This is a genomic window from Mongoliitalea sp., from assembly GCF_054166905.1.
This window is the reverse complement of the sequence record NZ_JBSZCK010000031.1, coordinates 1-57,671: the sequence shown is the minus strand read 5'-3', so window position 1 is coordinate 57,671 and position 57,671 is coordinate 1. Positions and strand designations below refer to the sequence as shown.

Below are 57,671 nucleotides of genomic sequence, written 5' to 3'. Positions count from 1 at the left end.
TCCACATAATCCAAAAACTCTCGATAAAACTCATGTGAGCATAAAGTTGCAGAATCACCAATGACAACTAATTTTCTTTTGGCTCGTGTCAAGGCAACATTCATCCGTCGGACATCTGATAAAAACCCGATCTCTCCTTTGCTATTAGAGCGAACCAAGCTGATAACAATGATGTCCCGCTCCTGACCTTGAAAGCCATCAATAGAGTCAATCGTTAGAAGCTCAGAAAATGAACGTAAATTGGGAAATGCATAGGATTCAAAAATCAATTCATTGAATTTTCGAATCTGAGCCCTGTAAGGAGCAATCAGCCCTATTGTCCAGCCTTGGGTTTTGATAGTACCAATCCCCACTCTTTTTAATAAATTTTCCAGATGCTGTAAGGTGAATTTAGCTTCATCAGGATTAAAAGTACTCAAGGATTCCTGTTCTTGCTGATCTTGAAAGCCTGCTCCCGCTGTATCAATAAACTCCATGACAGGTTCATCTTCCTGTAAAAAGTGACTAAGCGTATTGGAAGCAGCCTTCAATCCTGAATGATAAAAATACCGGCTAGAAAACCCCATGATTGTCTCTGGCATGCGGTATTGTTCTTGTAACATTTGAGAAACATGCCCTTGTCTTTTGATCACTTTTTCGAATAGGGTTTCGCTCAATCCAGCTTTCCCAGCATCATAGGATTTGATAGTAGGTGGTAGCTGACAATGGTCTCCTGCCATCACCACTTTTTTGGCTTTCAAAATCGGAATCCAAGTGGCTGGTTCCAAACCTTGGGCTGCCTCATCTATAAACACCACCGGAAACTCCATACCTTTTAACGCATGACTACTTGCACCCACCAAGGTAGTAGCAAAGACTTGTGTACGTTGAAAAACATCATGCGTGATGTAATCTTCCAAGTGCTCTGCCTCATCCTTCAATCTTCCTGCTTCATCCAATAATCGTTTTCGCTGGGCACGCTCTTCCGGACCAAAACTTCTTTTGTATTTGAAAGCCAACTTTCGATACTCCTCGGCAGACTTTTTTACTTTTTTCAAATCCCGGTAGCTTTCATGCATGGCTAGTTTCGCATCAAGTGTTTGATTCAGGATGGCCTCATCTACCCTTGCTGGATGACCAAGCCTAAGGGTGGCAATATTTTTTTCAATTAATTTTTCAACCAATAAATCTACCGCAGCATTGCTAGGAGCACATACCAATACCTGCGGGCAGCTTTCTAAGGATTGAGCGATAGCCGCTACAAGTGTCGTTGTCTTGCCTGTACCTGGAGGGCCATGAATAATTGCAACATCTTCAGCATTGCTAACTAAGGCTACTGCATTATTCTGAGAAGTGTTTAGCAAAGGGTTATTTTGAAAAAGCTTAGCATCAAAACTTGCTTCTTGTTCTCCTAACAAAATATGTTTCAATTCACCTATCCGTCCTTTTTCTGCTTTGATGACTGCCTTCATCGTGTATTCCATTTCTCGATAAGAAGCCTCATCAAATAACAGATCCACTCCCATTTTACCTTTATGCATCCACTCAGGGATTTCATCCACTTGGATGGTCACCACCATCAAATCCTTTTTAACTTGGTTGATGACACCGTTGATCCGTTGATGATGGAAGCCTTCTTGTGTAGAAAAAATAGATACTGATTTTCCAGATTGAAAGATATGAGCATAATTGGTATCCGGCCTTTCAAGTTCGATAATCACTCGTTCCCCGTGACCGATTTTAGATTTTTTCAAATACACAGGATACCAACAAACACCTTCTTCTTTTTTATCAGCGATCGAGGTGTATAAGAACTTTTTTTTGTATTGAGCAAGGTCTTCTTCCCATTCGATTTTTAAAAGTCTAAAAGTATTCTTTAATTGGTCCTGTATATTCAGCATTGAAGTGTAAATTTGAAAGCAAATGTACATGTAAATCACCCAGCAGTCCATTCTGTTTAAAAAAATAGCCATTGAATTACTTAGCTCACGCTTATTTATCATTTGGAGAGCCTAAAATACTGGTAGGAAACCTCATCGGAGACTCAGTCCGAGGCAACATAGAACGCACCTACGAACGAGAAATCGTCATGGGAATTAAGCTTCATCGTGAAATCGATAAATTCACTGATAATCATGAACTTGTAAAAGAGGCACAAGAAATTTTAAAACCTGTATACGGAAAGTATTCATCTGTAATTACGGATATGTATTTTGATTATTTTCTGGGAAAATATTGGAAAAATTATCATGAAATGCCTCTGAATGAATTCGCACATCAAGTATATGATACACTCGATATTTTCATTGACATCCTTCCATATAGGTTTTTAAAAATGTATGGATTTATGCGGTACCACAATATGCTTGTAGGCTATGGAAGTCTAGATGGCATTAGAAGGGCAATGCAAGCGATGGCAAAAAAAACAAAATTCAATTCCAATATGGAAACCGCCCACATCTTCTTGGATGAAAACCATGAGTACTTTAGAATTCATTTTGGAGAGTTTTTTGAAGATTTAGTAGCCCATTCTAAATCATCACTCGAGATCTTGAAAAACCCTTAACATACAATCAATCATTCCTTCTGTATAGGAACAAATTCTCTTTGCTGCTTTTGATAGGGTTTACTTAAAGCAAAATATTGTCTCTATTTTTGAAGTCTGATAAATCCATTAGATAAACATGACAACCTGTAAACCAAAAACAAGTACATACATAGCTCTTGGTTCGGTATTAGGACTACTATTCGTAGGTCTTATAGGCACACTGACGCATTTTGCGAACGTAAGAACGTTTGGGTTGTGGTTTTACTTGCTAAGTACTACACTATTGACCATAGTTATCTTACTCCTGCTCGTGAAAATGATGGCAGGATATAAGTTTATTACCGCAGGAAAAGAAAAAATCACCCTGCGATTCCCTATTCGCAGACTAACAAAAAACTACGCTCTTGACGAGGTGAAAGTATGGGAAGAGGAAAAGATAATTGCGAATAAAAAAGAATTTAAGCAAATGACTGTGGTATTTGAAGATCAGACTTCCTTTACTATCAGCAACCATGAGCATGAAAACTATTCAGAAATGCTTGCTTATTTTCAAAAAAAGCTAGCAAAAAAACATGTTTCTTCAATTGTCAAAAACTCAAAGCCAAAGAAGAAGTAAGGGCTAGATTATTTCTAGAGAAACTACCATCTCGAAGAGGAAATCTCCCCTGTCTTGCCCAAAATTGTCTTCCTTCCATCCGCCAAATCAATCTGTCATTCAAAGGAATATCCAAGTTGATAGAATTCCCAGATAATTTAAAAGGCTCATCCAGAATTATTGCTCTTGGGTCTGAGTAATATTCTGTTCGTATAGCAGCCGTATATTTATCCAAAACTGTTTTTTTCAAGGATGCCGTTACCCCCCACCACTGTGCTCTTGGAGCAAGAACTACTTGCTGCATACCATAATCAAATCCAATGGTATATCCCCAAGAATCTAGCTCATGTTGGATATAAAAATTATTGAAAAAGCGCATTTCTCTAAGAATTATGGTGCTTTCATTTCCCAAATAATTAGCATAATTAATTACCATCCCTTTGATTGGAGAATGATTGACTCCAAATCCAAGGCCAACTCCCTGATTATTCTGTGTACGTTGAACATTTTGCCAGCCATTGGAAAGCCAAAAGGTGAATTGCGTATGTTCCTTCAAATCATAGCTTAACCTTGCACCCGTAAGGAAATAGGGTGAATTTTCAGCCATTAAGCTTCTGCTGAGATGCCAGCCAACTGTCCCTATCCAACTTTCAAAACCAATATGAGAAGGCATGATTCCCACATCTAACCAAAGCTTATCCAACAATTGCACTCCAATAGATGCTTCATTTAAAAATTGAGCCCACGCAGGCTCATCCGCAAGATTGTACTGTGCATAAGTCCCGGCCATCAAGGCAAGCGAACTTCGAATATTCCCTTCGGTGTAGGACGCCTTCACAAGTGCAAGATTGACGCTGAACTCATTATGCCGATTAAAATTGTATAGAAAATGAGGCCTCTGATGATTATCTGGCCGATTAAAATCAAAACTGTAATAGGTTTCCAAATACCCCGAAAATTCCCATGAACCAGAATCCTCCTTTTGTGCAAAAGAGTTGACTCCGGAAACTAGCAAAAGACAAATCAGCAAAAACCTCATACAATTCACTTAGGATTCCCGTCAAATCACAAAAGCCAGCTTTCGCTGGCTTCCTGTTAACATTACTTTCTAGTTCTGAAATGTTTATCGTAAAGTTCCACACTTTCTTGGATGATTTTAAAGGCTTCTTCCTTACCTAGGAAATCTTCCACCTTTACTTCCTTATTTTCTAACTTCTTATAGTCTTCAAAGAAGCGGTGTACTTCTTTCATCAAATGAGGAGGGAGTTCGTCAATATCATCTATATAATTGACAGATTGATCACCCGCTGCCACTGCGATGATTTTATCATCTGCTTCTCCACCATCAATCATTCGCATCACTCCTATCACCTTGGCTTTAACCAAAGTCATGGATGGAATATCAATTTGCGAAATAATTAGTATGTCCAATGGATCGTGATCCTCACAATATGTTTGCGGAATAAAACCGTAATTAGCTGGATAATGAACTGCTGAAAAAAGTACTCGATCCAAGAGCAACATTCCTGTTTTTTTATCCAATTCATACTTTCCTTTACTTCCTTTGGGGATTTCAATCACACCCATTACATATTCAGGTGCTTCTTTTCCTAGTTGCACATCGTGCCACGGATTGATCATAGTTGAAAACGTTTGATTAAAACAATATTAGGTCACAAAATTACGGTCAAAAAACAAGGAAAAAAACGAAATGTATCTTTAAATTTCCTTACAGCACTCATTGAAGAGCTAAACCTGTACTAAATTCAAGCTTGGAAGCTTTACTGTAACCTTTGTACCCACCTCAGGCTGTGAGATTAGTTGAATACTTCCACCCATTTGGGTTACAGATTCTTTGACCATGTATAAACCTAAACCCGACCCTGCATTTTTTTTAGAAGCCCGTTGGAACAAATTGAATACCCCAGATTGATATTTTTCTTCAATTCCATGCCCATTATCTTCTACAGAAATCTCTGCTACTCCACTGGTAACTTTTGCCTCAATCTTTATCCATGGCCTATCTTTTAACTCTTTATGGAAATTATAAGCATTTGAAAATAAATTATTAAGAATAACCCGGATTTTGGCATCATCTGATAAAAATGGCTCTTGTTGTTCTATCCCAAGGATTAACTCAAATCCTTCTAAGTCCCACTTCTCCCTGTAGGCCTCTATTTGCTGATGGATAATCTCATTAAGATTCACTGGCGCAACCTGAGCATCCATTTTTGTTGAACGATAAAAATCGAGCATTTTGTAAATAAAATCATCTAGCTTTCCAGTGGCAGAGTCAATCATATCAAAAAACTCCAGCACTTGAGGATCCGAAAACTCCATTTTTGCAAGCTTGGAAACCCCCGATATACTCATCAAAGGCCCTCTTAATTCATGAGACAAGGAGTACACAAACTGATTCATCTCTATTTGGATTTTCTCCAGTCTGCTGGTTTTATCTTTTAACTCTTTACGGGTATTATAAATTTCTGCTGCATTGATAATTGCATTTTTAATTTGGTCAATATTCCAAGGCTTATCTATAAATCGATATACTTCTCCTTTATTGATCGCATCTATAACCGAGGCTATGTCTGAATACCCCGTTAGCAAAATTCTTATTGGGTCAGGGTTAATTTTTGTTAGTTCCTCAAAAAACTCCACTCCGGTCATCCCTGGCATCCGTTGATCTGCTACCACAACGTGAAACTCTTCATTTTGAACAATTTCCAATCCTTCTTTAGCATCAATCACAGTAGTAATTGAAAAAAACTTACGCAAACTTGCACGAAATGACGTAAGGTTATTAGCCTCATCATCAATATATAGTACTTTAATTTTATCCATCATATATTTGGGTATTTTGAAGGACAGGAAGCTTTATTTTGAAATTGGTTCCGTTTTGGGGCTCAGAAGTCACTTCTAGGTAACCTTTGTGATTCTCTATTATAGTATATACAATGGATAATCCAAGACCTGTGCCTTTTCCTACTGCTTTGGTAGTAAAAAAAGGTTCGAAAATTCGCTGCCTGATGGGCTCAGGAATACCAGGACCGTTATCTTCAATTTCTATCTGTACAAAGGTATTCAGATTTTTGGTTCTAATAGTGATTTTAGGTGACTCTTTTTGATGTTCATTCTCCAGTAATGCCTGAATAGCATTATTTAAAACATTCATAAAAACTTGGTTGATTTTACCTGCCAGACACTCTATGGGAGGGATAGCGTCGTACTCTTTGACAATCTCAATTCTCCCAGCCATAGTGCTGTTGAGCAAGATTAAGGTACTATTTATTCCATCATGAATGTCTACTTTCTTAACATCTTGCTCATCAACCCTCGAAAAAAGCTTTAGTCCCTTTACAATTTCCACTGTCCGCCTAGCCCCATCTTCCATTCCCTGTAGGAGTTGCTGAATTTCTTGGAGTAAATAATCTAGCTCCAATTCATTTTCCAAGTCTCTTAATTCTTCTATGGTTGCTGATGTAAACTCCAATTGCCCCTTAGCCTTGTAAGCCTCTAAAATCTCCAACACATCTTCAATATCTCTCTTAAGAGGGGATACATTTGAACTTACGAAGTTAATAGGGTTATTGATTTCATGAGCGATACCTGCTGTCAGCTGCCCAAGAGAAGCCATTTTCTCCTGTTCCACTAATTGAGTTTGGGTGCTTTGTAGATTATGTAAAGTATCCTCAAGCTCCAAGGTCCGTTGCTTCACTTTTTCCTCCAAAATTTCATTTTGTCTAGTGATCAAAACCTCATTACTCTTCATGACAGCTAATTTTTCTTGTTGTTCCGATTCCTTTTCTTTTTTCAAAATATTGATTTTATCTGCCAAAGCGAATGAAATCAAAACAACCTCAAGTCCAGAACCAAAGGGCATAATGTATGCGGAAAACTTAGTGAATGGAATAATCCCCATTTCTGAAAAAACGAAAATAAAAATCCCAAACATAAACACAGACCAAGCTATCAAATACAAACGGGCTGGTCCGTAACCCTTTTTCAAAATTCTAAATGCCACTAAGAAAACATACATGACTACAACTGACTGAGTCACAAGCAAAACTTGATAACTCAAGGTGATGGAAATGAATAATGCATTGAGCAAAATAAAAGCATACACCCCATAAATGAACCGAAATCCCTTATTAAGAACGGGTACAAAGTGGCGAGCATTTAAAAACACTTTTAAAAACCAAATACCAACTATGCTTACCAAAGAGGAAAAAATAACAATTGAACGCTGATTCATCCAATCCCAGTTAGGCCATAAAAACTCTTGCGTATATCCCAGAATCGAAGATTGTGCAAACCATACAGCCACTAAATGAAGCACATAAACCAAGTAGGTGATATCCTTTACTGAACTATACAAAAATACATTGTAAAAAAACAGTCCTACAATGACTCCTGTGAATATCCCGAATAAGACATTTTCAAAATTCAAACGCTGATATACTCCTAATGTACTGGCAATATATGCTGATACGATTTTCTTATCGCTGCTTTGTACTCTAAGATAAATTTGGACAGGAAGATTATCTGCAGGTGGACGTAAGGAAAAGATAAGCTTGTTGGATGGCAAAATTCTAGTTGAAAAATCTATGATACGCCCACTGATCTGTTCATCAATCACCTCTCCACCATATACTAAAAAATACTGTACGATATCTAAGGAGCTGTTATTAATGACTAAGAATTTATTTTCAGGAGTACTTCTCAGATCTTTTACTTCAAATCGGAGCCAAACAGTTGCTTTGCTGATTCCAAAATTGGGATTTTCTGATTTAATCAATTGAAACCCCTCTTCTTGAATTACTTCTTGAATGGACAATTCTCCACCTTTATCGATCAGAAACTCATAATTCTCTACATTTTTTGAAGATTCACCTGTGACCCACTGAAAAACAGGGCTCCCAATATTAGTGAATACCATGAAAATAAAGCTGATTAACATTTCCAGTTTAGATTAACGAGTTGTAAATCAAATTCTATTTGGATCTTACCTTTTGGGGTATTTTCTTCTGTAATGCAATGTAAAGATTCCCTAAGCATAAAAATGTAATCTCGTTCTTCTTTTTCTGCTTTGGGTAAGTTACATGGATCTTTTAGCACAATGGAGGTGGCTACCAAATCTAATTTTGGGTAAAAAAAAGTCCCGTCTTTCCCAATAGCCGTTTCTATTTCAAACCCTTTTTGCAAAGATGGCGGAAGCGTATACGCTGCAACAAGCGCAAGTAAGGAACCTAATTGTAGTTGTGAGGCAATGGCAATACCTGCTCTGATTAAATAAATCGCACCGATGCCATATCCTCCAATTGTCTTTGAATTCCAAAGTCCAGCAACTTCTGCTGTACCGTTTTTTCCATAGCGGCGAACTAATTCAAATACCGATTCATCTACCTGTGCAACAGCTGTTTCTAATGGAAGTGGATAATCCTCATGAGCAATATGCAATCTCAACCCAGAAACTATCTGACCTGTTGGCATTAATTCAACGACAACTACATATACATAAGGATTATACATCCAATCATTATTCGCAGAAGTCACTTTATTTACCCCATATTGTTTGAGGACATTCGCATGTCCCTCGGCAAATTCCTGACAAGTCAATGGTTCATCAATAGCTCGGAAAGCTCTAAACTTAAACATGGGGAATTATTTTAAGCGTTTCTGAAACAGGCCTTCTATACGATTTCACTACCTTCCCGTCTGTCATATTCAATCGGAACATAAATAAAGGTTCTTTGTCCTTGCTTCCCAACAAGTAATTAAAATCTTCAAAAGCAGATTGAATCAACTCACCTTCAAATTTCGTGAAATCTTTTTGCCCTCCTTTGAAATACCTGTGAAACATAAACAATGCCGCAGTAACCGGTTGAAAACTTATACCCATCTTGTTGGCAGTAATCCAAATGCGCTGCAAAAGCGCACCTCCTGTGAGATACGTTTGAGGAGTAAATTTAGGCCCCATCAGTACTGCAATAGCTGAAGCTGACTTAAAAGTATCATCAGAAATTTTGGTAAACCCTTGACCCAATTTGAATTTCCGAATGACATCCATGGCTTGTCTATTGCTGATCAATTTCATAAGTGCTTTTTCCGCAGTCCCAAAATCAAATGTGGCTAAGTCAATACCATCTTTCAATCTGGCAGCTTCCTCGGGATTCCATCGAATTTCATGTAAAAAATCTTCGTAACCTTCTTTATTAAGCATCCTCACCCAATCCATTTTTCCATTGATTGAAGCTAGGTCTTGAATGGACTTTTCTCGATCGAATATTTCCAAATGAAAACCTGTACCAGCAATCAAACCTCTTAATTCCTCCAGCTGATTGGCTGCTATTGGTTTCCTACCTTGATTGAGTCTGTCCGTTAACCGTTGAGAAACATAAGGAAAAAGTGACTCTTTTTGAAATAACATTTCCTTCTTTTGCGGGGCTGTCAAAAAGACAATGGAAGCAATATGCACTTCTTCAAAAGAGGTTATCTGCTCATGAATTCGTATCTCCATCCCTTGATCAGCACACCAAATCCGGATATTTTCCAAAGCTGCTCCAAAGGCTATTAAAGAGCCAGTCCCCTTAAAATCCAACAAAGCTTTAGAACGCTCCTGATCATGCATTAAATGTAATACGCCATGAGCATCAAAGATCCATGTCCAAGGCTGTACGTTTCCTCCCGAAGGCGCCAAATTGGCAAAAGCAAGCAATTGCTCTAACTCATCAGCAATTAATAAATACGCTGATTTAAGATTTCCGGAAAAGTTAAAAGTACTGTCTACTTGACCATTCAATTCCCGTTCTTCACGAAGCATAACATCACTGATATCATTCAATTGTAAGATTTCATCGAAATCCACATAATACCTTCCTGATTTCAAAGCTTTTCCTAAAAGTAACTGTCTACTGGCATGTGCACCAAGAGCTCCTCCCAAAAAAACAGAAGATGCTAGTTGAGGCCAAGAAGTAATGCTTTGATTCACTTCAAGCAAGGAAGCTTTCATTCGGGTAGAAAGTGTTTCCAAGCCCGTAATTTTTAACACCACTGGGATTTTTTCTTTCATTGGAAGATCTTTCAGCCCTTTGTAGTCTAGCCCTTCCACCAATCCATGAAAAATCTCTCGATCCTGCTCCAAATCAAAACGCTCAATGTCTAGCATCCCTCGATCGGATGTATCCATCAAGACTGGGATCCGAAAAGCTCTTGCCCGTTCTCGCATCATCAATTTCATATCCAAGCTATCACACTCGTCAATCAAAAGATCCAAAGAGCCATTTCTAGTTAAAAAATCATCCAGATTACCCTCTGTCAATCCTTCTTCAAAAACAGTCACCTGAAGATAAGGATCAATCTCTGCTATTTCCCGCTGTACAATAGTTGTTTTTTTTACACCTAAATAATGAAGTCCTGCCCTTAACCTATTCAAATTACTCAATTCGAGTGTATCAAAATCAGCGATTCTTATCTCTCCAAAGCTTCTTTCCAACGCTAGGGCAAGTGATACACTTTGACCTACCGAAAGTCCAACTACCCCAATTTTTTTTCGGGACAATTGCATCTGCTCTTCCGCAGTAATTTTATATTTGTTTCTGATAGTCCGTACCTCAGCAAACTCTTTTTCAGGCAAAACATGAACCAGTGTATTTCTCCAAGGGTAATAAACCCAATTCCCATATTTTTCCCCTCCATTTTTTTCTAAAAAATCACCGGCTAACTTATTCAGGTTACTAGAACTAATTGTATTTGTAGGGTTTTGTAGCTTAATCAAATCTTTGATTTGAGAAAGAATAGAATCATTGACTGAGACGAGAGAATTATTTTTTAGCGCCAAATACTCTACTAATTCATCTTCTTTTGCTAAATTTAAAATTACATGAGAAGCATAGGCTGAAGTAGGGACTGTTTCGGTGAATAACATACTTCCAGTATTGCAGGGGTGAACAAACGGTAAAATTATAGTAATGAAATCAATTTCAACCCCTAATGTTAAAAATATTCCATAGGATTAAGCCAAAATTGATAAAATAATATGCTGATCGCTAAATTTGGGGGCAAGCTCGTAAAAAAATTCACCCAACTATTTTAATATATATGACTTTGAGCAATAAAATATCAATTCTATATGTAGATGATGAAATGCATAACCTTCAAGCATTCAAGGCTACCTTTAGGAGAGATTACAAAATTCATTTGGCTATTTCGGCAAAAGAGGCAAGAACACTTTTGGAGAAAGAAACTGTGGATATTATCATCACAGACCAACGGATGCCTGATGAAACCGGAGTTGAATTTTTAGCTTCAATTATTCCAAACCACCCAGAACCTATTCGAATATTATTGACTGGCTACACAGATATTCAAGCTGTCATCGATGCTATTAATAAAGGACAAATATATCATTACCTCACCAAACCTTGGGATGAAGATTACCTGAAAACAGTCATCAAAAATGCATATGAGGTATTTTCTCTGCGTAAAGCAAACAAAAAACTTACTGAAGACCTTATTCAGGCCAATGAGCAATTGGAATTTTTATTAAGACAAAATTTACTTTCCTAAAAACGGGCAGCTAATAACAGTTGTAGCTCCTTGTGGGTCATGCTAAATTTCCTTGCTAAATGAGCATTGGTAAGACTGCCTCTATAGGTGTATACCCCTTTCATAAACCATTTGTAATTAAACACCATTTCTTCTGCCCCGCCCAAGTCTGCCATTTGAAGAATGATTGGTGTGAAAATATTACTCAACGAAAAAGAAGCAGTCCTTGCTACCCTAGAAGCAATATTGGGAACACAATAATGGATTACATCGTGTTTAATATACACAGGATCATCATGTGATGTCATTTCCGCGCTTTCTATACAGCCTCCCTGATCGATACTCACATCTATGATAATACTTCCAGGACTCATACCTGCGACCATCTCCTCCGTGATAACTATCATATTTCTGCCCTTTTCGGCACGCAGCGCACCAATGACTACGTCAGCATTTTTCAACTCTTCTGCTAGCGTATAATTATCGATAGTAGATGTGTATATCTGTTGTCCGAGTAGCTGCTTTATTCTTCGGAGTTTGTACAAATGGTTATCAAAAACTTTAATATTTGCTCCTAGCCCTAAACCAGTTCTTGCTGCATATTCGGCTACAGTTCCTGCCCCAATTATTACCACTTTGGTCGGTGGTACTCCAGTAATTCCACCAAGCAATAAGCCTTTTCCAGCACTGACCGAACTTAAATATTCAGCAGCAATGAGCATCACTGTGGACCCTGCTATTTCACTCATAGCCCTGACCACAGGCATCCCTCCTACTTTATCTTCCAGATTCTCAAATGATACAGCGGTGATTTTTTTTGCATTCAAGGCATGAATGAAGGATGCCTCCTGCTTCCCAAGCTGTAAGGCTGAAATGAGGCAAGCACCAACTGGCATATAGCCGATTTCTTCTTCAGTAGGTGGTTCGACTTTTAGGACAACCTCTGCTTCAAATGCTTCTTTGGCTGAATACACCACTTTGGCTCCCGCATCCGCATAGTCCTTATCTGTAAATTTGGAATCATTACCGGCACCAGTTTCTACTACAACCTGTTGGCCATTGTTCACTAAAAGTGCTACGGCATCTGGTGTAAGGACTACTCTTTTTTCTTGCGCAGACCTCTCCAGGGGAATCCCTATGACCAAAGAATTATTTCTAGTTTTCACTTTGGCCTTAGCCTCTTGCGTCAATACCGTTGTATCAGTTATCTCAACCATGTTTTTGCCCCTTAATCACTCGGTTCATTTGGATTTTTCTCTTGCCAGATTCATCTACCGCTAAGGCAATTAACACAAAATCTTCTGGCAAATAATGTGGAATTTTCTCTGCCCACTCAAGCCAACAATAGTTTCCGCTGTAAAAATACTCATCTATACCGATATCCAACACCTCTTCCTCTTCATTAATTCGATAAAAATCAAAATGATAGAAAGTTTGGCCTTTATTATTTCTGTATTCATTCACTAAACCAAAGGTAGGACTAGACACTTGATCCTCTACACCGAATGCTTCGGCAATAGCTTTTACCAATGTCGTCTTACCAGCTCCCATAGCACCTTTAAAGACCCAGATTGGCATATCTTGAGCAAAGGTTTTTATTTGTTGGGCTACCTTATGAATATCTGACAACGCATAGTTGTCTATGGTATTTGATTCCAAATTAACTGGTCTTGGGTTTTAAATGCGCCAAAGGAACAATCACTTCTTCCAAAGAAACCCCTCCATGCTGGAATGTGTCTCGGTAGAAATTGACGTAGTAATTGTAATTGTTTGGATATGCAAAGAAATAGTCTTCCACTGCAAAAACATAACTTGTAGAGACATTAAACCTTGGAAGTTTGGCATCTTCGGGCTTATGGATTTCAAAGACCTTCCCACTTTCGAAGTTAAGATTTTTACCTTGTTTGTACCTCAAATTCGTAGTAATGGTCTTATCCCCGATAATTTTATACGGTTTATTCACCCGCTTGGTACCATGATCTGTTGTCACAATGACCTCGGCTTTGGCATCATTAATTTTTTTAAACATTTCAAACAAGGTAGAATGTTCAAACCAACTTTTGGTCAGGGAGCGGTAAGCCGACTCATTCGGGGCAAGTTCACGAATCATTTTCATGTCGGTACGTGCGTGGGACATCATATCCACAAAATTGTACACCAATACATTGAGATCGTTGTGTAACAAATTATGGAATTGTTCCAAGGCTGTTTTACCTTGATAGGCTTGTAAAATTTTGGTATAGCTGAACTTTATATTCAGTCTATTTTTATGAAGGTTTTCAGCTAAGAACTCTTCTTCATTATTATTTTTCCCCTCATCTGTATCTTCTCCTTCCCATAAATCCGGGTGGAAACGTGCCATTTCTGAAGGCATCATGCCACTAAATAGTGCGTTTCTTGCATAGGCAGTAGTGGTTGGCAAAATACTGAAATAAGAAGTTTCTTCTTTAATGTTAAAATACTCGGTTATCAAAGGTTTTAAAACCTCCCACTGATCCAATCTCAAATTATCGATAACTATAAAAAACAAAGGCTTCCCCTCTTCCAGGTGAGGAAATACTTTTTCCTTCATCACTCGTGGACTCAAGAGCGGCTTTTCTATCTTTGGATCATTCAACCAATCGAGATAATTTGTTTTAATAAACTTTGCAAATGAGCTATTAGCCTCAGTCTTCTGCGTATCTAAGACATCCTGCATACTCTTATTTTCAGTCTCATCAATCTCCAATTCCCAATAGGTCAAGCGCTTATAGATATCTGCCCATTCCCTATGCGTGGATGCATCATTGCAGGCCATACTTATATTCATAAAATCCTGTCGATAAGACAGATTGGTCTTTTCAGTAATCAGCTGTTTGTTTTGTAAAATTTTCTTTACAGAAAGTAAGATCTGATTGGGATTGATAGGTTTGATCAGATAATCTGCAATCTTTCCTCCAATTGCATCGTCCATGATATGTTCTTCCTCACTCTTGGTAATCATGACCACGGGAATATGAGGCTTGATCATTTTTATCTGCTGCAAAGTCTCCAAACCTGTCATCCCGGGCATCATTTCATCCAAAAAAATCACATCAAAGGATTGCTCTTCTACTTCATCGATTGCATCCACACCCGAATTGACTGTTACAATTTCGTAGCCTTTTTGTTGAAGAAACAGAATATGTGGTTTCAATAAATCTATTTCGTCATCAGCCCAAAGGATTTTAAATTTTTGCATAAAATTCGGTTTAATTCTTTTAAAATTATAATTACTTTTGGAATCAATCAAATGTCAGCGACATTGAAAAGCAGAAAGATTCTAAATGACCCTGTTTATGGGTTTATTACCATCCCTAGTGAGTTGATTTTTTCCATTATTGACCATCCCTACTTTCAAAGGTTACGTCGGATCAGGCAGCTAGGTTTGACAGATTTCGTTTATCCGGGAGCATTACATACCCGTTTTCACCATGCTTTGGGTGCTATGCACCTCATGAGCATTACACTTGAAAATCTTCGCTATAAAGGACATGAGATTTCAGAAGATGAATTCGAAGCATCCCTGATAGCCATTTTACTGCATGACGTGGGACATGGCCCCTTTTCACATGCGCTGGAATATAGCTTGCTCAAAAACATTCCCCACGAACGTTTATCTGTCTTGGTAATGGAAGAACTTAACAGACAGCTAAATGGAAAGCTAGATCTCGCATTAAAAATATTCAATGATCAATACGAGCGTAAATTTTTTCACCAGTTGGTTTCCTCCCAGCTTGATATTGATCGATTAGATTACTTACAGCGGGACTGCTTTTTTACGGGAGTTTCGGAAGGTACGATTGGGGCGGATCGAATCATCAAAATGATGGACATCAAGCATGATCAGCTAGTAGTGGAAGAAAAAGGTCTTTACAGCATTGAAAATTTTCTTTCCGCCCGTAGGTTGATGTATTGGCAGGTGTATCTTCATAAAACTACGGTCAGCGCCGAAAAAATGCTGATCAATTTGGTATTAAGGGCCAAACATGTGCAGCAAACCCGAGGAAACCTAAGGGCTACAGATGAATTGCTACATTTTTTATCCCATGATTTTACCTTAAAGGATTTTGAGCAATCAACAGATTTACTTAACCTATTTTTGTCCCTGGATGATTTTGATATTTGGGGAGGAATCAAGCTCTGGAAAAATGAAAAAGATTATGTTCTCAAGGCTATTTCTAATATGTTTTTGGAACGGAAACTTTTTAAAATCAATTTAAGAAATGAGGAGTATGAGGTCGGCGAAATTGAAGAGATGAGGGCAAAAGTATTAAAGAAACTTGCCATCCCTGCTGATGATTTACCCTACTTTTTTACCTACGGAAGCATTAGCAACTACGCTTATTTGAACAAAGAAAAAATACATATCCTTACCAAAAAAGGAGAAATCTTGGATGTAGCTCAAGCTGCCGACCTGCCAAATATCAAAGCAATGAGTAAAATAGTGACCAAACACTACATTTGTCAGGCTAAAAATTTAAATTTGTAGGCTTTAAATACAAGAAATGAAATTTACACTTGATCAAATTGCAGGAATTTTAGGAGGAAAGGTAGAGGGCGATGGCTTAGCCACAGTTAGTAGGCTCGACAAAATCCAAGAAGGTAAAGCTGGAGGCATCAGTTTTTTATCCAATGAAAAATATGAGCCATTTCTTTATGAAACGGAGGCTACAGCAGTAATTATTTCTGAATCCCTAGTTTTGCAGAAAGCTGTAAAATGTAATCTGATTCGTGTTAAAAATCCATATACGGGATTTACCCAACTACTGGAGGCTTACAGCCAACTAACCAAGCAAAGTAAGCAAGGAATTGAGGAGCCTGCATTTATGGATACAAGCTCTAGTATGGGAGAATATGGATTTAGGGGAGCTTTTTCCTACATCGGAAAGAACTGTATTATTGGAAAAAATGTAAAGATCCATGCTCAAGCACATATAGGAGACAACTGCGAAATCGGAGATAATACCATCATTCACCCAGGTGTAAAAATTCATTATGACAGCAAGATTGGCGCAAACTGTGAAATTCATCCTGGCGCGGTTATTGGATCAGACGGTTTTGGGTTTGCCCCTCAAGAAGATGGGACGTATAAAACCATCCCTCAAATCGGCAATGTCATCATTGAAGATCATGTGAGTATAGGTGCCAACTCCACCATTGATAGGGCAACCATGGGTTCTACAGTTATCAAAAAAGGCGCAAAAATTGATAATCTTGTTCAAATTGCTCATAATGTTATCGTAGGTGAAAACACTGTTATTGCCTCTCAAACAGGAATTTCCGGTTCTACAGAAATCGGTAAAAATTGCGTGATTGCTGGACAAGTGGGTATTGTGGGGCATATTAAAATTGCAGACAATACTACAATAGGCGCAAAAACAGGAATCAGTAAAAATATTACAAGCAAAGGGCAAACGCTCTTTGGTTTTGTGGCAATGGACCTCAAGGACTTTTTGAAGTCCTATGCAATTTTCAGAAATCTCCCTCAAATCCAACAAAGAATTAAGGAACTGGAAAAAAAAGACTAAATTTGCATCTTTTAAAAATCTGTAAGAAAGAATCATGAGGGTAAAACAGCATACCATCAAAAAACAAGTAACTGTCAGCGGTGTAGGTTTGCACACAGGTGTCATTTCGAATATGACCTTTTTGCCTGCACCACCTAATCATGGCTACAAATTTCAGCGAATAGATATTGAAGGCAGACCAATCATCGATGCAGATGTAGACAATGTAGTAGACGTATCTCGAGGAACAACTTTGGAACAAAGTGGTGCACGGGTATTTACGGTAGAACATGTACTGGCAGCCTTAGTAGGATTGGAAATTGATAATGTGTTGATTCAATTGGACGGACCCGAACCTCCTATTATGGATGGATCATCTATTCAATTTATAGAAGTATTGGAAAACGCAGGAATTGAGGAACAAAATGCATTAAGAAGATTTTTTGAAGTCCCTGAAAGCATTTCTTACAGAGATGCTTCCCGTGAGGTTGAAATTGCGGCACTTCCTTTGGATGACTACCGTGTGACTGTAATGGTTGACTACAATTCTCCCGTGTTAGGAAGTCAGCATGCCTCGATTACAAATATCAATCAATTTAAAGCTGAGATAGCTTCTTGCAGAACTTTCTGCTTCCTGCACGAATTAGAAATGCTTTACAATCAGAATCTGATCAAAGGCGGAGATCTAAATAATGCCATTGTGGTAGTAGACAGAGTAGTTGAGGACTCCGAATTGGAGCATTTGGCTAAAATGTTTAACAAGAAAAAAGTAGAGGTACGCAAGGAAGGTATTCTGAATAATGTGGAACTTCGTTATAAAAACGAACCTGCCAGACATAAATTACTGGATGTGGTAGGGGATTTGGCTTTGGTGGGTAGACCTTTAAAAGCACAGATTCTAGCAGCCCGTCCCGGACATGCTGCTAATGTAGCCTTTGCTAAAAAACTAAAAAGGGCTTGGGAAAAAATGGGACATAACCATATCCCCCACTACGACCCAAAGCTACCACCTGTGATGGATATCAATCAAATCAGTAATATTCTTCCACACAGATACCCATTTCAATTATTGGATAAAATCATCTATCTAGATGAAACCACCGTTGCAGGGGTAAAGAATGTAACCATCAATGAGCCTTTCTTTATGGGCCATTTCCCTGCAAATCCCGTCATGCCCGGTGTCTTGCAAGTGGAGGCAATGGCGCAAACAGGAGGTATTTTAGTATTGAGCACTGTAGACGACCCTGAAAATTATTGGACCTATTTCTTAGGAATTGAGAATTGTAAATTCCGAAAAATGGTTTTACCTGGAGATACCCTTATATTTAAATGTGAACTTTTGGCCCCAATCCGTCGTGGAATCGCAAAGATGAAAGGAGAGGCTTATGTGGGCAATACACTTGTATGTGAAGCTACCATGACTGCCAGCATTGTAAGAAAAGAATCATGATCAGCAATCTTTCCCATATTGACCCAAAAGCAAGCATCGGAAACGGGGTACATATAGATCCTTTTACCATGATACACGAGGATGTAATCATAGGTGAAGACACATGGATTGGCTCAAATGTAACCATTTATCCCGGCGCAAGAATCGGTAAAAACTGCAAAATTTTCCCAGGCGCAGTAATTGCCGGAATCCCTCAGGACCTTAAATTTCAAGGAGAAGTCTCTACAGTAGAGATCGGAGACAATACGACCATTCGAGAATGTGTAACCATCAGCCGTGGCACCATTGATAAACGAATTACCAAAGTAGGCAGCAACTGTCTTTTGATGGCCTATGTGCATATCGCGCATGACTGTATTGTTGGAAACAATGTAATTATTGCCAACTCCGTACAAGTGGCAGGCCATGTGACAATTGATGATTGGGCCATTGTGGGAGGCAGCAGTGCCATCCATCAATTTGTGAAAATTGGTATGCATAGCATGATTTCTGGTGGTTCCTTGGTAAGAAAAGATGTGCCTCCATTCACCAAAGCTGCTAGAGAGCCGCTAAGTTATGCTGGTGTTAATAGTTTAGGCTTACGAAGAAGAGGTTTTTCATCTGAAAGCATCAGTCATATCCAGGAGGTGTACCGCTATTTATTCTTAAATAGCCTGAATAATAGCCGTGCACTAGAAGAAATTGAAATCAATCTTCCTGCCACAAAAGAACGTGATGAGATCATCAACTTCATCCGATCATCCGAACGTGGAGTTATGAAAGGCTATATCAGCTAAGATGATTTCCATTCAGCTTGTCAATTGCTCCAAAAGATTCCAATTCGAGTGGATTTTCAAAGGTATCTCTCTAAATCTAGATGAGGCAAACGCTTGGGCTATTACTGGCTCTAACGGCTCTGGAAAATCAACCTTAATTAAATGTATTTCAGGACAACTACCTTTAACCGAAGGGAATATTGATTACAGCTTGAACGGAAAAAAAATCCTCGATACAGAAATTTATCAATTTTTAGTTATCAGTGCACCATACCTGGAACTGCCTGAAGAATTTACTCTGAGGGAAGTGTTGGATTTTCATTTTAAATTCAAAAAGGCATATCGGAATCTATCGATTGAAAAAATGATGGATCGAATGTATCTAAGTGAGCACAAAAACAAGGCTATCTCACAATTTTCTTCTGGAATGAAGCAACGTCTAAAATTAGGTCTGTGCTTTTTTTCAGATGTACCCCTAATTCTTTTGGATGAACCAACTTCTAACCTAGACAAAAAAGCATCCGATTGGTATTTAGACCTAGTGGAAGAATTTGGCTCAGATCGCAAAATACTCGTTTGCTCAAATGAGCCAAAGGAATATGGCTTTTGTGATAAGCAAATAACAATCGAACAATACAAGGCTCGGCCAAAGTTTTGATTGTTCAAATAAAACCCCTACATTTCAAATGATAATTACATTAGTCGCATGAAAAAATCATTTTTCACCTACCTTCTCCCTTTAGTTGTTATAATTGTATTGGGAGCTTGCCGAGAATCAGGATCAGACCCTGAGCCACAACGAACACCCGAAGAACTGGCTATTTTAGATATAACTAGCGGATCTTCCCAAGTATGGACCATTGCAGGTGGTGGTTCAGTGACAAGAGATGGAAGAACAGAGACGGCATTATATGCCAATTTTGAGCTCACTTTAGCGAGCTCCGGTAACAATAAAACCTACCAAACAACCAATAGCAACAACCTTTTTGATTCCAATGGCACTTGGGCATTTGAGGGAAGTAATTTTGACCGATTTAGATTATCCGGCTCAAGACCTGCGGCAGGCAGAGATATCACGTTCACCAGAACAGGAGATAATCTGATACTTCGATTCACTATCCCAATGCCTACGGGAAGAGTAGATGAGCGCGTTGAAGCAATTGCTGGGAATTACATCTTTACTCTAAGAAGAAGGTAGAGAGGATAGGTAATCGTAATAAGTTTTATTTGGTGATTAGTTATTGATAATCATTGAACAAAAAATGGCAGGTTATGAAAATCTGCCATTTTTTTTAGCATTTAAAATTACGGCCAAGCAGGTATTTGATCACAGTTTTTCCTTCAATACCTCCACACTGCTTCTCTTGAGGACTTCATTATTGAGAACAACCACAGGAGCGGATTTGCAAAAATCCATGCACTTGGTTTTGATGATTTTAAATTTCCCCTTGTAGTCTTCAGACCGGATTAAATCTTTGATATCTTTTTGAAGTTTCTTGCAACCTCCCTTTTTACAATCCGAACCATTGCAAACAAAAATAAATCTTCTATAAGTAGCCATTGAAAATGGGGGTTAGACTTTTAAGGTTACTAAAGTGACACCGGCTCCTCCTCTATCTGCATGTTCATCTTCTAGTCTACCCACATACGACATTGTACGAAGTAAGTTGCGGGTAATTTCTCTCAAGATACCGTCTCCTTTCCCATGAACAATCCTCAAGTCTTTTATTCCAAGCATGTAGCCATCATCCACAAAATTTTGAACCAAAGGCAGTACTTCTTCTCCCCTTTTACCGCGCAAATCCAAGTTAGGAGAAAATTCCATCATCTTAGTATTCGTATCAAATCCTGTTCTTTTGGCAAAGGATTTTTTTTCCTTCTTCATTTCTGCATTGGATATTCTCTCCAGACGGCTGATTTTAACGGTGGACTTTAATTCTCCAATCAGGATATCTGCCTCCTTCTTCTTGAGTGCCAAAACTTCAGCAACTGCGCCATTGTCCTTCAATCGGACGAAATCACCAACACCGATTTCTCCACCAATTACTTTGATCTGCTTTTCTACAACAGGAACTTCTGCAACAGGTTTGACTTCCTGCTTTAAAACCTCCAATTCTTTTCGAATGGTTTTAACCGCTTCTTTCTCTGCCTGGGTTTCTTTGATCGTACGGATGGACTGTTCAATCTTTTGATTCACTTGATCGAGCAAAGCCTTAGCTTCTGCTTTCGCTTGTTGGATGTATTGCTTCTTGTTGGTATCTATCGTCTCTTTCAGCTGATTGTATTCTTTCATCCGCTGTTCTAGCAATCGCTCCTTCTTCTGATTTTCATGGACCAACTGCTCCATTTTGACCTTCTCATTTTCCAACTTGGTCAGCATGCGATCATATTTCACACGTGTTTCGCCGATATGCTCTTTGGCATAAGCAATGATATCCTTCGAAATGCCGATCTTAGATGCAATCTCCAAGGCAAACGAACTACCCGGCTTGCCAATTTCCAACTGATACAAAGGCTCCAATTTATCCACATCGTAACGCATAGCCCCATTGACCAACCCTTGATTTTTTGAAGCCACCTCTTTCAAATTACCATAGTGAGTGGTAATCACTCCGTATGCACCAGACTTATTCAAAGCCAATAAAATCCCCTCCGCTATGGCACCTCCAAAAATCGGCTCTGTTCCTGTACCAAATTCATCGATAAAAACAATGGTCTTTTTGGTTGCCATTTGGGTAAAGTACTTCATGCTCATCAGATGCGAGCTGTAGGTACTTAGATCATTTTCAATATTTTGCTCATCCCCAATATCTATAAAAAAATTATCGAAAATACACATGATAGAATGTTCGTCCATAGGCACTAACAAGCCACACTGCAGCATGTACTGTACCATGGCCACCGTTTTCAATGTAACCGATTTACCTCCAGCATTAGGTCCAGAGATCACCAACAATCGTCTGTTATGATCCAATTCCAGCCTCAAAGGAACAATTTTTTTTCCTTGTTGCTTCAAAGCAAATTCCAATAGGGGATGGCGTGCATTGAACCAATCCAGTATTTTGACTTTTTCGATGGTGGGTTTGAATGAGCCTGTTTTGATGGCAAATTTAGCCTTGGCGCGGATAAAGTCTATCAAGCCTAGAAAAGTCAATCCTTTACGTAAATCAGGAATCATTGGACGTAGCTGATCGGTCAATTTGGTGAGGATTTTTTGAATCTCTCTACGCTCCATATACTCCAAATCCTTCAGCTCATTGTTGATGTCCAATACTTCTGCGGGTTCCAAATAAACTGTCTGACCCGTGGCAGATTCATCATGAATAAAACCACTGATTTTTCGCTTATACTCTGCCAAAACAGGGATCACCATTCTTCCTCCGCGGATGGTAATGGATGAATCTTCCGGGGTCAAGCCTTTAGAACGAGCTTCCCGGAATATCCTTTCCAGAACTTTACGAAGTCTGTTTTCTTCGTACAGTATCTGTGATCGAATCATGGAAAGTTCCTTGGAAGCATTGCTACGGATTTTTCCTTTTTCATCTATAACCCGCTCAATTGCTTTGAGCAAGTCCGAGTTCATGTGCACCAAACCCAAAAGTTCAAACAGTTGCGGATATTGTTCGGAGCGGTCTAAAATGAATGAAACACATGAAAATAAGGTTTGAAGGGAAAGTTTCAACTCGTGAAACTCTTCTTCATAGAGGAATGTCCCTTCGATTTTGGCTTTATCCAAAAAAGGATGAATATTGGTAAAGTTAGAAGCTGGGAAAAAATCTCCAGACTCCAATATTTGCTTAAACTCAGCTGTTTGTTCCAATAATCGGGTGAGTAGTTTAGGGTCTTTAGTAAAGGACATCTTATCTACAAACTCAATTCCAAGTGGTCCTGCACACTCTTCTTTGAGTAATTCCCGGATTTTGGTAAAATTTATTTTTTCCTCCAGATTTTTGGGGTAAATCATCATCAGTTATTGGTCTCCTACTTTTTCTTTGATGCTTAATGAGTCGATAATACGAGCGTAGATTTTATCCATGTGCTTGGCATCCCGCATATAAAACTCCAGACTGCTTTTAAAAACTGAATCCTCCACCTGATGTTTAGCAAAAACCTCTTTTTCTAATAATGGGTACAGCATTCGTGAAGAATCGTAGTGAATAGGGAAAGTGGTCACATACCCCTCTGCCAAATGTATATCAATCAGTACATTGATCAGTTGATCTTCGGAGAGTAGGCCGGCAGGAGCAGAATCTCTCCCACAACTGCTTAAGCAAATTAAAACCAGAATAACAAATATGTGTTTCACGGTGTAAAATTAACGGAAAATGCGGGTTGATGGAAGTTTTAACCTGATAAGTTGTCAGAGAACGCTCTCTGCCTAGGAAGATTTATGTCATATAGGAACTAATTTCTAGAAGGGAATGGTTTTTGACTTATATTTGCCATCCCTTAACATGGGGCTGACCGGTTTTGACAGTAGGTGTAAGGACTGGGCTCGCATGCAGGCTGGAGTATGTACGGCCTTGAATCATTCATACGAACATAATTGGCGAAACTCGTTACGCCATGGCTGCCTAATCTAACCCTCAGGGGATAGATACTGCTTAAAGGGTTGAGTTACGATAGTAATTCCCCAGCCACATCCCGCCTTCCGTTGTTTTGTCCGGGAGGATTTGGGGTGTCGATCAGACAGAGCTGCTTTCCGTGAGGCTACTAAGCGGGACTAAGACTAGTGGCTAAGCTGTTGTCCGGTGTGTCACCCAGCAAACAACAGTCAAAAATCCAACAGGTGACTAAGCATGTAGACGGTACGGTGTTTCCCTATCTGGACGAGGGTTCGAATCCCTCCAGCTCCACTTTTAAAATCCCACTCCCTCCTTCAGCTCTACGAGTTTTGAGGGGCGAGTGGTTTTTTTTTACCCTTTAATTGGTAATCAAAAAAACATATTCCCTCCAATTCCTAAAATTTCCAAAAGGCCTCTAAATTTGCTCGGTTTTTGTACTGATAATTAAAAACTTAACACCCACTTATCCTGCATGAATAAAACTCTTTTGCTGTCTCTCCTGATGGCATGGACCACCTGGTCGACGCTGGCTCAAAATAGCCCTGACTCTGTCAAAATTTCCCGTCTCCAACAGGAAATCGAAGTACTCAAAAATACCAATGAGCGCCTGCAACAAAACTTGGAAATCAACAATATGGTGCTCAATGACCTCATTCAAGATAAAAATATCACGGATGAAACGCGCTGGATATCTTTGCGATCAAGTATTGTCCACTCTACTCAAATCTACAAAAAACTGAGTGATGACATCATCAATCTTAAATCCCGGATGACCGACCAAGAATACCAAGGATTTATTAATTCACTAGGAAGCATTGAAGGCGGGCCTTTGGGCTTTTCTTTGGAAGAAGTAATTATAGAGTCTGCGAAGAAAATCGGGATTTTTGAAACCAAAACCAAGATGGACCGATTTCTCGAAATCACCAACAGCATTGTAGCAAGTCCTCTCACTCAAGGCGTACCATTCGTCTCCCAGGCCTTTTTTGCTTCCAATTCCTTAATTAATGTGGCTTATAGTTCAATGTTGAATGAAAAAAAACCTGACTTCCAAAAATTGGGGAAATTTGAAAGCGAATTGAACAAATACTTAGTCTACTTCTCAGCCCTTGACAAAGCCAACGCGCTGAATCAATCCTCCAACAATGACCGAGTAGTATTATTAGAAAATCTACAACTCGAGCTTCTTGCGAAGTTAAAAAAGGATGCAGTTAAACTTGGCTTCAACACTCCGGACCGCTTGGCATCTGAAACCCTCGACACCTATTTCAACCGCATCCTTGGAGGATTTTCCAAAGAATATGTAGAGGTATATCTCAACCAAATAGAACGAAAATACCGAACAGGTCCAGGGAAAGTGAACTATGCGGGCCTTATTCAAAACGAAATAGAACTCAAAAACTACAGCAATCAGGTCAGCGGCACGGTTGAATTGGCCAAAAAATTTATTTTTTACTATGATAATTTCTTCGAATTGGCCGACAACTATCACCAAAAAGTCTTGGAAGCCTTGGAGCTTGCACACAAAAACAACATTATCCAAGCCAAAAAGAGCAATGGAGTGACAGAAACCCCAATGCAGGTGTATGAAAAAATCACCAAGAATCTCAAAGACAAGAAAATGGTCCGAGACAATGGCATCAAAGCCAGCATCAACATCGCCGACCTGAGGCAAAAGATCGAAAAGGTCGATGAATTTAGATTTTTATAAAAAAAGGTTGAAGCTTTCATGCTTCAACCTTTTTTTTGCGACTGTTTAATACCGCCAACTAGTCAAATCTGCTCCTCGAGGAGCATCTCTTTTCATGATGTCCAAGATTTTTGGCAAATAGAATGTATTGTAGCGAAGCCTTGAAATGTATAGCGGATTCTCATGATCCCCATTCCAACAATGCTCTGCCCGATCTCCATAATCTACCTCTCCTCCATAGTATGGGTTGGTGGTGCTTTCCAAAAACTCTTCTACCAAGTACACTGCATTGTTGAGATAGTAATTGTCCATATCTCCGCAATAGATGTGGATTTTGCCTTTCAGTTTTTCTCCAAGGCCTTTTTCCCAATCTCTTCTCAAAATATGGCCTAAGTCATAGTTTTCTTTCCAATAAGCAGCTACTTCCGGATTGATATCACCTGTAATTTTATCCCACAAGCGAGCAGGGTAGCCATCTTCACCAACAGGGGAATAAGTCGCTTCCCAAATATCCCATTGTTGTCCACTTCTCCCCTTGGTTCCCAAGACCAATTCCCGATGATTCATCTCTTCCAAGGTAGCACTGACGTGACCTAGATGATCTCTTTTACCAGGACGCGGGGTTTTCTTCCAAGGACTGTCTAAATAATAGGCATTTTTATCTTTGTAAATATCTACCACGGTGTATGCTTGAAAATCAATAGGGTCAGGACATGCCGCAAAACAAGCTCCATACTCATCTGGATACTTGATCATCACTGCTAAAGACTCCCAACCACCCGTTGATCCTCCATAGAGAAAACGACTCCAGCCTTCCCCGATTCCTCTAAACATCTCTTCGATGTATGGAATCAATTCGTAGGTAATTGCATCTCCATAAGGCCCTTGGTTCGCTGAATTGACAGCATAGCTATCATCGTAATAAGGTGTAGGGTGTTGTATTTCAATGACCAAGTATCTTGGAAAGTTAGGGCTTATCCATTGTTGGTATTGTTTATATGCTTCCTCCTGTTGGAGAATGTTGTAACCACTGATCCCGAATCGTGCAGAGTAGTCTGGTTCTACATTCGGATCAGGAGGACTTTCTCTCCAACCTCCAAACGTGTAGGGGAAATGCCCATGAAAGATCATCAAAGGATACTTTGCCTCTGGATGTTCATCAAATCCATGAGGTAATAACACATTTGCACCCAAATACACATCTCTACCCCACCAGTCACTCAATAATTCGCTTTTCATCTTGACATGCTTGATGTACTTGGTATCCTCAGGTTCGGGAATCGCTGGAATTTCCTGATCTAACGTAATGCTAATCTTTCCTGATTTTTTGACAGTGACCGCAACTGGCTTATTGTAAAAATTACCAGGTTTGCGGTTCCATTGCTGTCCTTCCCCTTTATCAGGTGGTAATTTAAGAATTCTACCATCCTTTAAGTTGAAGGTCTCGTATCGATTCAGCAAAGCCTGCACCTGATAGGTTCCCTCCGGTACAGCCTTCAAACTTCGAATAGGATACCCAAATGCCTCTGCATTGATTGTTATAGGCTTGCCCGGTTCCCAGTTTTCTACATCTATTCCAAATGCCAATTGGGATTCGGGTCCGTCCGAAATCTGAAAGCGGGGTTCAGAAACATCATTGGTAGACAACATTAGAATCAAGCGCCCATCTTGGGCTTGATCAATCAATGCTTCGGAAAGCGTAATTTCGAAGAATGGCCCTTGGTCTTCCCTTGGTTGGCAGGAAGAAATCACAAGAGCACAGATGACTACCCAGAAGAGTGCTTGTTTCATATTCTTTTTGTTTAGGATATACTAAAGTTAAACTTTTTTCTCCTTTTCTTTTTCCAATGCCGATACTGCCCGAAGGGTTTTCAACATAGAGTCAGGCGTAACAGATATGGTATCAATCCCCTCTTCAATCAGAAATGCTGCAAAATCTGGGAAATCGGAAGGACCTTGTCCGCAGATACCTACCTTTACATTCTTAGATTTAGCTTTCTGAATCAACATCCGAATCATCATCTTTACCGCCTCATTTCGCTCATCGTACAGATGTGCCACCAAACTGGAGTCTCTATCCAAGCCCAAGGTCAGCTGCGTCAAGTCATTTGAACCAATAGAAAACCCATCGATGTGTTCCGAGAACTCTTCTGCCAGCATCACGTTGGAAGGTAACTCCGCCATCAAAAATACTTTGAGCCCATTTTCTCCTCGAACCAACCCAAAGGAGGCCATGGTATCCAGTACTCGCTTCATCTCTGCGGGAGTGCGGCAAAAGGGAATCATCACTATCACATTGTCCAAACCTGCTTCTTCCCGTACTTTTTTGATGGCTTCACACTCCAAGCCAAATGCTTCTTTAAATGCATCTGAGTAGTAGCGGGCCGCTCCTCTCCAACCGATCATTGGGTTTTCCTCCTCTGGCTCAAAATACTTTCCCCCCAGCAAATTCATATACTCATTGGACTTAAAATCCGAAAAACGGACAATCACATCCTTGGGATAAAATGCCGAAGCGATCCTTCCAATTCCGTAGGATAATTTTTTGATAAAAAAGTCACTTTCCGAATCAAAGCCGGAGGTGATCTCCGCTATTTTCTTGGAAAGCGCCTCATCCCCGACTTCTCTGTGCTTCAAAAGCGCCAGTGGATGAACCTTGATGTAATTATTGATGATAAACTCTTCTCGGACCAACCCAACCCCACTGTTGGGGATTTTTGAAAATTTGAATGCCATATCAGGCGAAGCAACATTCATCATTAATGGCGTCTTGGTCACAGGAAGATCCTTGAGATTGGTTTGTATTTCTTCAAACTCAATCTTCCCTCTATATACTTTTCCTGTCTCTCCATCAGCACAGGAAACTGTAATTTCATCATCATCCTGCAACACCTGAGAGGCGTTGCCAGTGCCTACAATTGCTGGAATGCCCATCTCTCTGGCCACAATCGCTGCATGACAGGTTCTGCCCCCCTTGTCCGTGACGATGGCTGAGGCTTTTTTCATAATGGGCTCCCAATCAGGGTCGGTCATCTCTGTGACGAGTACAGAACCTTCTTTGAAGGCTGCCTCATCCACACTTCCATCCCGTCCATCCAAAGAATATAACTTATGCACCTTTCCAAAACCGATGCGGTCTCCTACGGCGATGCCTTCCATGATCAATTTGGAAGCAGACTGTTTTTCGTCAAAATGATATTCCACCAAGACATCCTCCGCACGTTGAGAATGCACAGTTTCTGGACGTGCTTGGACGATAAATAGCTGTTTGGTCAATCCATCCACAGCCCATTCTACATCCATTGGGGTTGGAACCCCTCGTTTCTCTGTATAATAGTTTTCAATCTCAGTCACCCAGCGAGCCAACAATAAAATTTGGTCTTCGTTGAGGCAGAAATTATTAGCTAATTTCTGATCCACAGGGACCCGCTTCACCAATTCAGTAGGGGTAGTTCCGTAAACCAGTTTGTGATGTTTACGCCCCATTTTCTTTTCAATAATGGGCCTAAGGGAAGGTTTACTCAAATTAGGTTTATAAACAATAAATTCATCAGGAGATATTTCCCCTTGCACCAGCAGCTCTCCGAGGCCATATGCCCCGTTGATCACTACTGCATCTTTGAATCCGCTTTCGGTATCAATGGAAAAGGCTACACCAGACACACCCAAATCTGAACGTACCATTTTTTGCACACCTACCGAAAGCTGTACCGCAGCATGGTCAAAGCCCCTTTCTGCCCGGTATGAAATTGCCCGATCGTTGTAAAGGGAGGCAAAGCAGCTTTTGACAGCATTCAGCAAACCCTGTGCACCTCTGACATTTAGAAAAGTCTCTTGCTGTCCGGCAAAGGATGCATCTGGTAAGTCCTCTGCCGTTGCAGATGAGCGAACAGCCACATCCGTTGCATCATTGTCGTATCGGGCAGAGAGTTCGTAATAACGTTCGGTGATCTCTTGCACCAAAGCAGCGGGAAAAACACCATCAGCGACCAAGCGACGAATGGCGGCTCCTGTTTTTCGGAGCTTAATAATGTCAGAGGTATCGATGCCCTCTAAGAGTTGGTCGATTTTTTCACGTAATTGATTGTGATGAATGTACGCATTGAACGCTGAAACAGTAATGACAAATCCACCAGGGACAAGGATGTTACGAGCAGCCAAGTTTTGGATCATCTCACCAAGAGAGGCATTTTTTCCTCCCACGAGGTGAATCATGGAAAGGTCAACTTCTGTTAAATCTAACAGGTAAGGGGTATTGTTCATGGAATAATCATTTGGGTTTATTTCAGAAAAGGACTTAGAAGACAATTAAAAAACTGAATCCTAGGGACTCATAAGTTCAGTAAAAAGAATGAAAAGTAAAAATTTAATTTGACTCAAAATCTGTGCATTGCAACTTAATAATCGTTCGTAACACAAGTCACTCAACTACTCAAAACATTTACTTATTTTAGCTATTAAAATTATTTATGCTTCCACTATGACCTACTTCATTTCTAAAACCATCACAGAAACAAATTTCAACGCTACAAAAAGCAAAGTAATGGAAGCCTAGGAAATTCCGAAATTGAACCCCTTGCCGCAGACGTGAGAGAAAAACTTGCTCGGGTGATTGAGAAAGTTTAAGGATTATTGGAACTATTACCTATCTATTTTTATCTTCTAAAAATACAGGTCAGATATAGATATCAGGGCTGACTCCCCTAGTCGCAGATTAACGTAATTTTATGCTACGAAGAAAACAGGGCCAATGCCCCTGTATCTTTTCGAGTAAGCAAACAAGGCATTCTAGAAAAGTAATTATAGACACAGATTCACAACAGAAAAACACGGGTTATCCCAGTTTTTTCAATTTATCTCAACCTTATTTCCATCTACCCCTCCCAACAATATCTCAGTATCCAATATCAATAAATATCACCCCCAATTTATTTCACAAAGTATATTTCCACCTTATTTCCATCTACCCCTCCCAACAATATCGCAATATCCAATATCAATCAATATCTAATCCCCTTTATTAACCAACAGAAAAGTTTGCTGCCCAATCTCCAACTCCTCATTGGTAGGTATCACCAAAATTTTCACCTTACTTCCCTCCTTATGAACTTCCCGAACACCACCACTTCGGATAGCATTTTTCTCATCGTCCAATTCAATGCCCAAATATGACAAATCCTTACAGGCTGCTGCTCGCATGTCGGCGTCATTTTCACCAATACCTGCAGTAAAAATTAAGGCATCGAGACCATTCAATACAGCTACATAACTTCCGATATATTTTTTGATGCGGTAGGCATAAATTTCATAAGCCAAGGCAGCATCCGTATCTCCCTTCGCAATCGCTTCTTTGACATCCCGCATATCGCTGTAGCCACAAAGTCCCAAGAGTCCGCTTTTTTTATTGAGCAGATCATTGACTTCTTTGGGGGAATAGCCTCTTTCATTGATCAAATGGAATATGATCGAGGGATCAATATCACCCGCACGTGTTCCCATCACTAAGCCACCCATAGGACCTAAGCCCATGCTATGATCTATAGATTGTCCGTCTTTGATAGCTGTGATACTACTACCGTTACCTAAATGGACTACAATCAACTTAGAAGAACTTACTTGTAAATATTCCTGTGCTTTCTTACTTACATATTGATGGCTGCTTCCGTGAAATCCATAGGCTCGAATCCCTTTCTCCTCATACAAGGCCTTTGGTATCGCATAGCGATAAGCTCGAGGGGGCATACTTTGATGAAATGCCGTATCAAAAACGGCCACTTGGATGGCATTAGGAAAAACCTTCTCTGCCACCTCAATTCCTGTGAAGTTAGGAGGATTGTGCAAAGGTGCCAATGCAAACAATTCCTTGATTTTATCTTTGACCTGTGCATCGATAACGGTGGTAGAAGCAAACTCCTCTCCTCCGTGCACGACCCTGTGACCGATTGCTTTTATCTCATTCAAACTTCCCAAGATTCCTTTCTCCACATCAATTAAAAGCGAGGTAACTTGCTGCAAGCCCACCTCATGATCGGGTATTGGCATTTGGAAGGAGAATGTTTGTTGTTCTCCATCCTTGAAAACTTTATGTGAAATACTCCCTGTTTCTAAGCCAATTCTATCCACCAAACCCATACAAATTGGATTTTCATTAGGCATATCGAATACTTGATATTTCAACGAACTACTTCCTGAGTTAATTACTAATATTTTCATAAAAACTACTCTTGTGCTTGGATAGATGTGATGACTACCGTATTGAAAATATCATCCACCGTACAGCCACGGCTGAGATCGTTGACTGGTTTGTTGAGTCCTTGTAGCATGGGACCAATGGCCATGGCGCCTGTTTCCCGCTGCACGGCCTTGTAGGTGTTGTTCCCTGTGTTCAAATCAGGGAAAATCAAGACTGTTGCCTGTCCTGCCACAGGAGAACCTGGCATCTTTTGCTGCCCTGTCAAAGGATCCACTGCCGCATCGTATTGGATTGGCCCTTCTACCAAGATGTCCGGTCGCTTTTCTTTGATGAACTCAGTGGCTTTTCGTACTTTCTCTACATCTTCTCCTGTACCCGAAGCACCGGAGGAATAGGAAAGCATCGCTACTTTGGGCTCAATACCAAAGCTTTTGGCCGTATCAGCGGAGGAAATGGCAATTTCAGCCAACTCTTCCGAGCTTGGATTGATATTGATAGCACAGTCACCAAACACCAATACACGCTCCGGTAAACTCATAAAGAAAATAGAAGACACTAAGGAAATACCCGGCTTAGTTTTGACAAATTGCAGCGCAGGCCTGATGGTATGTGCTGTAGTATGTGCAGCACCGGAAACCATTCCATCTGCATGCCCTTTATACACCATCATCGTACCATAATAAGCCACATCCGACATTAAGTCTCTTGCTACACCTAATGGCATATTCTTCCCTTTTCTTAGCTCAAATAGCGTATTTGCATAATCATCGAAGAAAATAGATTCGACTGGATTAATCAATTGACAGTTTTCCTCGTTCAAGCTTAGTCCTAATCGATTGATAGCAGCTTTCATCTCCTTGATATCGCCCAAAATACTGATATTGACAATATCTTGCTTCACTAATCTATCGGCAGCCAGTAAAATCCTGTCATCTTTTCCTTCTGGAAGGACTATATGTTTTTTCTTACTTCTGGCCTTGCTTACCAATTGGTATTGGAACATTCGGGGAGTCATACCTACATGAACAAAATTTGCCATGGCCGTTTCCAGACTTTCTACATCAATATATTTTCTAAATGTATTGATAGCAGACTCAATCTTGGCCTGATTATCAGGGGCTATTTTGGAATGAATCCCAGCTACTTTGGTTGCAGCGTAAAAGGATGGTTCTTGTACAGAAAGAATGGGTAAATTCACCTCAGATCCTTCTATGAGTTTGATAACAGATTCAGCTAGATCAAAGCCTCCTGTGAGTACAATTCCTGCAATCTTTGGATAATTCTGGGATAAGCTTGCCTGAAGAGAGGCTAAGACAATGTCAGCGCGGTCACCGGGAGCTACAATGAGCACGTTTTTTTTGATATGATTCAAAAAATTCGAAACCTGCATGGCTCCAAAGATGAAATGATCAACCCTGTTGTGGAGAAATTGCTCACCAAATAAGACTTCTGCATCCAAGTATTTTTTCACCTCATTCATGGTAGGACTTTTCAATTCCACAATCTGCGGTATAATTGTGATTTTTATAGCTGCCTGAATATGGTTCCCAATTGCCTTGGTTAATTCCTCGACATCTTCTTCTTTTACTTTATTGATAACTAAAGCTAAGACATCCACTTTCCTAGAAGTGAAGTTTTGCACCGTTACCGCAGCTGAATTAAGGATTTGTGCAATGGTTTTATTTTCACCTGAAACAACTGCAATAACAGGAGTGCCGAGATTTTTAGCAATCGTTATATTGGCATCAAACTCAAATGCTGTACCTTCTCCCAAAAAGTCACTGCCTTCTATTATAGTAAAATCATAATCAGACTCTAGCCCTTTATATTTATCAATAATGGTATCAATGATATCTCCTTGCATACCATTTTCTATCAAGGTATTGGCTTGTTCACGCGTGAATGCATAACACTTTTGATACTCAAGTGGAAGTTTAAAATATTCCATTAAAGTTTCAATATGAGCATCTTTCTTTACCTCCGGACTATGATTAATAATAGGTTTAAAATAACCAATTTTCTGGCCTTTGGCTAGTAACATATCCACTAAACCTAAAGCAATGATTGATTTTCCACTGAATGGTTGAGCAGTAGCAATAAAAACACTTTTGTTGTATTCCATGGTTGAGAAATTTACAGGTCAAAATTACATTAGTTGATCAGCCTTTTATTTGATGAAAAACCGTCCAAAACATGACATTTATCATAGTAATTTCTAAATAGATTTGATAAGAAGCAAGAAATTACCCCAATTACGTAGTTAGTACAGGTGGGAAAGACCAATTGGTGAAAGAAGAATTTATTCTTTTTGAAGTTAAAAAACTCTTCTGAGCTAACAACTTTCAAGAACATTGAAAATGAATAGAATATTAGCAATTATGAATCCGATAAATTTTAGTGTAAAAATTACATTTTTTAATTTTGAAACCGATTTCATTTCTTCTATTTTTGATAGCAACAAAATTCAATAACCTATGAACCTAAAATATGCTAAAGGCATCGCCTTTCTCTTAACAGCACCATTTCTGGTATTCTCATGCAATCAAAATTCCACAACGGAAGAATCCGAAACTGCTGCTGACGTACAATTCCTCAATGCGCCCTTGATTTCACACATGTATACAGCCGATCCATCTGCACATGTTTTCGATGGAAAAATATACATTTACCCGTCTCATGATGTCATGTCAGAAGTAGAAGAAGATGACTCAGGTGCACATTTTAACATGAGAGATTACCATGTTTTTAGCATGAAAAGTATAGATTCAGCTCCTGTAGACCATGGTAGAGTACTGGATGTAGATGACATTCCTTGGGCAAAAAGGCAACTATGGGCTCCCGACGCAGCGCATAAGGATGGGAAATACTACCTTTATTTCCCTGCTAAAGATTATGACAACATCTTCCGATTGGGAGTGGCTGTGAGCGATAGTCCAACAGGGCCTTTTACTCCACAGCCAGAACCTATGAAAGGCTCTTACAGTATTGATCCAGCCGTTTTCCAGGATGGTAATGAGTATTACATTTATTGGGGGGGAATCTGGGGAGGTCAACTCCAAAAATGGAGGACAGGAGAATACCTTTCTACAGGAGATTCACCATACGATGACGAACCGGCAGACAATGAACCGGCAATCAGCCCTATGGTTGCAAAATTGAGCGCAGATATGTTGGAATTTGGAGAAGAACCACGTCAGATTCTGATCAAAGATAAAAACGGGGAACCAATCAAAGCAGGTGACCATGAAAGAAGATTTTTTGAAGCAGCTTGGGTACATAAGTTCAATGATACTTACTATTTCTCCTACTCTACTGGTAACACGCATAAAATCGCCTACGCTACCGGAGACTCTCCTTATGGTCCATTCACCTACCAAGGGGTTATCCTTAACCCAGTACAAGGCTGGACCAATCATCATTCAATTGTAGAAGTAGATGAAAAATGGTATATTTTCTATCATGATACCGAACTATCCGGACAAACGTATTTGAGAAACGTGAAAATGACCGAATTGATACATAATCCTGATGGTACGATTAAAACGATTGACCCTATTCTATTGAATTAATAGAAAGTTGAACCATCACCTTTTGTACATCGGCAAACCCCCAAAATCAAGTTTTTTGGGGGTTTTTTATGATATTACTGAATTTACATAGCGATAAAAACGCATATTAAATACATAAAAAAGCTTTTCAAACAGTTTATTTTGCTTTCTACCCTGTAAAAAACTTTTTTTAACCATTCCTTTACGGTACATTTGAAAAAGTATTAGTAAGTTTCCATTACATGAAAGTGTTGGTCAGGGCATATCTTTTGTTGACGTTGGTTTTTGTGATTTCAGTGATCTCAGAAGCTAAGATTCGTCTGTTTGCATTGACCAATCCAACTATTGAAGATGCAATCTTTGAATTTGCAATTACAGGCCCAGATGAGTTGTGTTTGTATTTTGGAAGTATCATAGGTGAGTTTTCCGGAGGAGGAAGAGCTACAGACGTTTTTCGCTGGCAAATTATCAACCCAAATGGTCAGACAGTAGCTGATCGTGAAGGAGGTTTTCAAAATTTCAGTCATACATTTTCAGAAGTCGGGGAATACAGTATACGACTAACAGTCCGTAGGGGTGTTGATGTTGTTCATACCAGTGAAAAAAAGATACAAATCAACCCAGGAGCTGATATTCTGCTGGAAAGCAGCTACCTCACCTGTGAAAATGGCGAGGTGACCATGCAGGCACTAGACCCCGCCACCACTAACCTTTCTAACTTCAGCTTCGAATGGAAAGACAGTAATGGCCGCATAGTCAGCACCAGTAATTCATTCAGCACCGATAGACCGGATCGCTATACCGTGGATTTTTTTACCCGGAACCAGGCAGGAGAAATTGTATGTCCTTTTAGTCTTGTAACAAGGGTCAGCAGGCCAAGGGATTATACGATCAATATTTCAACGAATATTGCTTGTCAGGGGGGCGGAACTATTAATTTAAATTCTACCAATAATGTATTTGGTAATTGGTCTTACATCAAAGATGGAGCAGGGGAGAAAAATTTTATTGGTGAAGGAAGGTCCTTGAGTCTAGTAATTAACAGAGATTTGGATGGACCAGGAAACTATGAATTCATTTTTGAGCCTAACAATAGCAATAATGAGTTTTGCAAATTGGAAGATCGAGTCTCTCTTCAAGTTAATGTCACTCCAAGTATCAGAGTAAGCTTTGAACAAGGCTCAGATAGTTGCGAAGCCAGTAATGGAGTATTAATAATCGAAGTCCTGACAAATGCTGATAGAATTACTCTTTTCAGAAATAATAGTAGATTTGAGCTTTTAGAAAATGTTAAAGAAGGCGATGTCATCAGAATTGAAAATCTAGAACCCGCCATCTACAGAGCTTCCGTGGCATTAGGTAATTGTTCCACAAGTCGTAGTGCTCTACTACCGTTAGTAAATCCTCCTGATGAACTTTTATTTGAAATAATGGAAGTTCAAGATGAGTCATGTAATGAAACTGGAACAATAGACGGGATAGTGAAAGTTAAACTCAATCAACCAAACTTCTCTGGAAGCTTCAGATTATTGACGACCACTGGGGCGATAATCAAAACAGGTGAACTTCAAAATGTTGATGATTTTGAGTTTTCAGCACCAGCAGGCACATATCATATTGAATTAAGAAATCAACAAAACTGTGGAAACCCAAATCCAGAAAGAGTAATCATCAATCAAAAAGGTGAAGTCACTTATACTGTACCCAACAGACTTGCTGTCTGTGAATATTTTGATTTCACACCGAATACTTCCATGGATTTGGTATTCACGCTGACTTATCCTGATAATTCAGAAGTGACCAAACCGAGCGGAGAACCCTTTAGGATAGATCAGGCTGGAGAGTATAAAATAGTTGGCCGAGACACGAATACAGAAGACGGTTTCTGTCCAAATGAAAAATCATTCTTCGTAGACTTAACTCGGCAAATAAATTATGAACCTGAATTAGTCTTCGAAGATTGCTTTGGAAACAAAGAATATATTGCCAATCTCTTTGGAGCAGATTTAAGCTTGTATAGTATTCGATGGTTAAATGAAGCCGACCAAGAAGTTGGGACTGGCGTTCGGTTCGCAACTACTTTAGATGGTATATTTAAGCTAGATGTACAACCTAGGAACTTTGAGGCCTGTCCAACTCCTCCTAAGAGCTTTACCATTGAAGAGTCCATAACTGCTGTTGATGTTACTTTGATCGCAAAACCGCTATGTCCTGGAGAAGATAGTTCAATAGATATACAGACAAACTTTGATGTTGTTACTCAAATTTTGTGGCTTTCAATAGAAGAAGATGGAAGTATTACAAACTTAGATCAATTTGAGGGACAAGCATCTATTGTTATTTCTGAAGAAGGTGTCTATGAAGCAGTGGTTTTTGACAGATTAGGTTGTGAAATCGGTAGAAACTTTATAGAAGTCAAATTCAGCGAAGACCGCGCTTTTTTTGAAATTCCCGAAGAGTTGGTGATTTGTGAAGTATATGAAATCATTCCAGAGACTGAGCTGGATCTGATATTTACAATTACATTCCCCGATGGAACTGAAGAAAGTTACTTTAGTGATGAAGCCATTACGCTTGATCAGAAAGGCGAGCATATTATTACTGCAATAAGTGCCGATCCAGATGTGTTTTTATGTACGATCACAAAAACTTTGGAAGTTAAGAAACGGAATGCTCTCAACTTTGAACCCTTATTGTTTGAACAAACTTGTGCTGGTGTATTTACTTACACGGCAGAGCTATTTGGAGTACCTGTAGCAGAAGCTGATATATTTTGGTATAACTCGAATGGAGAAAGATTAGCAGAAGGAGCATTCTTTTTGCCAGAAGGAGATGGGATCTATGAATTGGAAGTGCGGCCAAAAGGTTCTTTAGTGTGTCCCGAACCCAATCGCAAAAGCTTTGAAGTAATCACACCATTAACAGAACTGGAGGGGGAATTGATTGTCGCTCCATACTGTCCGGACGCACCATTTACCACCATCCAATTAGATGCAGATCTAACAGAAGTCTTGAAGATAAACTGGTATTTTACTAGTTTAAATGGAATAAGGGTTGCCCTTACCGAATTTACAGATGCACAAGAAATTATCGCCATTGATGAAGGTTTTTACAGTGTAGAGATCTTTGGAGCACTTAATTGTTTGTTAGGCGCTGAGGAAGTCTTGGTACGAAGAATTGTAGACGAAGTACTTCCTGCTATCGAAGAAACCTACATTATTTGTGCTCAATTCGGTTTGTTTGAAACCATCGATCCGGGTAATTTCATAGCATATAAATGGTATTTCAATGACAACCTAATCTCTGAAAACCGCATACTAGAACCACAAGAACAAGGACGTTATGAGCTTACAGTTACCACACAAAATGGCTGTAACTACACAGTAAACTTTGATGTTATTGAAGACTGCCAAATGGAAGTCAAACAAACCACAGGCATGCGTGCTAATAATGACACCTATAAGTTTGAAGTTTATGCTAATTTTTTGATTGATGAAGTCGAAGTGTGGATTTACAACAAATGGGGTCAACTCGTACATCATTGCATCAATCCAAATAATCAGGCTGATCAGCCGGCATGTACCTGGTCTGGGGATATAAATGGTGAAAAGGTCCCTCCTGGTTCTTATGTCGTGAAAATCCGCTATAAAAATAACTTCGAAAATATTGACCGTACAGACATTAAGTCACTTTTGGTTCTGGAATAAAAAAACCGGCTCTTAGGCCGGTTTTTTTGTTAGATAAATTGGTTTAAGATATTCTCAAAGAGCTCTTGCTTACCACTGGTTTTCTTTGGTTCTCCTACTGCCAAAGCATGTGCACGCAAATCTTCCAAAGTCAATTGACCATCTTCAAAAGCCTTTCCTTGACCTGCATCGAATGATGAGTAGCGTGTTTGGCGCAAAGATTTATAAGCAGACTTAGTAAGAATTTCATCTGCTATGATCAAAGCTCTCGCAAAAGCATCCATACTACCAATATGTGCATGGAATAAGTCATCCATATCAGTTGAGTTTCTTCGGATTTTAGCGTCAAAATTAACACCTCCTCCATCAATTCCTCCTCCTTCTAAAATCACCAACATAGACTCCGTCAACTCCTGGATATTGATTGCGAATTGATCAGTATCCCAGCCGTTTTGATAATCTCCTCTATTGGCATCAATGCTTCCCAACATCCCTGCATCAACAGCTACTTGCAATTCATGTTGAAATGTGTGTCCAGCAAGGGTAGCATGATTCACCTCTAAGTTTAACTTAAAATCCTTATCTAAGCCATGATGTCTTAGGAAACCTACCACAGTGGCAGCATCGTAATCATATTGATGTTTGGTCGGCTCCATAGGCTTAGGCTCGATCAAGAAATTGCCTTTGAAGCCCTTGGATCTTGCATAATCTCTAGCCATTGTTAAGAATTGCGCTAAATGGGAAGTTTCACGCTTCATATCCGTATTTAACAGAGACATATAACCTTCTCTACCTCCCCAAAAAACATAATTCTCACCTCCTAACTTAATGGTAGCATCTATGGAATTTTTCACTTGCGTACCAGCCCAAGCCACTACATCAAAATCAGGATTGGTAGAGGCACCATTCATGTATCTCGGATTAGAGAATACATTGGCCGTTCCCCATAATAACTTAACACCAGTTTCCTCCTGCTTTTGTAAAGCATAATCAGTGATGATGCGCATACGCTCCTCGTATTCTTCAATCGATGAACCCTCATCAATCAAATCCACATCGTGAAAACAATAATAGGGAGCTCCAATTTTTACAAAAAACTCAAAAGCAGCATCCATTTTGTCTTTGGCTCGCTGTACTGCATCTGTACTGGCATCCCAAGGATGCACCATCGTACCTGGTCCAAATGGATCAGCACCTGTAGCGCAGAACGTGTGCCAATAAGCAATAGCAAATTTGAAATGCTCTTTCATGGTCTTACCGGCAACTACGCGGTTTTCATCATAAAATTTGAACGATAGTGGATTCTGAGATGCTCTGCCTTCAAATTTGATTTTTTCGATTGTAGGAAAATAGGTTTTCGACATATGCGTAATAGATTTAATTATTTTTTTATTCAATTTCAAGCTGTTAACTGAGCCAAACGAGATTTCCAAACACCATAAACATCGGAATAAGCTTCTACCAAAGATTGCTCCGGCTCAAGAGAAGCAATCTTTTCCAAACTTTGAAAAGCTTCATCTGTGTTTGCATAAAAACCTAGACCAATTCCTGCCCCTCGTGCAGCCCCTTGAGAGCCATCTGTATCATAAAGCTCTAAGGATACTTCATTCATATTTACAAAAGCCTCCCGGAACAAGGGGCTTAAAAACATGTTGGCATGGCCTGCCTTCACTGTTTTAAGATTCAATCCCATCCCCTTCATTATATTAAATCCATAGGTTAAGGCTGATACAATCCCTTCCTGTGTTGCTCTTAAAACATGTGAGCGCTCATGCTTGAGTAAATTAAGACCAACCAAACTTGCACCTACAGGCTTGTTTTCCATGATTCGCTCAACACCATTGCCAAATGGAATGAAACTCAAACCCTCGGAACCAATTGCTGCTTTGGCGGCTAATTGATTAATTTCAGGATAAGAAAGTGATTCTCCTCCAAGTAACCGTCTTGTCCATGAATTCAAAATACCTGTACCATTGACACAAAGAAGTACTCCATAGCTTGGTTTCTCCTTTTGGTGATTGACATGAATGAACGTATTAACCCTAGATTTCGGGTCAAATAAAGGCTGAGCAGTCACTCCATAAACGGTTCCGGAGGTCCCAGCAGTGGTTGCTAATTCTCCCTCTTTCAATACATTCAATGATAAAGCATTGTTTGGCTGATCTCCTGCTCGGTAGCAAATGGGAACCCCTGCTTCTATCCCTAAAAGCTCTGAAGCTTGAGCAGAAACTTTTCCTTGAAGTGCAAACGAAGCAGTAAAATCAGGCACTAAGGACTTGTCTATACCGTATACTTCTAATAACCTTTCAGAAACTCCACCCTTTTGATAATCCCAAAATATACCTTCTGACAACCCAGTCTCGGTGGTCAATATTTCTCCTGTCAGCTTCATGGCAATAAAATCTCCCGGAAGCATAAATTTATGTATTTGCTCATAAATTGACGGTTCATGATCCTTGACCCATTTAAGTTTCGATGCTGTAAAGTTTCCCGGAGAATTGAGTAAATGCGGGAGACAATAGGCTGGACCCAACTTTTCAAATGCATGATTACCAATTTCAACAGCCCTACTATCGCACCAAATAATGGCGGGCCTTAATACCTCTTGATTGTTATCAACCAATACAAGGCCGTGCATTTGATATGAGAGCCCAATAGCCTTCAATTCTCCCTTTTGAATAGCTGCTTTGGAAACCAATGCTTTAGTACAATCCACAACATATTCCCACCACATGGAAGGATCTTGCTCTGCCCAATCAGTATAGGGAGAATGAATAGGCATCTCTACTTTTGGTAAAGTTTCGGAAGCGACCACTTTCCCAGTATCTGCATCGAGTAAACTTGCCTTTACGGAAGAACTTCCCAAATCATATCCTAGAAGTAAATTTCTCATATCCTTATAATTACCAGAATAAGATATAGAGTGCTGTTGTAATCACCATGATAAAAAACGCACCTATCTTGAAGCCTGGGCTAGTTGTAAATAAACTCTTGTCAATTTCTATACTTTTCGGGTGGTCTTTACCCTTACCTTCAATCAAACTTATAATCACCATCAAACCAACTAACGTAAGGAACACAACTCCCATTCTATCCAAGAATGGCAAATCAGGCCAATAAACTTTTAACACCACTGAAAGCGGAATACTTAGAGCAGCACCCGTAAGGGCAGCATTAGATGTGGTTTTTTTCCAAAAAACACCCAATAAGAAAATTGCAAAGACCCCGGGGCTTATAAACCCTGTGTACTCTTGAATAAATTGAAATGCCTGATCCAATTGCCCCAAAGCAGGAGCAACAATAGCTGCAATAATAAACGCGACAGCCGCAGTGACTCTACCGATCAATACCTGCTTGGATTCAGCAGCATTTTTATTGATGTACTTGTTGTAAATATCCATGGTGAAAATCGTGGACGTACTATTGGCCATGGAGGCTAAGGAAGAAACAATAGCCGCTGTCAGTGCCGCAAATGCAAGCCCTTTGAGCCCCGTTGGTAACAGCTGTAGCAAGGTAGGGTACGCTCTGTCTGATTTTATCAAACCTGAAACAGGGTCTTTCATCGATTCGACAAAAGAAGCATCTATTCCATTGTTGACAATTACCAAGGCAGCAATGCCAGGAATCACGACTATCAAAGGCATCAGAAGCTTCAAAAATCCTGCAAAAATCATCCCTTTTTGTGCCTCATCCAAACTCTTGGCAGCCAGGGCACGCTGTGTAATGTACTGATTAAAGCCCCAGTAGTTGAGATTAACGATCCACATCCCACCAACCAAAACACTCAGACCAGGAAGATCCAAATAAGCATCTTTCAACCCTCCCTTTCCATCGGAAATCATCATTTCTCCTTTGGAAAGAATCATGGAAAAATGACCAGGCACTTCCTTCCTAAGAAGACCTATGCCATCCCATGCACTTCCCTCTCCTACCATAGTCAAAGCAATGTAAGTAGTTGCTAATCCACCGGCTGCTAAAAAAAATACTTGAACTACATCTGTCCATGCCACTGCCTTGAGCCCTCCATAAATGGAGTAAATCATTGCAAAAAGGGCTAAGCCAACAATCCCATAAGTCATTGGGACATTCATAATCGTATTTAGACTCAAGGCCCCCAGATAAAGAACAGATGTAAGGTTGACAAATACATACAATGCCAACCAAAAAATCGCCATCGTAGTACGCACTCTAGTATCGTATCTGTCAAAAAGAAATCCTGGCATCGTATAAATGCCCTTTTTCATAAAAACAGGCAGAAAGAAAATAGCTACTACCAAAAGCGTAATAGCTGCCATCCACTCATAGGTTGAGATCGCCAAACCTAGTGCAAATCCAGATCCCGACATTCCAATAAATTGTTCTGCGGAAATATTGGATGCAATCAAAGAAGCTCCCACAGCCCACCAAGGCAAAGCCTTAGATGCTAAGAAGTAATCTTTGGAATTCTTGACATGACCTTTTTTTTCCCGAGAGACAAAAAGACCCATGCCCACTATCAGACAACAATATCCGATGAAAACAATAAGATCAATAGGTTCTAATAACATGTATTTGATTGGTTTTATAGGTTTATTTCTAGGTTGGGTTTTATATTTTGCTCGATTGACATCATAGAAAACATTCTGGCTATCCCAAGCTCTAAGCCACGCAACTCTGCTAATCCTTTTAATCTTCCTATGGCAGAATACCCGGGGTTAGTAGCTTTTTGGAGATCATCGAGCATTTGATGGCCATGATCAGGCCTGAAAGGAATAGGTTTATCTCTTAAATTAGTTAATTGAACCAATTCTTTCATCACCTCAAACATGTCTACATCTCCATCCAAATGATCTGATTCAAAGAAATTTCCAAATTGATCCCGTTTTACATTTCTTAAATGAACGAAGTGGATGCGGTCACCAAAAAGGCGTGCCAATTGAGGCACATTATTAAAGGGTCCTGCTCCAAGAGAGCCTGAACACAAGCAAAGACCGTTGAAATTTTTTGGTTGATTTGCAAAAATCCAGTCAAAATCATCCTTAGAGGATGCTATTCTGGGAAGGCCTAATATGGGGTAAGGAGGATCGTCCGGATGTATGGTCATTTGAATACCATGGGATTCACAAGTATCAGCAATGGCATCTAAAAAAAGCTTTAAATTTTGCCTTAAACCCTCTTTTCCGATACCTGCATATATTTCTAAACTGGCCCTCAAATCAGGAATGCTGATCATTGCTTCTGTAGGAACACCCATACAGATAATTTCCTCCAATGCTTTAACCTTTTCAGAGGTATAAGAACTCAACCTACTTTGAAGAATGGATATGATAGATTTGGAATAACTCTTTTCAGCTCCTGATCTTTTCAAAACATAGCAGTCAAAATAGGCTAAATCTGCCCAATCAAAATAAAGCGCTTTTGCTCCAGTGGATACAGTAAATGAAAGATCTGTACGCGTCCAATCTAACACTGGCATAAAATTATAGCATATGGTAGTTAAACCAGCTTTAGCTAAATTTTTCAAACTTTGTATATAATTCGATAAATAAAGCGCTGCCTTTGAATCATTTGTTTTAATGGATTCATGAACCGGCAGGGACTCCACCACCTCCCAGGTTAATCCGTGTTTGGCTATTTCTTGCTTCCTCTGAATTATATCCTGATAATGCCAGACTTCTCCATGAGGCACATGATGCAAGGCAGTGACAATACCCGTGGCACCTGCCTGTTTGATATCACTTAAGCTTACAGGATCATTGGGGCCATACCAACGAAAGGTCTGGATCAAGTTATTTTTCATACATTAAAACTTACCAAGAAACTATATTTGAAAATTCCGTAACCCCACAAGAAGTCACGGAATTGGAGGAAACCCTAAACTAATCTCTTACATGAGTACACTACTAAACTTTGGTCAGGTAATCGACTTAAATTCAAAATAGCTTTTCCGAGGTATAAACTTGGCTACAAATTGATAAAAATGCAACCGATTTCATAATTATTTTTACCCAGATACCAAGGCAGACTACAGTTAATATGAAATATCACCAATTATTATTTTGAATATTAAAAATTATCAATTCATTAAGTTCATCATCGAGACTTATAATAATTGTTTATTTCCCGCCAAAAAACAGCGAATCAACACGCTAAATTTTACACAATTAACATCTAACGAGGAATATTTTTTCAATAAAGTCATAAAAACGGCATAATTTTTTAATATTTTCAGCAGCAATACCATTCTGTTACAAGTTTGGCAAATAAAAAACTAGAACCGAAATCGATTTCATAAAATATTGTTGGTTTAGATACTTAAAAAAATTATTTTTGATCATGCGCTTTCAATGAATCGGAACATTTTCTGGATTTTTGCGCTGATCCAAATTTAGACTTCCAATGGAGAAAGAGATTACAATTTACGATATAGCCAAGCAAAGTGGGGTTTCTCCAACGACCGTGAGCAGAGCACTTAATCATCATCCTGCGGTAAAAGAGAAAACCAAAAAGAAAATATTCCAAGCTGCAGCAGAAATGGGCTATCAGTCAAATGTTTTCGCTGCAAATCTCCGGAGCAAAAAAACCAATAATATTGGTGTTATTGTTCCAAGTCTTAACAGTAGCTTTCAGGCATCAGTACTTGCTGGCATGGAAAAAGTAGCCAATGAAGCTGGCTACAATCTTGTCATCACACAATCTTTGGAATCAAGCGAAAAAGAAGTAGCCAATACCCGTTCTATGTTTAAAAGTAGAGTGGATGGTTTGATAGTATCATTGGCAAGTGAAGCAGAAAAACTAGAACACTTTCAACCTTTTCATAAAAAGGGTATTCCCGTATTGTTTTACGACAGAGTTGCCAATAGTCCAAACAGTGTAGGTGTCACTATTGATAATATCAACGCCGCCCAATTAGCAACCAATCACTTGATTGAACAAGGATGTAAAAAAATAGTCCATGTGTTAGGTAGTACAAAAATCAGTGTCTATGCAGAAAGATTAAAAGGATTCAAGTATGCACTAATGGATAAAGGACTAGAAATCCATGATGATCAAGTGATTGTATTGGATGAGATCAATGAACATGCAGCAGAATATGTCATTGGAAAGGTACTTAAAATGAATCCTTTGCCTGATGCACTTTTTGTCTCTAATGATGCCTGTGCAGCAGCCTGCATGAATCAACTTATTCAGAAAGGGTTCAGAGTTCCAGAAGATATGGCTATCGTCGGATTTAACAATGAGGTTATTTCAAGACTTGTGTACCCCAAAATCACCACAATCAATTACCCTGGCTTTGAAATGGGTGAAGTTGCCATGAAAAACCTAATCAACCATCTAGACAATCCAGAAGCAACACTCCTTCAGAACACCAATAAAATCACGCTGAGATCTGATTTAATCATCCGCGCATCCTCACTAAAGCTCAAATAGTAATTACTATCGAAATTATTGTTTGAAGGTGCTTTCAGGTGGACCTAGATAACTCGGCTTCTTACCACCTGTATCAATTACTATCTTTTGGATGACTAATCCAGAGTCAAGCCCCCAAACTTTAAGTGTATGCACTCCAGGGGATTTTAAATAATGTTTAGATGTTTTTATTTTTACATTATCACCGACAGACCTCATCCACCAAGAAGCGTACTTATAATCAGGAACAGTCTCACCTTCATTGATATTGATGATTTGTGGCTCACCATCATCTATGGCAAGAGCAAACTGCAAGCCCACCTCCCTTTTGAAATCTTGTGTAGGCGACACATACACATGCACACGGATATCTCCTGAACTGAAAGTTGTGAAGTCATATACAACCAACGGAGCTTTCTCCACTGAAACCTGCTTCTCAGAATTCATAGGCTCGACAATCAAGGAAGCATCTGTCCTTCCTAAGTTAGGCACCAAAGTCCAATGGGCTCGTCCCCCATCAACTTTTCGACTAAAATTAGCAGGCTCTATAGCTACTACTCCTTCATTTTCAATAAATCCTGTCGCTTCTACTTGTATGTTGTTGATCGGCACCTGTACACTATACTTTTTACCTGCCCCAGAAAGAATCAGCTCGCCTGTAGCCCTACCCGCAGGTGCACGCTCCCAATCGATACTTACGTATACTTTTTCATGAAACAATACAGATCCACGATCCGAAGAAACCTTAATCCAATCCTGTTTGCCTTTCAGAGAATATCCAATTTCCCGAGCACCCCTATTGATAATATCTAAGTAATACGATTGATCATTGATAGGATCAAATACTGGCATATTTCTGCTAAATCCCCATCTCCCTTCTACTCCCAACCAGCCCCAACGCGGGGGAACACCATGCTCTATGAGATAACCTATTTCATCACTTTCAGGCACTTGAACATACGAAACAGCAGGCATCATATTGAGCGGAGGATGATTCCAACCCGTATATCCAATATAGGTTTGTGACATCATGTGATTCCACTTCCCATCATTCATCGAATGGAATTCTTTTTTTAGCGCAGCATCTTTTTCGAAAAGCTCTTTAGTTCGGTCTGCATAATAATTTGCAGCTACCGCCCCTCTTACCCCGTAGTACTTGTTTTTACCGGCTGACACATACATTTCATTGAGGTTTGCACACATTTCTATAGGCGAATGCACCAACTGATAAAAAGCATCTCTGTAATGCAGAGGAATCTGTTGGTAAATAGCAGTACTCCTACGTAAAAGCTCATTGAATTCAGCAATAATTCTATCAGCTTCCCTATAATTTTCAATACTATAAGTATCCGAGGTGAGCATTTCAGGGGTTCTACGGGAATTATATTTGGTGTATAATGCCAATAGCTTGGCAATATCTTCTGAAAAATGCCCCCCAAATTGCTGCTTGGACCAATGGATGTAATAGCTTGGCAAATCCTCCGCTTGAATGGCATCCGGATCCCATGCCAAATCTAAAAAGAAACTAATCGGAAATTCCATCGGCTTGATATCACCCACATTCACGATCCAAATTTCATTGACTCCATGTTCATAAGTTAGTTTCATCTGCTCCCACACACGTTCGATTTGGGTGACATTTTGCCACCTATAAGAAGTGGGAGCTCCTACATAATCAAAATGATAATACATCCCATACTTAACACCTTTGTTTTCGGAGTTTTGCATAGGAAGGTAGCGGATATTCCCCCAGTTATCATCACTCAATAAAATGGTGACATCATCAGGCACACGCATACCTTTATCGTAATAGTCCTGAACTTCTTTGTAAATAGCCCATACTTGAGGTGTCTCATTCGCAGGTTTTTGAGTGACTTCTTCCAATATTTTTCGCTGATCTCGGATAATGGTTTCCAATAAATCAACGGCCGTCTCCTCTGACATGGCATCATCACCATCGCCTCGCATTCCCACAGTTACCATCGTTTCATAACTACCAATCCTTTCTATCCCTCCTTTCCAGAATTCTCGTAATTTTTCTCCATTTGTAACATAATTCCAAGGACCTTCCCCGAATTCCTCCCACTCTTGATGAGCACGGGTCATGGGTTCATGATGACTGGTAGACATCACAATCCCAAAATCATCAGCAGTTTTGGCATTTAATGGATCATCCACATAAAACATAGTAGGCAGCCACATCGATGGCCATAAAAAGTTGGCCTTATTGCGTAGCAGCAGTTCAAAAACCTTCTCATAGACTTTATGATTGATCCCTCCAAACTTTTCAAAAGCCCAATTTGTAAACGCAGGAGCCTCATCATTGATAAATATTCCACGATACTTGACCGCAGGGCTTTTAGAGAGAAAATTACAATCTTCAATATACACCTCAGCATGCTTAGCTACCGGTACATCAGCCCACCAATACCATGGAGATACACCAATTTTTTCGCTAATTGTAAACACTCCGTATGCAGCACCTCTTCGATCACTTCCAGCAATCACTAAAGCCTTATTTACCCCCGGAAATGGCTGTTCAATGGTTTGGATCCTGTGGCGTTCCCACTGACCTTGAAGTTCATCAACCGTCAATTTGCCAGAAGAAATCAATTCTTTTAGAATGCTACTGTTATCTATTGTCCCAACAATAATAACATCAACTGAATCAATACCGTCAAAATCTTTGACCAAACCCAAAGCTTTTACAGCCACTTTTTTACCGGTAACTCGTTCAATATCTTCTGCTAAAAAATGAGCAGATTTATGGACAAGAGCATTTTCAGATGGATCGAAAACAATCACAGCAGTGCTACGCTCTCCTACAACTTCAAAAAACCTTTGTTGATCATTCTTTTGAAAACTCACATGAATTTGAGCATCCAAGAGTTGAGGCACAAGGAGGAAAATCCATAAAAATTTTTTCATGTCTTCATCAGGTTGTTTGTCTTAAAATTGAAAGTTTTTATGCAGTATTGCAACCGATTTCATTATTTTTTTATAAATTTCGAAAACAAACATTCATTAATTCAACGGAACAGAGTAAAATAGCAACTGAGAGTTGTTTTAAACTCATGATTTGACAAAATATTAATGTAATCGATTTCAAACAAATTCCTAATTAATACAGCTATTAACATCAAGCCTATAAACCGAATGAAACCTATACTCTCGTTTTTTTTCATAATACTGCTCAGCGTATCAGGATTTGCCAATGATGGATACAAGCTTTGGCTGCAATATTACCCCATCCAAGAGCCTCAAGCATGGCAGACCAACTCACTCAGCAATTATGAAGTTATGGGGAATTCCACCACACTTTTCATTATTAAAAAAGAGCTTGAGTATGCTTCACAAGGAATGCTGAATTATTCTAAAGGAAACAATAACCCAACTGAATCGGCATCTCTTCTGATTGGAAAACAGGAAGATCTTACTATCAAGAATTTCCCTTATTCAAAAATCAATGCGCTGGCATCCGATGGTTTTGCAATATTTCATGACCCAGACAGAACACAGCTAATTATTACTGCTAAGACTGACATTGGTTTACTCTACGGAACATTCAGGTTACTCCAACATATTCAAAGCGGCACTAACATACCAAAAGAAGGAGTCTTTGAATCTCCAAAAGTTCAACATCGGGTTTTGAATCATTGGGATAACCTCGACCGAACTGTGGAGCGAGGCTATGCAGGGTTTTCAATCTGGAATTGGCACAGGCTACCAAGACACATTGACCAGCAATACCATGATTATGCACGAGCAAATGCTTCCATTGGGATCAATGGAACGGTTTTAACCAATGTGAATGCAAATGCCTTGATTCTTACACCTACCTACTTGGAAAAAGTAAAAGCACTTGCGGATGTATTTAGACCTTACGGAATCAAAGTTTATCTTACTGCACGTTTTTCAGCTCCTATTGAAATCGGTGGTTTAGAAACTGCAGATCCATTGAATTCAGATGTTCAAGCATGGTGGAACCAAAAAGCAGAAGAAATCTACCAATATATCCCTGACTTTGGAGGTTTTGTGGTCAAAGCAGACTCAGAAGGACAGCCAGGTCCTCACAATTACAAGAGATCACAGGCAGATGGTGCCAATATGATGGCACGTGCCTTAGCTCCCCATGGTGGTATAGTCATGTGGAGAGCTTTTGTGTACAACGAACACACGCCAGATGACCGTCATAAGCAAGCATACAATGAATTCAAACCATTGGATGGGGAATTTTTGGATAATGTAATCATACAGGTAAAAAACGGAGCGATTGATTTTCAACCAAGAGAACCCTTCCATCCATTGTTTGGAGCAATGCCTCAAACACCCTTGATGATGGAATTTCAGATTACCCAAGAGTATTTGGGACATGACACGCATCTAGCTTTTTTGGCTCCTTTATTTGAAGAAGTACTGAAAGAGGATACGTATGTCAAAGGCCAAGGCAGTGAAGTTGCCAAGGTGATAGATGGGAGTTTGCATCAATATAAAATAACTGCGATGGCAGGTGTATCAAACATCGGTACAGATCGCAACTGGACAGGGCATCATTTTCATCAGGCCAACTGGTTTGCTTTCGGAAAACTGGCATGGAATCCTAATCAAGGATCTCAGGAAATCGCTGAAGAATGGTTGAAATTAACATTTAGCACGAATCCAACATTTGTGCAAACCATGACTGATGTGATGATGCGCAGCAGAGAAATGGTTGTCAACTACATGACTCCTCTTGGACTACATCACATTATGGCTGCCAGTCATCATTATGGACCCGGACCTTGGGTTTCAGGAGGTAGAAGAGCTGACTGGACCGCCACCTATTACCATCAAGCGAATGAAAAAGGTATTGGTTTCAACAGAACCTCCACAGGAAGCGATGCGCTCAGTCAATACGCTCCAGCATTGCAAAATACTTGGGGAAATTTAGCTACCGTACCCGAAAAGTATCTGCTATGGTTTCATCAAGTAAATTGGAATCACCCACTTCAAAATGGAGAATCCCTATGGGACAATCTAGCCAAACACTATCAGAAAGGAGTTGAAGAAGCAAGAGTCAATATTTCTACTTGGGAAAATATGCGTGAATATGTAGATGAAAAACGTTTCAATCATGTATTATCCTTTCTAACTATTCAAGCCGAAGAAGCAGCATGGTGGAGAGATGCCTGCCTCCTTTATTTTGGACAGTTTTCAAAGATGCCATTACCGGAAGGAGTAGAACCTCCCAAGCACAGTTTAGAATACTATATGAATTTCAAACCTCATCATGTTCCAGGTATTTAATCATAATAAACTTAAATCATGAGTGAGCAACAACAAAAAGTAGCCATTGTAACCGGCGGAGCATCAGGGCTAGGGTTAGCCACCAGTCAGCGATTTATCGAAGCAGGGATCAAAACCATTATCATTGGAAGAAATGAAGAGAAATTAGCCCAAGCAAAAGCTAGCCTTGGTGAATTGGCGATTTGCATTGCTTTTGATTTAGGTCAGCTTAAACTGATTCCCTCATTAATTCAACGAATTGTAAATGAGCATGGCAGGATAGATATCCTAGTCAACAATGCTGGCATTAACCTTAAAAAAGACTTTTGGGATGTAAGTGATGAAGACTTTCAACGTATCATTCACACCAACGTATGCTCAGTTTTCACTTTGAGCAGAGAGGTAGTTAAAATTATGAAAACACAGGGGTTTGGGTCTATCATCATGATTTCCTCCATGGCTGCTAAATATGGCATCCCTAAGGTAATTGCCTATACCGCTTCCAAATCAGCAATTGAAGGAATGACAAAGGCAATGGCAGTGGAGCTATCCCCTTTTGGAATAAGAGTAAACTGTATTGCCCCCGGGTTTATTGCAACCGACATGTCAGCAAAAGCCTTGAATAACGATCCTGAAAGAAAAAACAAAGTGCTTTCCCGAACGCCAATGGGGAAATTGGGTGAACCTAAGGATATAGCTGAAGCCGCCCTGTACTTTGCCAGTGATGCATCCAAGTATGTCACAGGTACTTCCTTAGCAATAGACGGTGGAAACTCTATTGGCTTTTAAAAACCATCAATAATGAATGGATACCCATAACCAACGAAATGCTATGAAAACCATCTCCCCAAGCCTATTTTCACTTCTTGTTCTTTTTTTCTTTATTGGTTCTTTACATGCGCAAGGCTTGAAAGACCACTTTGAACCAGTTTTTGATATCGGTGCTGCAATCAATCAACGTCAGATATTGGGGCAAGGAAATGATTCACAAGCGGAAGCATTGATCAGCAAACATTTCAACAGCCTAACTCCTGAAAACATCATGAAATGGGCACTCATCCATCCACAGCCTAATCAATACAGTTTTGACGCTATGGATCAACTAGTTTCTCTAGCTGAGCGAACAAAGTCCAAAATTGTGGGACATACCTTAATATGGCATAATCAAACGCCTACATGGGTTTATCAAGATGAGCAAGGAAATGACCTTTCAAAAGAACAGCTGATTTCCCGAATGGAAAACCATATCGAGACTATTATGGGCCGTTACAAAGGCAAAATCATGGGTTATGATGTAGTCAATGAAGCCATTCTTGACAATGGCGAAATGCGGCCTTCCAAATGGTATGAAATTGCAGGAAAAGATTTTATCAAAAGAGCTTTTATTAAAGCAAACGAAGTAGACACTCAGGCAGAATTGTATTATAATGATTACAACATGTGGAAACCTGCTAAAAGGGATGCTACAATTGAGCTTGCTAAGGAAATGAGAGCTGAAGGCATCAAAATTGATGGAATAGGTATGCAGGGACATTATGGACTGGAATCTCCGTCATTAGAAATCATTGAGGAGTGTATTGTGAAAATTGCAGAAGCTGGTTTTCAAGTTATGATCACTGAACTTGATATTGATTTACTTCCTAACCCAGTGAATAGACATGGAGCAGATATTGACGCTACGTTTCCTCAAGATGATTCCTACAATATTTACAAAGATGGCTTACCTGAAGAAGTTCAGGCAAAATTAGCCAAAAGGTATCAAGAGCTCTTTGAGCTTTTTGTCAAGCATCAGGATAAGATATCAAGAGTTACATTTTGGGGACTTCACGATGGGTCTAGTTGGCTGAACAATTGGCCTATGCCAAGAAGAACAGCTTATCCTCTAGTCATTGACAGAAATTATCAAGAGAAAAAAGATATCATTCAAACCTTAATGGGTATTCCTATTACGAGATAGACTTCTGTTAACATTTTAAAAAGCAAAGACAAGAAATGTAAGGAAAGTGCTTGACTCGGTTTGGAGATAAAAGCAATATATCTTCCGGAGTTCTTAATATTGCAAATGATTTCCGTTAGAAAGCACCCCTAAATATCGGTTTAAAAGAAAATTGACTAGATTTCATTAATTTGAAACTTATTAACATAACATCACACATATAGGAAAAACATTTAATCTTAATCAGGTGAGCTTCATAAAAAAATTAGCATTCTTTCTCGTGTTCGGATTTATTCTTTTGTGGACAATTCAAGCACAAGCAAGACAACAGTCTCAGCCTACAATTATCCAATTGGAAGAAGGTCTTACGCAATTAAAAGTAAGTACCATGATAGACTTTTATTTGGATACTTTGGGACAATTCAACATAGAAGATGTTGCCTCGCCTGAATTTCAGACAAAATTCACCAAGGTTAATGATGCTCACATAATATATGATTATTATAATTCTCCGGTGTGGGTTCGTTTGACCGTTCAAAATAATCAGCAAGCAGAAGATAATGGCTGGTATTTTGAATCATGGGGCTTTGATATCAAAAAATTTGCCTTTTTTTTTCCAAACTCCAACGGAACCTTTGAAACCTATGAGGCTGGCTTCCAACTCCCTTTCAATTCCCGTAAAATTCATCATAAAAACTTTAATTACTTCCTCGATATCCGGCCAGGAGAACAAAAGACTTATTATTTAAAGATTTACAGAAGTTACAATCAAGAATTTAGCTTTCATCTTCGTACCAATGAACGATTTCTCAACCACTCCCTAAATGAGTATTTTCTGTTAGGCATTTACTATGGCGTGTTGATCCTGATTTTAATTTTTAATCTCTATTTATTTTTCAAGCTCAAAGATTTGCTTTACCTGTATTTTCCTGGACTCATTCTTTCCTATATCTGGTTTTCGCTCGGTAGAGATGGCTTAGGGTTTCAATACTTTTGGCCAAACAGTCCATGGCTCAACCAACTGAACAATCAGTATGTTATTGAGTTTTTTATTATTGTAGCCACCCTGCTATTCTCTAATCGTTTCGTACAGAAATATACCAAAAGTGACAGAGTATTGAAGTTTACCAATTGGGCAATTGTACTGAAACTCATTTTCTTTATCAATCAGCTATTCTTTTTTGAGTTCAACTTCAACACATACTTAGTAATCACTATTTTGATCCTTTTGATTCCTTTTGGATTTGGACTCAGAGAATTGATCAAAGAAGAGATTCATTCCTGGTCTTACATATTTGCCTATGCATGTTTATTTTTGGTTATCATTTATACCTATTCCAGAAGTATTGAGTTGTTTCAAAATCCTGTACTTAACTGGTATTTGGTCTACCCCGTTATTTTCTTGGAGATGTTGCTTTTCTCCTTTTCGATTTTCAATCAGGTGAAATTTCTGCAGGATGAGTTCATTCGGGCAAACGAGGAAAAAACATTAGTGCTTGAAAAAAACAATCAATTAACTCATGAGCTCAACAGCAAACTCAAAGAAAAAGTAAAAGCACGTACGGAGAAAATTGAGCGTATGGCTTCAGATTTGGCGCAAAAAAATGAGGAGTTACAGGCCACCAATCAGAAGCTAGAGGAGTTGAACAAAAAAGTAACAGAGATGAATTTGCTTTTGCAGGAAAACAATGCAGAGTTAAAATCCTCTGTGGAAGAAACTACCAAGAGTCTTGCCTTGATGAAAGGACTTGGTTTTGAGGAGTTCAAAAAGGTCTTTCCCGACAAAGACACCTGTCTACAATTTTTGGCTGAGTTGAAGTGGAAAGATGGGTATCATTGTAAGAAATGCTCTTATAATAAATATCAAGAAACAGCTAATTTTAGCAAAAGGTGTAAAAATTGCAATTACTTGGAATCTCCAACGGTTGATACCTTATTTCATAAACTCAAGTTCCCTATTGAAAAGGCGTTCTACATCTTATATCTTTCCAATAGAAAAGATGTGGACCTCACACTCAATGAGCTCTCCGACATTTTGGAGTTAAGAAGAGAAACATGCTGGGCTTTCAAAAATAAAATTGCTCAAGCCATGGAAAAAGTAGACCACAATAAGGATCTGAATGGCTGGGAGTCTTTGGCTTTGGTTCATTTGGAATGAATGTAGAATTTAGTCCCGATAGCAACCGAGATTAGATTTTAGAATTCAATCTAAATCTTTGAACACCCATTCTAAGTCTAATTCGAAGCCTTTGATCACTGAGGAGGGGACTGTATGCCCGATGGTATAAAGCTTTGACGGGACGTAGTCGCCATCAGACAATGTGTATATAAAGAGGGTTTTTTCGGATGGATGGATGATCCAATACTCTTTTTCTCCTGCTTCTAGATATACCTCGTATTTATGGATCAATTCCTTTTGATTATTACTTGGAGAGAGGATTTCAACGATCAAATCTGGAGCACCCACACAACCCATTTCATCTAATTTCTCCAAATCACACACCACGCAAATATCAGGCTGCACCACGGTAAAAATATCTTCATTCTTTTTGGACTTCACCGGAAGCCTGACATCGAAGGGGGCTATAAATACTTTGCATGTTTTACCTTCCAAAAATTCAGCAATCCTTCTTACAACTTTCAAGCTAACTTCCTGATGAATCCTTCTTGGTGCAGCGGCTTGCCTAAAGATTTTCCCTTTGATCAGCTCCACCATTTCATCCAACTCCCAAGTCAGATAGTCTGCATAGCTAAATTTACCATATGCAGCCTCAGGCTCATTCAAGAAGTTTTTTTTGTCCTTGGTTTCCATGAAGCTAATTTATAAAATTTTCTAATCACTCAATCAACCAATCACTTAAACACTAATTGCGCAAAGAAATACAGCTCATTCTTCCAATACTTGAAGTCATGGTAGTGATCAGGAAGAATTCGATAGGTATGGGGAATACCTTTTTCTGTTAAGAACTCATGCGCTCCTGTGGTCACATTCATCAAATTATCCTTATCCCCACAACTCAAAAACAAAAGTTTCAAATTGGACTTGGTCACATCAGGCCTTGGAATCAAAGCTTCTCCTCTCTTCGTATTCGGAGCTGGAGAAAAAGCACCAATCCATGCAAAATGCTCAGGGTTGCCCAATCCAAAATTCATGGACTGTCCACCACCCATCGAAAGACCAGCAACAGCTCTATTCTCCACACCTGGCTTAACTTTAAAATTTTTCTCAATGTAGGGAATCAAATCCTTCAACAAATCTTTTTCAAAAGTAGCAAATGCCTTTACCGGCTCAGCTCCAAAAATATCCCCTTCAGCACGATCATTTTTCATGGCACGGCCATTGGGCATCACGATAATCATGGGCTTAGCTTTATTGGAAGCGTAGAGATTATCCATGATGATATTGGGAGTCCCTTGATCCAGCCACTCTCGCTCATCTCCACCTATGCCATGCAGTAAGTATAGCACTGGATAAGCTGTTGCCTCATTGTAATTAGGAGGAAAGTACACATTGGCTACTCGGTCTACCCCTACTGTCTGAGAGAAAAAGCTAATCTCTTTAACTTGGCCCTTTGTACTTGCAACGGGTTGATCAAAACCCGATGGCGCTATAAGTGAGCCATCTTGAGCTAATGACTTATTGATGATAACAAATATGATCAAGATAGAAGTAAGAAATTTATTTTTCATGGTACGTAGGATTAATTTTGAAAAACTGATTATTTGACATTGATAACCATCCTTCTGTAAGCAAACAGATTTGGAATACCGTCGTCAAACAATTCCAAAATGATATGAATATTTTTCTCTTTTGCATCTTGAGGAATTACTAGATTTACTATAGATAAACTATTATTTTCAATTACTGTCATCCGACAAAAACACTGCGTGTTTTTGGATATCTTAGAAAAATACAATAGCGAGGCTATGATGCCTCGCTAAAATTTATGATGTTTATAGTCACTACACCAAAACATCATGTACAAAAATACAAAACTTG

42 protein-coding genes and 1 other RNA gene (1 of these 43 running past the window's edge) are annotated in these 57,671 nt (G+C 39.4%); 18 read left to right on the top strand and 25 right to left on the bottom strand.

Features of this window, described 5'->3' with window-relative positions; genetic code table 11:
• A protein-coding gene (locus tag ACXIUD_RS11300; protein WP_458052747.1) for an AAA domain-containing protein crosses the window boundary here: on the bottom strand, positions 1 to 1,880 show its 5' portion. It extends 46 nt beyond the left edge of the window; only the first 1,880 of its 1,926 coding nucleotides appear in the window; the start codon lies at positions 1,878 to 1,880; its stop codon lies off the left edge, out of view.
• Positions 1,881 to 1,951: 71 nt separating this feature from the next.
• On the opposite strand from ACXIUD_RS11300, the gene ACXIUD_RS11295 reads away from it, so the two are divergent.
• Complete coding sequence (locus ACXIUD_RS11295; protein ID WP_458052746.1) at positions 1,952 to 2,545, top strand: acyl carrier protein phosphodiesterase; 594 nt, start codon at positions 1,952 to 1,954, stop codon at positions 2,543 to 2,545.
• 118 nt (positions 2,546 to 2,663) lie between these two features.
• Positions 2,664 to 3,143: a hypothetical protein gene (locus ACXIUD_RS11290; RefSeq protein WP_458052745.1), complete on the top strand. Its 480-nt coding sequence runs from the start codon at positions 2,664 to 2,666 to the stop codon at positions 3,141 to 3,143.
• Here the strand turns inward: ACXIUD_RS11290 and ACXIUD_RS11285 are convergent.
• From ACXIUD_RS11285 to ACXIUD_RS11260, 6 genes are all read right to left on the bottom strand, one after another.
• Complete coding sequence (locus ACXIUD_RS11285) at positions 3,115 to 4,161, bottom strand: outer membrane beta-barrel protein (protein ID WP_458052744.1); 1,047 nt, start codon at positions 4,159 to 4,161, stop codon at positions 3,115 to 3,117. The two genes, ACXIUD_RS11290 and ACXIUD_RS11285, sit on opposite strands and share 29 nt — an antisense overlap.
• A 62-nt stretch (positions 4,162 to 4,223) precedes the next feature.
• Positions 4,224 to 4,763, bottom strand: coding sequence for an inorganic diphosphatase (locus ACXIUD_RS11280; RefSeq protein ID WP_458052743.1), 540 nt, complete (start codon positions 4,761 to 4,763; stop codon positions 4,224 to 4,226).
• A 108-nt stretch (positions 4,764 to 4,871) separates the two neighbouring features.
• Positions 4,872 to 5,969, bottom strand: coding sequence for a hybrid sensor histidine kinase/response regulator (locus tag ACXIUD_RS11275; RefSeq protein ID WP_458052742.1), 1,098 nt, complete (start codon positions 5,967 to 5,969; stop codon positions 4,872 to 4,874).
• A complete protein-coding gene (locus tag ACXIUD_RS11270; protein WP_458052741.1) occupies positions 5,959 to 8,082 on the bottom strand; it encodes a sensor histidine kinase in 2,124 nt (707 codons plus the stop codon). Before ACXIUD_RS11270 ends, ACXIUD_RS11275 begins: the two co-directional genes overlap by 11 nt.
• Entirely contained in the window at positions 8,076 to 8,780 is a 705-nt protein-coding gene (locus tag ACXIUD_RS11265) for a hypothetical protein (protein ID WP_458052740.1), read from the bottom strand. Before ACXIUD_RS11265 ends, ACXIUD_RS11270 begins: the two co-directional genes overlap by 7 nt.
• The gene (locus ACXIUD_RS11260) at positions 8,773 to 11,049 is read right to left on the bottom strand and encodes an Rv1355c family protein (RefSeq protein ID WP_458052739.1); all 2,277 of its coding nucleotides are present in this window, start codon (positions 11,047 to 11,049) and stop codon (positions 8,773 to 8,775) included. The genes ACXIUD_RS11265 and ACXIUD_RS11260 overlap by 8 nt, the downstream gene beginning before the upstream one ends.
• Positions 11,050 to 11,228: 179 nt before the next feature.
• Between ACXIUD_RS11260 and ACXIUD_RS11255 the strand changes: the two genes are divergently transcribed.
• Positions 11,229 to 11,690, top strand: coding sequence for a response regulator (locus ACXIUD_RS11255; protein ID WP_458052738.1), 462 nt, complete (start codon positions 11,229 to 11,231; stop codon positions 11,688 to 11,690).
• On the opposite strand, the gene ACXIUD_RS11250 is transcribed toward ACXIUD_RS11255, so the two are convergent.
• The 3 genes from ACXIUD_RS11250 to porX are packed head-to-tail and all read right to left on the bottom strand — an operon-like array spanning position 11,687 to position 14,889.
• Complete coding sequence (locus ACXIUD_RS11250) at positions 11,687 to 12,886, bottom strand: alanine dehydrogenase (protein ID WP_458052737.1); 1,200 nt, start codon at positions 12,884 to 12,886, stop codon at positions 11,687 to 11,689. The genes ACXIUD_RS11255 and ACXIUD_RS11250 overlap by 4 nt on opposite strands.
• Complete coding sequence (gene tsaE / locus ACXIUD_RS11245; protein WP_458052736.1) at positions 12,879 to 13,328, bottom strand: tRNA (adenosine(37)-N6)-threonylcarbamoyltransferase complex ATPase subunit type 1 TsaE; 450 nt, start codon at positions 13,326 to 13,328, stop codon at positions 12,879 to 12,881. Before tsaE ends, ACXIUD_RS11250 begins: the two co-directional genes overlap by 8 nt.
• Before the next feature lies 1 nt (position 13,329).
• A complete protein-coding gene (gene porX, locus ACXIUD_RS11240) occupies positions 13,330 to 14,889 on the bottom strand; it encodes a T9SS response regulator signal transducer PorX (RefSeq protein ID WP_458052735.1) in 1,560 nt (519 codons plus the stop codon).
• Positions 14,890 to 14,940: 51 nt separating this feature from the next.
• Between porX and ACXIUD_RS11235 the strand changes: the two genes are divergently transcribed.
• From ACXIUD_RS11235 to ACXIUD_RS11210, 6 genes are read left to right on the top strand one after another with little or no spacing between them, the layout of a single operon-like run.
• Positions 14,941 to 16,179: an HD domain-containing protein gene (locus ACXIUD_RS11235; RefSeq protein WP_458052734.1), complete on the top strand. Its 1,239-nt coding sequence runs from the start codon at positions 14,941 to 14,943 to the stop codon at positions 16,177 to 16,179.
• Positions 16,180 to 16,195: 16 nt separating this feature from the next.
• Positions 16,196 to 17,218, top strand: a complete 1,023-nt coding sequence (gene lpxD / locus ACXIUD_RS11230) for a UDP-3-O-(3-hydroxymyristoyl)glucosamine N-acyltransferase (protein ID WP_458052733.1) — start codon at positions 16,196 to 16,198, stop codon at positions 17,216 to 17,218.
• A 34-nt stretch (positions 17,219 to 17,252) separates the two neighbouring features.
• Positions 17,253 to 18,647: a bifunctional UDP-3-O-[3-hydroxymyristoyl] N-acetylglucosamine deacetylase/3-hydroxyacyl-ACP dehydratase gene (locus tag ACXIUD_RS11225; RefSeq protein WP_458052732.1), complete on the top strand. Its 1,395-nt coding sequence runs from the start codon at positions 17,253 to 17,255 to the stop codon at positions 18,645 to 18,647.
• Positions 18,644 to 19,423: an acyl-ACP--UDP-N-acetylglucosamine O-acyltransferase gene (gene lpxA / locus ACXIUD_RS11220; protein ID WP_458052731.1), complete on the top strand. Its 780-nt coding sequence runs from the start codon at positions 18,644 to 18,646 to the stop codon at positions 19,421 to 19,423. Before ACXIUD_RS11225 ends, lpxA begins: the two co-directional genes overlap by 4 nt.
• A gap of 1 nt (position 19,424) precedes the next feature.
• Positions 19,425 to 20,060, top strand: a complete 636-nt coding sequence (locus ACXIUD_RS11215; RefSeq protein WP_458052730.1) for an ABC transporter ATP-binding protein — start codon at positions 19,425 to 19,427, stop codon at positions 20,058 to 20,060.
• 48 nt (positions 20,061 to 20,108) lie between these two features.
• Positions 20,109 to 20,600 carry a hypothetical protein gene (locus tag ACXIUD_RS11210; RefSeq protein ID WP_458052729.1) on the top strand — a complete coding sequence of 164 codons (492 nt, stop codon included), beginning with the start codon at positions 20,109 to 20,111 and terminating at the stop codon, positions 20,598 to 20,600.
• A gap of 129 nt (positions 20,601 to 20,729) precedes the next feature.
• Here ACXIUD_RS11210 and ACXIUD_RS11205 read toward each other — a convergent pair whose 3' ends face one another.
• The 3 genes from ACXIUD_RS11205 to ACXIUD_RS11195 are packed head-to-tail and all read right to left on the bottom strand — an operon-like array spanning position 20,730 to position 23,708.
• On the bottom strand, positions 20,730 to 20,963 hold the full coding sequence (locus tag ACXIUD_RS11205; RefSeq protein ID WP_458052728.1) for an NAD(P)H-dependent oxidoreductase subunit E: 234 nt from the start codon (positions 20,961 to 20,963) through the stop codon (positions 20,730 to 20,732).
• Positions 20,964 to 20,975: 12 nt separating this feature from the next.
• The gene (locus ACXIUD_RS11200) at positions 20,976 to 23,366 is read right to left on the bottom strand and encodes an endonuclease MutS2 (RefSeq protein ID WP_458052820.1); all 2,391 of its coding nucleotides are present in this window, start codon (positions 23,364 to 23,366) and stop codon (positions 20,976 to 20,978) included.
• Between the two features lie 6 nt (positions 23,367 to 23,372).
• Positions 23,373 to 23,708 (bottom strand): DUF4296 domain-containing protein, encoded by a 336-nt coding sequence (locus ACXIUD_RS11195; RefSeq protein WP_458052727.1) that lies wholly within the window; start codon positions 23,706 to 23,708, stop codon positions 23,373 to 23,375.
• A 150-nt stretch (positions 23,709 to 23,858) separates the two neighbouring features.
• Between ACXIUD_RS11195 and ssrA the strand changes: the two genes are divergently transcribed.
• Together ssrA and ACXIUD_RS11185 are read left to right on the top strand one after the other, a co-directional pair.
• Positions 23,859 to 24,261, top strand: a transfer-messenger RNA (tmRNA) gene (ssrA, locus tag ACXIUD_RS11190).
• Positions 24,262 to 24,439: 178 nt separating this feature from the next.
• The gene (locus ACXIUD_RS11185; protein ID WP_458052726.1) at positions 24,440 to 25,675 is read left to right on the top strand and encodes a hypothetical protein; all 1,236 of its coding nucleotides are present in this window, start codon (positions 24,440 to 24,442) and stop codon (positions 25,673 to 25,675) included.
• Positions 25,676 to 25,720: 45 nt separating this feature from the next.
• Here the strand turns inward: ACXIUD_RS11185 and ACXIUD_RS11180 are convergent, their stop codons facing one another.
• From ACXIUD_RS11180 to pta, 4 genes are all read right to left on the bottom strand, one after another.
• Positions 25,721 to 27,445, bottom strand: coding sequence for an alpha/beta hydrolase-fold protein (locus ACXIUD_RS11180; RefSeq protein WP_458052725.1), 1,725 nt, complete (start codon positions 27,443 to 27,445; stop codon positions 25,721 to 25,723).
• Between the two features lie 27 nt (positions 27,446 to 27,472).
• Entirely contained in the window at positions 27,473 to 29,917 is a 2,445-nt protein-coding gene (gene ppsA / locus ACXIUD_RS11175) for a phosphoenolpyruvate synthase (RefSeq protein WP_458052724.1), read from the bottom strand.
• Positions 29,918 to 30,661: 744 nt separating this feature from the next.
• The gene (locus tag ACXIUD_RS11170; RefSeq protein ID WP_458052723.1) at positions 30,662 to 31,867 is read right to left on the bottom strand and encodes an acetate/propionate family kinase; all 1,206 of its coding nucleotides are present in this window, start codon (positions 31,865 to 31,867) and stop codon (positions 30,662 to 30,664) included.
• Between the two features lie 5 nt (positions 31,868 to 31,872).
• Positions 31,873 to 33,969: a phosphate acetyltransferase gene (gene pta, locus ACXIUD_RS11165; protein ID WP_458052722.1), complete on the bottom strand. Its 2,097-nt coding sequence runs from the start codon at positions 33,967 to 33,969 to the stop codon at positions 31,873 to 31,875.
• 352 nt (positions 33,970 to 34,321) lie between these two features.
• On the opposite strand from pta, the gene ACXIUD_RS11160 reads away from it, so the two are divergent.
• The gene (locus tag ACXIUD_RS11160; protein ID WP_458052721.1) at positions 34,322 to 35,416 is read left to right on the top strand and encodes a glycoside hydrolase family 43 protein; all 1,095 of its coding nucleotides are present in this window, start codon (positions 34,322 to 34,324) and stop codon (positions 35,414 to 35,416) included.
• Positions 35,417 to 35,637: 221 nt separating this feature from the next.
• A complete protein-coding gene (locus ACXIUD_RS11155) occupies positions 35,638 to 39,102 on the top strand; it encodes a hypothetical protein (RefSeq protein WP_458052720.1) in 3,465 nt (1,154 codons plus the stop codon).
• A 29-nt stretch (positions 39,103 to 39,131) separates the two neighbouring features.
• Here the strand turns inward: ACXIUD_RS11155 and xylA are convergent, their stop codons facing one another.
• The 4 genes from xylA to uxuA are packed head-to-tail and all read right to left on the bottom strand — an operon-like array spanning position 39,132 to position 44,860.
• A complete protein-coding gene (gene xylA, locus ACXIUD_RS11150; RefSeq protein ID WP_458052719.1) occupies positions 39,132 to 40,445 on the bottom strand; it encodes a xylose isomerase in 1,314 nt (437 codons plus the stop codon).
• A 35-nt stretch (positions 40,446 to 40,480) separates the two neighbouring features.
• A complete protein-coding gene (locus tag ACXIUD_RS11145; RefSeq protein WP_458052718.1) occupies positions 40,481 to 41,974 on the bottom strand; it encodes a xylulokinase in 1,494 nt (497 codons plus the stop codon).
• 10 nt (positions 41,975 to 41,984) lie between these two features.
• Positions 41,985 to 43,628: a sodium/sugar symporter gene (locus ACXIUD_RS11140; RefSeq protein ID WP_458052717.1), complete on the bottom strand. Its 1,644-nt coding sequence runs from the start codon at positions 43,626 to 43,628 to the stop codon at positions 41,985 to 41,987.
• 14 nt (positions 43,629 to 43,642) lie between these two features.
• Positions 43,643 to 44,860, bottom strand: coding sequence for a mannonate dehydratase (uxuA, locus tag ACXIUD_RS11135; RefSeq protein ID WP_458052716.1), 1,218 nt, complete (start codon positions 44,858 to 44,860; stop codon positions 43,643 to 43,645).
• 599 nt (positions 44,861 to 45,459) lie between these two features.
• Here uxuA and ACXIUD_RS11130 point away from each other — a divergent pair.
• Positions 45,460 to 46,491, top strand: a complete 1,032-nt coding sequence (locus ACXIUD_RS11130; protein ID WP_458052715.1) for a LacI family DNA-binding transcriptional regulator — start codon at positions 45,460 to 45,462, stop codon at positions 46,489 to 46,491.
• 15 nt (positions 46,492 to 46,506) lie between these two features.
• Here ACXIUD_RS11130 and ACXIUD_RS11125 read toward each other — a convergent pair whose 3' ends face one another.
• The gene (locus tag ACXIUD_RS11125) at positions 46,507 to 49,398 is read right to left on the bottom strand and encodes a glycosyl hydrolase 115 family protein (RefSeq protein ID WP_458052714.1); all 2,892 of its coding nucleotides are present in this window, start codon (positions 49,396 to 49,398) and stop codon (positions 46,507 to 46,509) included.
• Between the two features lie 228 nt (positions 49,399 to 49,626).
• Here ACXIUD_RS11125 and ACXIUD_RS11120 point away from each other — a divergent pair, with 228 nt between their 5' ends.
• The 4 genes from ACXIUD_RS11120 to ACXIUD_RS11105 all read left to right on the top strand — a co-directional run bounded on the left by ACXIUD_RS11120 (position 49,627) and on the right by ACXIUD_RS11105 (position 55,829).
• A complete protein-coding gene (locus ACXIUD_RS11120; protein ID WP_458052713.1) occupies positions 49,627 to 51,756 on the top strand; it encodes an alpha-glucuronidase family glycosyl hydrolase in 2,130 nt (709 codons plus the stop codon).
• Between the two features lie 18 nt (positions 51,757 to 51,774).
• The gene (locus ACXIUD_RS11115) at positions 51,775 to 52,524 is read left to right on the top strand and encodes an SDR family NAD(P)-dependent oxidoreductase (protein WP_458052712.1); all 750 of its coding nucleotides are present in this window, start codon (positions 51,775 to 51,777) and stop codon (positions 52,522 to 52,524) included.
• A 43-nt stretch (positions 52,525 to 52,567) separates the two neighbouring features.
• Entirely contained in the window at positions 52,568 to 53,692 is a 1,125-nt protein-coding gene (locus ACXIUD_RS11110; RefSeq protein ID WP_458052711.1) for an endo-1,4-beta-xylanase, read from the top strand.
• Between the two features lie 226 nt (positions 53,693 to 53,918).
• Positions 53,919 to 55,829 carry a 7TM diverse intracellular signaling domain-containing protein gene (locus ACXIUD_RS11105; RefSeq protein ID WP_458052710.1) on the top strand — a complete coding sequence of 637 codons (1,911 nt, stop codon included), beginning with the start codon at positions 53,919 to 53,921 and terminating at the stop codon, positions 55,827 to 55,829.
• A gap of 45 nt (positions 55,830 to 55,874) precedes the next feature.
• On the opposite strand, the gene ACXIUD_RS11100 is transcribed toward ACXIUD_RS11105, so the two are convergent.
• Genes ACXIUD_RS11100 through ACXIUD_RS11090 form a run of 3 tightly spaced genes read right to left on the bottom strand, consistent with a single transcriptional unit; the run spans position 55,875 to position 57,543 of the window.
• A complete protein-coding gene (locus tag ACXIUD_RS11100) occupies positions 55,875 to 56,483 on the bottom strand; it encodes a Uma2 family endonuclease (protein ID WP_458052709.1) in 609 nt (202 codons plus the stop codon).
• A 41-nt stretch (positions 56,484 to 56,524) separates the two neighbouring features.
• On the bottom strand, positions 56,525 to 57,361 hold the full coding sequence (locus tag ACXIUD_RS11095; protein ID WP_458052708.1) for an alpha/beta hydrolase: 837 nt from the start codon (positions 57,359 to 57,361) through the stop codon (positions 56,525 to 56,527).
• 29 nt (positions 57,362 to 57,390) lie between these two features.
• Positions 57,391 to 57,543 (bottom strand): hypothetical protein, encoded by a 153-nt coding sequence (locus ACXIUD_RS11090; protein WP_458052707.1) that lies wholly within the window; start codon positions 57,541 to 57,543, stop codon positions 57,391 to 57,393.
• Positions 57,544 to 57,671: the final 128 nt, after the last annotated feature.

What these genes read in the sequence shown, in the direction of transcription:
- pta (WP_458052722.1), bottom strand. Translation starts at nt 33,969, where the DNA reads ATGGAATACAACAAAAGTGTTTTTATTGCTACTGCTCAACCATTCAGT.
- ACXIUD_RS11110 (WP_458052711.1), top strand. Translation starts at nt 52,568, where the DNA reads ATGAAAACCATCTCCCCAAGCCTATTTTCACTTCTTGTTCTTTTTTTC.
- ACXIUD_RS11235 (WP_458052734.1), top strand. Translation starts at nt 14,941, where the DNA reads ATGTCAGCGACATTGAAAAGCAGAAAGATTCTAAATGACCCTGTTTAT.
- ACXIUD_RS11185 (WP_458052726.1), top strand. Translation starts at nt 24,440, where the DNA reads ATGAATAAAACTCTTTTGCTGTCTCTCCTGATGGCATGGACCACCTGG.
- ACXIUD_RS11155 (WP_458052720.1), top strand. Translation starts at nt 35,638, where the DNA reads ATGAAAGTGTTGGTCAGGGCATATCTTTTGTTGACGTTGGTTTTTGTG.
- ACXIUD_RS11125 (WP_458052714.1), bottom strand. Translation starts at nt 49,398, where the DNA reads ATGAAAAAATTTTTATGGATTTTCCTCCTTGTGCCTCAACTCTTGGAT.
- ACXIUD_RS11115 (WP_458052712.1), top strand. Translation starts at nt 51,775, where the DNA reads ATGAGTGAGCAACAACAAAAAGTAGCCATTGTAACCGGCGGAGCATCA.
- lpxD (WP_458052733.1), top strand. Translation starts at nt 16,196, where the DNA reads ATGAAATTTACACTTGATCAAATTGCAGGAATTTTAGGAGGAAAGGTA.
- xylA (WP_458052719.1), bottom strand. Translation starts at nt 40,445, where the DNA reads ATGTCGAAAACCTATTTTCCTACAATCGAAAAAATCAAATTTGAAGGC.
- ACXIUD_RS11205 (WP_458052728.1), bottom strand. Translation starts at nt 20,963, where the DNA reads ATGGCTACTTATAGAAGATTTATTTTTGTTTGCAATGGTTCGGATTGT.
- ACXIUD_RS11290 (WP_458052745.1), top strand. Translation starts at nt 2,664, where the DNA reads ATGACAACCTGTAAACCAAAAACAAGTACATACATAGCTCTTGGTTCG.
- ACXIUD_RS11215 (WP_458052730.1), top strand. Translation starts at nt 19,425, where the DNA reads ATGATTTCCATTCAGCTTGTCAATTGCTCCAAAAGATTCCAATTCGAG.
- ACXIUD_RS11100 (WP_458052709.1), bottom strand. Translation starts at nt 56,483, where the DNA reads ATGGAAACCAAGGACAAAAAAAACTTCTTGAATGAGCCTGAGGCTGCA.
- ACXIUD_RS11090 (WP_458052707.1), bottom strand. Translation starts at nt 57,543, where the DNA reads ATGACAGTAATTGAAAATAATAGTTTATCTATAGTAAATCTAGTAATT.
- ACXIUD_RS11270 (WP_458052741.1), bottom strand. Translation starts at nt 8,082, where the DNA reads ATGTTAATCAGCTTTATTTTCATGGTATTCACTAATATTGGGAGCCCT.
- ACXIUD_RS11145 (WP_458052718.1), bottom strand. Translation starts at nt 41,974, where the DNA reads ATGAGAAATTTACTTCTAGGATATGATTTGGGAAGTTCTTCCGTAAAG.
- ACXIUD_RS11180 (WP_458052725.1), bottom strand. Translation starts at nt 27,445, where the DNA reads ATGAAACAAGCACTCTTCTGGGTAGTCATCTGTGCTCTTGTGATTTCT.
- ACXIUD_RS11250 (WP_458052737.1), bottom strand. Translation starts at nt 12,886, where the DNA reads ATGGTTGAGATAACTGATACAACGGTATTGACGCAAGAGGCTAAGGCC.
- ACXIUD_RS11210 (WP_458052729.1), top strand. Translation starts at nt 20,109, where the DNA reads ATGAAAAAATCATTTTTCACCTACCTTCTCCCTTTAGTTGTTATAATT.
- ACXIUD_RS11285 (WP_458052744.1), bottom strand. Translation starts at nt 4,161, where the DNA reads ATGAGGTTTTTGCTGATTTGTCTTTTGCTAGTTTCCGGAGTCAACTCT.
- ACXIUD_RS11140 (WP_458052717.1), bottom strand. Translation starts at nt 43,628, where the DNA reads ATGTTATTAGAACCTATTGATCTTATTGTTTTCATCGGATATTGTTGT.
- lpxA (WP_458052731.1), top strand. Translation starts at nt 18,644, where the DNA reads ATGATCAGCAATCTTTCCCATATTGACCCAAAAGCAAGCATCGGAAAC.
- ACXIUD_RS11225 (WP_458052732.1), top strand. Translation starts at nt 17,253, where the DNA reads ATGAGGGTAAAACAGCATACCATCAAAAAACAAGTAACTGTCAGCGGT.
- porX (WP_458052735.1), bottom strand. Translation starts at nt 14,889, where the DNA reads ATGCAAAAATTTAAAATCCTTTGGGCTGATGACGAAATAGATTTATTG.
- ACXIUD_RS11170 (WP_458052723.1), bottom strand. Translation starts at nt 31,867, where the DNA reads ATGAAAATATTAGTAATTAACTCAGGAAGTAGTTCGTTGAAATATCAA.
- ppsA (WP_458052724.1), bottom strand. Translation starts at nt 29,917, where the DNA reads ATGAACAATACCCCTTACCTGTTAGATTTAACAGAAGTTGACCTTTCC.
- ACXIUD_RS11200 (WP_458052820.1), bottom strand. Translation starts at nt 23,366, where the DNA reads ATGATTTACCCCAAAAATCTGGAGGAAAAAATAAATTTTACCAAAATC.
- ACXIUD_RS11280 (WP_458052743.1), bottom strand. Translation starts at nt 4,763, where the DNA reads ATGATCAATCCGTGGCACGATGTGCAACTAGGAAAAGAAGCACCTGAA.
- ACXIUD_RS11265 (WP_458052740.1), bottom strand. Translation starts at nt 8,780, where the DNA reads ATGTTTAAGTTTAGAGCTTTCCGAGCTATTGATGAACCATTGACTTGT.
- ACXIUD_RS11095 (WP_458052708.1), bottom strand. Translation starts at nt 57,361, where the DNA reads ATGAAAAATAAATTTCTTACTTCTATCTTGATCATATTTGTTATCATC.
- ACXIUD_RS11120 (WP_458052713.1), top strand. Translation starts at nt 49,627, where the DNA reads ATGAAACCTATACTCTCGTTTTTTTTCATAATACTGCTCAGCGTATCA.
- ACXIUD_RS11260 (WP_458052739.1), bottom strand. Translation starts at nt 11,049, where the DNA reads ATGTTATTCACCGAAACAGTCCCTACTTCAGCCTATGCTTCTCATGTA.
- ACXIUD_RS11130 (WP_458052715.1), top strand. Translation starts at nt 45,460, where the DNA reads ATGGAGAAAGAGATTACAATTTACGATATAGCCAAGCAAAGTGGGGTT.
- ACXIUD_RS11275 (WP_458052742.1), bottom strand. Translation starts at nt 5,969, where the DNA reads ATGATGGATAAAATTAAAGTACTATATATTGATGATGAGGCTAATAAC.
- ACXIUD_RS11160 (WP_458052721.1), top strand. Translation starts at nt 34,322, where the DNA reads ATGAACCTAAAATATGCTAAAGGCATCGCCTTTCTCTTAACAGCACCA.
- uxuA (WP_458052716.1), bottom strand. Translation starts at nt 44,860, where the DNA reads ATGAAAAATAACTTGATCCAGACCTTTCGTTGGTATGGCCCCAATGAT.